At 33.9% G+C, this 57,671-nt stretch carries 56 protein-coding genes, 1 tRNA gene and 1 pseudogene (2 of these 58 running past the window's edge); 26 read left to right on the top strand and 32 right to left on the bottom strand.

The genetic code is table 11. The features are described 5' to 3' along the window. Window positions 1–2,574, top strand: partial view of a S6 family peptidase gene (locus DMB92_RS03850; RefSeq protein WP_185900155.1) — the 3' end only. Its footprint begins 2,574 nt before the window's first position; 2,574 of the gene's 5,148 nt are visible here — the last part of the coding sequence; the start codon falls outside the window, past its left edge; the stop codon is at window positions 2,572–2,574. A 25-nt stretch (window positions 2,575–2,599) separates the two neighbouring features. On the opposite strand, the gene pyk is transcribed toward DMB92_RS03850, so the two are convergent. The 6 genes from pyk to DMB92_RS03820 are packed head-to-tail and all read right to left on the bottom strand — an operon-like array spanning window position 2,600 to window position 7,932. Next, window positions 2,600–4,051, bottom strand: coding sequence for a pyruvate kinase (gene pyk, locus DMB92_RS03845; RefSeq protein WP_142681737.1), 1,452 nt, complete (start codon window positions 4,049–4,051; stop codon window positions 2,600–2,602). A 49-nt stretch (window positions 4,052–4,100) separates the two neighbouring features. Beyond that, window positions 4,101–5,435: an FAD-dependent oxidoreductase gene (locus DMB92_RS03840; RefSeq protein WP_142681736.1), complete on the bottom strand. Its 1,335-nt coding sequence runs from the start codon at window positions 5,433–5,435 to the stop codon at window positions 4,101–4,103. 11 nt (window positions 5,436–5,446) lie between these two features. Further along, the gene (locus tag DMB92_RS03835; protein ID WP_142681735.1) at window positions 5,447–6,070 is read right to left on the bottom strand and encodes a type III pantothenate kinase; all 624 of its coding nucleotides are present in this window, start codon (window positions 6,068–6,070) and stop codon (window positions 5,447–5,449) included. Next, window positions 6,057–6,374 carry a tram-like protein gene (locus DMB92_RS03830; protein ID WP_142681734.1) on the bottom strand — a complete coding sequence of 106 codons (318 nt, stop codon included), beginning with the start codon at window positions 6,372–6,374 and terminating at the stop codon, window positions 6,057–6,059. Before DMB92_RS03830 ends, DMB92_RS03835 begins: the two co-directional genes overlap by 14 nt. Then, window positions 6,371–7,366, bottom strand: coding sequence for a hypothetical protein (locus DMB92_RS03825; RefSeq protein ID WP_142681733.1), 996 nt, complete (start codon window positions 7,364–7,366; stop codon window positions 6,371–6,373). Before DMB92_RS03825 ends, DMB92_RS03830 begins: the two co-directional genes overlap by 4 nt. Further along, window positions 7,363–7,932, bottom strand: a complete 570-nt coding sequence (locus tag DMB92_RS03820) for a hypothetical protein (protein ID WP_142681732.1) — start codon at window positions 7,930–7,932, stop codon at window positions 7,363–7,365. The genes DMB92_RS03825 and DMB92_RS03820 overlap by 4 nt, the downstream gene beginning before the upstream one ends. A gap of 117 nt (window positions 7,933–8,049) precedes the next feature. On the opposite strand from DMB92_RS03820, the gene gatC reads away from it, so the two are divergent. From gatC to DMB92_RS03780, 8 genes are read left to right on the top strand one after another with little or no spacing between them, the layout of a single operon-like run. Further along, window positions 8,050–8,337, top strand: coding sequence for an Asp-tRNA(Asn)/Glu-tRNA(Gln) amidotransferase subunit GatC (gene gatC / locus DMB92_RS03815; RefSeq protein WP_142681731.1), 288 nt, complete (start codon window positions 8,050–8,052; stop codon window positions 8,335–8,337). A gap of 29 nt (window positions 8,338–8,366) precedes the next feature. Next, window positions 8,367–8,930 (top strand): CvpA family protein, encoded by a 564-nt coding sequence (locus DMB92_RS03810; protein ID WP_142681730.1) that lies wholly within the window; start codon window positions 8,367–8,369, stop codon window positions 8,928–8,930. A gap of 4 nt (window positions 8,931–8,934) precedes the next feature. After that, window positions 8,935–9,402 (top strand): Fur family transcriptional regulator, encoded by a 468-nt coding sequence (locus DMB92_RS03805; protein ID WP_142681729.1) that lies wholly within the window; start codon window positions 8,935–8,937, stop codon window positions 9,400–9,402. Beyond that, window positions 9,402–10,910, top strand: a complete 1,509-nt coding sequence (gene lysS / locus DMB92_RS03800) for a lysine--tRNA ligase (protein ID WP_142681728.1) — start codon at window positions 9,402–9,404, stop codon at window positions 10,908–10,910. The genes DMB92_RS03805 and lysS overlap by 1 nt, the downstream gene beginning before the upstream one ends. Beyond that, window positions 10,907–12,151, top strand: a complete 1,245-nt coding sequence (locus DMB92_RS03795; protein ID WP_142681727.1) for a serine hydroxymethyltransferase — start codon at window positions 10,907–10,909, stop codon at window positions 12,149–12,151. Before lysS ends, DMB92_RS03795 begins: the two co-directional genes overlap by 4 nt. Then, on the top strand, window positions 12,148–12,693 hold the full coding sequence (locus DMB92_RS03790) for a DUF1882 domain-containing protein (RefSeq protein ID WP_142681726.1): 546 nt from the start codon (window positions 12,148–12,150) through the stop codon (window positions 12,691–12,693). The genes DMB92_RS03795 and DMB92_RS03790 overlap by 4 nt, the downstream gene beginning before the upstream one ends. 9 nt (window positions 12,694–12,702) lie before the next feature. Next, window positions 12,703–13,566 carry an SPOR domain-containing protein gene (locus DMB92_RS03785; RefSeq protein WP_142681725.1) on the top strand — a complete coding sequence of 288 codons (864 nt, stop codon included), beginning with the start codon at window positions 12,703–12,705 and terminating at the stop codon, window positions 13,564–13,566. Continuing rightward, window positions 13,563–14,345: a shikimate dehydrogenase gene (locus tag DMB92_RS03780; RefSeq protein ID WP_142681724.1), complete on the top strand. Its 783-nt coding sequence runs from the start codon at window positions 13,563–13,565 to the stop codon at window positions 14,343–14,345. Before DMB92_RS03785 ends, DMB92_RS03780 begins: the two co-directional genes overlap by 4 nt. Window positions 14,346–14,350: 5 nt before the next feature. Here the strand turns inward: DMB92_RS03780 and DMB92_RS03775 are convergent, their stop codons facing one another. From DMB92_RS03775 to flgL, 5 genes are all read right to left on the bottom strand, one after another. After that, a complete protein-coding gene (locus tag DMB92_RS03775; protein ID WP_142681723.1) occupies window positions 14,351–15,529 on the bottom strand; it encodes a GDSL-type esterase/lipase family protein in 1,179 nt (392 codons plus the stop codon). Beyond that, window positions 15,530–16,558: a GDSL-type esterase/lipase family protein gene (locus tag DMB92_RS03770; RefSeq protein WP_142681722.1), complete on the bottom strand. Its 1,029-nt coding sequence runs from the start codon at window positions 16,556–16,558 to the stop codon at window positions 15,530–15,532. Continuing rightward, complete coding sequence (locus tag DMB92_RS03765; RefSeq protein WP_142681721.1) at window positions 16,558–17,931, bottom strand: MBOAT family O-acyltransferase; 1,374 nt, start codon at window positions 17,929–17,931, stop codon at window positions 16,558–16,560. The genes DMB92_RS03770 and DMB92_RS03765 overlap by 1 nt, the downstream gene beginning before the upstream one ends. Window positions 17,932–18,200: 269 nt before the next feature. Beyond that, window positions 18,201–18,695 carry a ferritin gene (locus DMB92_RS03760; protein WP_142681720.1) on the bottom strand — a complete coding sequence of 165 codons (495 nt, stop codon included), beginning with the start codon at window positions 18,693–18,695 and terminating at the stop codon, window positions 18,201–18,203. A gap of 366 nt (window positions 18,696–19,061) precedes the next feature. Then, the gene (flgL, locus tag DMB92_RS03755; protein WP_142681719.1) at window positions 19,062–21,323 is read right to left on the bottom strand and encodes a flagellar hook-associated protein FlgL; all 2,262 of its coding nucleotides are present in this window, start codon (window positions 21,321–21,323) and stop codon (window positions 19,062–19,064) included. 203 nt (window positions 21,324–21,526) lie between these two features. On the opposite strand from flgL, the gene DMB92_RS03750 reads away from it, so the two are divergent. Next, window positions 21,527–21,613, top strand: a tRNA-Leu gene (locus DMB92_RS03750). A 275-nt stretch (window positions 21,614–21,888) separates the two neighbouring features. Here DMB92_RS03750 and DMB92_RS03745 read toward each other — a convergent pair. Together DMB92_RS03745 and DMB92_RS03740 are read right to left on the bottom strand one after the other, a co-directional pair. After that, entirely contained in the window at window positions 21,889–22,101 is a 213-nt protein-coding gene (locus DMB92_RS03745) for a hypothetical protein (RefSeq protein ID WP_142681718.1), read from the bottom strand. A 226-nt stretch (window positions 22,102–22,327) separates the two neighbouring features. Then, entirely contained in the window at window positions 22,328–22,549 is a 222-nt protein-coding gene (locus tag DMB92_RS03740; RefSeq protein WP_142681717.1) for a hypothetical protein, read from the bottom strand. 230 nt (window positions 22,550–22,779) lie between these two features. Here DMB92_RS03740 and DMB92_RS03735 point away from each other — a divergent pair. Next, window positions 22,780–23,499, top strand: a pseudogene (locus DMB92_RS03735) (EamA family transporter); the annotation flags it as partial. Window positions 23,500–23,941: 442 nt separating this feature from the next. After that, window positions 23,942–24,322, top strand: a complete 381-nt coding sequence (locus tag DMB92_RS03730; protein ID WP_260604742.1) for a hypothetical protein — start codon at window positions 23,942–23,944, stop codon at window positions 24,320–24,322. Window positions 24,323–24,472: 150 nt separating this feature from the next. Here the strand turns inward: DMB92_RS03730 and DMB92_RS03725 are convergent, their stop codons facing one another. The 5 genes from DMB92_RS03725 to DMB92_RS03710 all read right to left on the bottom strand — a co-directional run bounded on the left by DMB92_RS03725 (window position 24,473) and on the right by DMB92_RS03710 (window position 27,252). Beyond that, entirely contained in the window at window positions 24,473–24,868 is a 396-nt protein-coding gene (locus DMB92_RS03725; RefSeq protein ID WP_142681715.1) for an NAD(P)H-binding protein, read from the bottom strand. A gap of 289 nt (window positions 24,869–25,157) precedes the next feature. Next, complete coding sequence (locus tag DMB92_RS03720; RefSeq protein ID WP_142681714.1) at window positions 25,158–25,352, bottom strand: hypothetical protein; 195 nt, start codon at window positions 25,350–25,352, stop codon at window positions 25,158–25,160. 171 nt (window positions 25,353–25,523) lie between these two features. Continuing rightward, entirely contained in the window at window positions 25,524–26,123 is a 600-nt protein-coding gene (locus DMB92_RS03715; RefSeq protein ID WP_142681713.1) for a carboxymuconolactone decarboxylase family protein, read from the bottom strand. Next, entirely contained in the window at window positions 26,120–26,359 is a 240-nt protein-coding gene (locus DMB92_RS09285) for an alpha/beta hydrolase (protein WP_221886248.1), read from the bottom strand. The genes DMB92_RS03715 and DMB92_RS09285 overlap by 4 nt, the downstream gene beginning before the upstream one ends. Beyond that, complete coding sequence (locus tag DMB92_RS03710) at window positions 26,359–27,252, bottom strand: alpha/beta hydrolase (protein ID WP_221886247.1); 894 nt, start codon at window positions 27,250–27,252, stop codon at window positions 26,359–26,361. The genes DMB92_RS09285 and DMB92_RS03710 overlap by 1 nt, the downstream gene beginning before the upstream one ends. 197 nt (window positions 27,253–27,449) lie before the next feature. Here DMB92_RS03710 and DMB92_RS03705 point away from each other — a divergent pair, with 197 nt between their 5' ends. Then, on the top strand, window positions 27,450–29,144 hold the full coding sequence (locus tag DMB92_RS03705) for a DUF262 domain-containing protein (RefSeq protein ID WP_142681712.1): 1,695 nt from the start codon (window positions 27,450–27,452) through the stop codon (window positions 29,142–29,144). A 19-nt stretch (window positions 29,145–29,163) separates the two neighbouring features. On the opposite strand, the gene tcuB is transcribed toward DMB92_RS03705, so the two are convergent. The 3 genes from tcuB to glnA all read right to left on the bottom strand — a co-directional run bounded on the left by tcuB (window position 29,164) and on the right by glnA (window position 33,316). Further along, on the bottom strand, window positions 29,164–30,240 hold the full coding sequence (tcuB, locus tag DMB92_RS03700; RefSeq protein ID WP_142681711.1) for a tricarballylate utilization 4Fe-4S protein TcuB: 1,077 nt from the start codon (window positions 30,238–30,240) through the stop codon (window positions 29,164–29,166). Next, on the bottom strand, window positions 30,237–31,637 hold the full coding sequence (tcuA, locus tag DMB92_RS03695) for an FAD-dependent tricarballylate dehydrogenase TcuA (protein ID WP_142681710.1): 1,401 nt from the start codon (window positions 31,635–31,637) through the stop codon (window positions 30,237–30,239). Before tcuA ends, tcuB begins: the two co-directional genes overlap by 4 nt. A gap of 248 nt (window positions 31,638–31,885) precedes the next feature. After that, entirely contained in the window at window positions 31,886–33,316 is a 1,431-nt protein-coding gene (gene glnA / locus DMB92_RS03690; RefSeq protein WP_142681709.1) for a type I glutamate--ammonia ligase, read from the bottom strand. Between the two features lie 221 nt (window positions 33,317–33,537). Here glnA and DMB92_RS03685 point away from each other — a divergent pair, with 221 nt between their 5' ends. From DMB92_RS03685 to DMB92_RS03640, 10 genes are all read left to right on the top strand, one after another. After that, on the top strand, window positions 33,538–34,206 hold the full coding sequence (locus DMB92_RS03685; RefSeq protein WP_142681708.1) for a protein phosphatase CheZ: 669 nt from the start codon (window positions 33,538–33,540) through the stop codon (window positions 34,204–34,206). After that, window positions 34,206–35,462: a peptidase U32 family protein gene (locus DMB92_RS03680; RefSeq protein WP_142681707.1), complete on the top strand. Its 1,257-nt coding sequence runs from the start codon at window positions 34,206–34,208 to the stop codon at window positions 35,460–35,462. The genes DMB92_RS03685 and DMB92_RS03680 overlap by 1 nt, the downstream gene beginning before the upstream one ends. Further along, complete coding sequence (gene purE, locus DMB92_RS03675) at window positions 35,459–35,950, top strand: 5-(carboxyamino)imidazole ribonucleotide mutase (RefSeq protein WP_142681706.1); 492 nt, start codon at window positions 35,459–35,461, stop codon at window positions 35,948–35,950. The genes DMB92_RS03680 and purE overlap by 4 nt, the downstream gene beginning before the upstream one ends. A gap of 9 nt (window positions 35,951–35,959) precedes the next feature. Continuing rightward, a complete protein-coding gene (locus tag DMB92_RS03670) occupies window positions 35,960–36,517 on the top strand; it encodes a DUF3972 domain-containing protein (protein ID WP_142681705.1) in 558 nt (185 codons plus the stop codon). A gap of 9 nt (window positions 36,518–36,526) precedes the next feature. Next, window positions 36,527–37,390 carry a glycine--tRNA ligase subunit alpha gene (glyQ, locus tag DMB92_RS03665; RefSeq protein ID WP_142681704.1) on the top strand — a complete coding sequence of 288 codons (864 nt, stop codon included), beginning with the start codon at window positions 36,527–36,529 and terminating at the stop codon, window positions 37,388–37,390. After that, window positions 37,377–38,102 (top strand): Nif3-like dinuclear metal center hexameric protein, encoded by a 726-nt coding sequence (locus tag DMB92_RS03660; protein ID WP_142681806.1) that lies wholly within the window; start codon window positions 37,377–37,379, stop codon window positions 38,100–38,102. Before glyQ ends, DMB92_RS03660 begins: the two co-directional genes overlap by 14 nt. Window positions 38,103–38,111: 9 nt before the next feature. Next, on the top strand, window positions 38,112–38,819 hold the full coding sequence (locus DMB92_RS03655) for a zinc ribbon domain-containing protein (RefSeq protein WP_142681703.1): 708 nt from the start codon (window positions 38,112–38,114) through the stop codon (window positions 38,817–38,819). 3 nt (window positions 38,820–38,822) lie between these two features. Further along, the gene (waaA, locus tag DMB92_RS03650; RefSeq protein ID WP_142681702.1) at window positions 38,823–39,983 is read left to right on the top strand and encodes a lipid IV(A) 3-deoxy-D-manno-octulosonic acid transferase; all 1,161 of its coding nucleotides are present in this window, start codon (window positions 38,823–38,825) and stop codon (window positions 39,981–39,983) included. Continuing rightward, the gene (locus DMB92_RS03645) at window positions 39,976–40,728 is read left to right on the top strand and encodes an RNA pseudouridine synthase (RefSeq protein ID WP_142681701.1); all 753 of its coding nucleotides are present in this window, start codon (window positions 39,976–39,978) and stop codon (window positions 40,726–40,728) included. The genes waaA and DMB92_RS03645 overlap by 8 nt, the downstream gene beginning before the upstream one ends. A gap of 102 nt (window positions 40,729–40,830) precedes the next feature. After that, the gene (locus tag DMB92_RS03640; protein ID WP_142681700.1) at window positions 40,831–43,518 is read left to right on the top strand and encodes a TonB-dependent receptor plug domain-containing protein; all 2,688 of its coding nucleotides are present in this window, start codon (window positions 40,831–40,833) and stop codon (window positions 43,516–43,518) included. 33 nt (window positions 43,519–43,551) lie between these two features. Here the strand turns inward: DMB92_RS03640 and DMB92_RS03635 are convergent, their stop codons facing one another. The 4 genes from DMB92_RS03635 to DMB92_RS03620 are packed head-to-tail and all read right to left on the bottom strand — an operon-like array spanning window position 43,552 to window position 47,489. Further along, a complete protein-coding gene (locus DMB92_RS03635) occupies window positions 43,552–44,805 on the bottom strand; it encodes a ComEC/Rec2 family competence protein (RefSeq protein WP_142681699.1) in 1,254 nt (417 codons plus the stop codon). 2 nt (window positions 44,806–44,807) lie between these two features. Next, on the bottom strand, window positions 44,808–45,368 hold the full coding sequence (locus DMB92_RS03630; protein ID WP_142681698.1) for a DedA family protein: 561 nt from the start codon (window positions 45,366–45,368) through the stop codon (window positions 44,808–44,810). 41 nt (window positions 45,369–45,409) lie between these two features. Further along, window positions 45,410–46,942, bottom strand: coding sequence for a ribonuclease Y (gene rny, locus DMB92_RS03625; protein WP_142681697.1), 1,533 nt, complete (start codon window positions 46,940–46,942; stop codon window positions 45,410–45,412). Beyond that, complete coding sequence (locus DMB92_RS03620) at window positions 46,863–47,489, bottom strand: 5-formyltetrahydrofolate cyclo-ligase (RefSeq protein ID WP_142681696.1); 627 nt, start codon at window positions 47,487–47,489, stop codon at window positions 46,863–46,865. Before DMB92_RS03620 ends, rny begins: the two co-directional genes overlap by 80 nt. A gap of 72 nt (window positions 47,490–47,561) precedes the next feature. On the opposite strand from DMB92_RS03620, the gene DMB92_RS03615 reads away from it, so the two are divergent. Both DMB92_RS03615 and ftsY read left to right on the top strand, forming a co-directional pair. Further along, a complete protein-coding gene (locus DMB92_RS03615) occupies window positions 47,562–48,110 on the top strand; it encodes a TlpA family protein disulfide reductase (protein ID WP_142681695.1) in 549 nt (182 codons plus the stop codon). Window positions 48,111–48,118: 8 nt separating this feature from the next. Next, complete coding sequence (ftsY, locus tag DMB92_RS03610; protein ID WP_142681694.1) at window positions 48,119–48,964, top strand: signal recognition particle-docking protein FtsY; 846 nt, start codon at window positions 48,119–48,121, stop codon at window positions 48,962–48,964. Here the strand turns inward: ftsY and DMB92_RS03605 are convergent. From DMB92_RS03605 to htpG, 4 genes are read right to left on the bottom strand one after another with little or no spacing between them, the layout of a single operon-like run. Continuing rightward, complete coding sequence (locus DMB92_RS03605) at window positions 48,941–50,725, bottom strand: Na/Pi cotransporter family protein (RefSeq protein WP_142681693.1); 1,785 nt, start codon at window positions 50,723–50,725, stop codon at window positions 48,941–48,943. The genes ftsY and DMB92_RS03605 overlap by 24 nt on opposite strands. A gap of 8 nt (window positions 50,726–50,733) precedes the next feature. Continuing rightward, window positions 50,734–51,171 carry a hypothetical protein gene (locus tag DMB92_RS03600; RefSeq protein WP_142681692.1) on the bottom strand — a complete coding sequence of 146 codons (438 nt, stop codon included), beginning with the start codon at window positions 51,169–51,171 and terminating at the stop codon, window positions 50,734–50,736. Continuing rightward, window positions 51,168–51,518, bottom strand: coding sequence for a rhodanese-like domain-containing protein (locus tag DMB92_RS03595; protein ID WP_142681691.1), 351 nt, complete (start codon window positions 51,516–51,518; stop codon window positions 51,168–51,170). The genes DMB92_RS03600 and DMB92_RS03595 overlap by 4 nt, the downstream gene beginning before the upstream one ends. Then, window positions 51,515–53,356: a molecular chaperone HtpG gene (htpG, locus tag DMB92_RS03590; protein ID WP_142681690.1), complete on the bottom strand. Its 1,842-nt coding sequence runs from the start codon at window positions 53,354–53,356 to the stop codon at window positions 51,515–51,517. The genes DMB92_RS03595 and htpG overlap by 4 nt, the downstream gene beginning before the upstream one ends. Before the next feature lie 256 nt (window positions 53,357–53,612). On the opposite strand from htpG, the gene DMB92_RS03585 reads away from it, so the two are divergent. Beyond that, window positions 53,613–55,700, top strand: a complete 2,088-nt coding sequence (locus DMB92_RS03585) for a TonB-dependent receptor domain-containing protein (RefSeq protein WP_312845141.1) — start codon at window positions 53,613–53,615, stop codon at window positions 55,698–55,700. A 77-nt stretch (window positions 55,701–55,777) separates the two neighbouring features. Here the strand turns inward: DMB92_RS03585 and rseP are convergent, their stop codons facing one another. The 3 genes from rseP to DMB92_RS03570 form a co-directional block, all read right to left on the bottom strand. After that, window positions 55,778–56,887, bottom strand: coding sequence for an RIP metalloprotease RseP (gene rseP, locus DMB92_RS03580; RefSeq protein WP_142681688.1), 1,110 nt, complete (start codon window positions 56,885–56,887; stop codon window positions 55,778–55,780). Next, complete coding sequence (gene pgsA, locus DMB92_RS03575; protein ID WP_142681687.1) at window positions 56,884–57,417, bottom strand: CDP-diacylglycerol--glycerol-3-phosphate 3-phosphatidyltransferase; 534 nt, start codon at window positions 57,415–57,417, stop codon at window positions 56,884–56,886. Before pgsA ends, rseP begins: the two co-directional genes overlap by 4 nt. Before the next feature lie 88 nt (window positions 57,418–57,505). Beyond that, window positions 57,506–57,671: the end of a CinA family protein gene (locus DMB92_RS03570; RefSeq protein ID WP_142681686.1), read on the bottom strand. The gene runs 923 nt beyond the window's last position; only the last 166 of its 1,089 coding nucleotides appear in the window; its start codon lies beyond the right edge, outside the window; the stop codon is at window positions 57,506–57,508.

Below are 57,671 nucleotides of genomic sequence, written 5' to 3'. Positions count from 1 at the left end.
AATGTTTTGCTTTATGATAAGGCAAATTTAAGTGTTAAAAATCTTAATCTTACTCAAGCAAAAAATACGCTCATCTTACAAGATCAAGGCACAAGTTTAAGTGCAGATAAGATCAAAATCAGCTCGCTTAATAATGCTTCTTTATCTGTGCAAAAGGCAAGCTTAAATGTCAAAGAATTAGAACTTAGCAATGCTAAAAATGTCAGCATGCTTGTAGATAGAGAGGCTTCTTTTGCAAATGATACGAAATTTACGCTTTCAAACTCAAGCCTAAAACTAGCACTTGGAGGAGATAAGAAATTTGACATTGAAGCAGGAGCAAATTCTACGCTTGAAATAGGAGGCATTGCAAATGATAATAATGCTCTTCATATCAGCGGAACTTTAAATGCAAGCTCAAATGCTCATATACAAGCATTTTTATCTTCTAATGATACTCTTAAGTTTAACTTAAATTTACAAGATAATGCAAGTTTTTATACTAATGCTTTGACCCTTGAAAACACTTATGATAGTATCACTCTTGCAAAAAATTCAAGCCTTAGTGCAAATTCTATCATAGCTAAAAACCTAACAAGTTTAAATTTAAATATAGCAAACACGGCTAAAACAGAGGTGAAAAATTTTGTTTTTGACTCTGGAAATATCAACTTTGCAGGCACAAAGCTTTTAGGACAAAGCATAGTTTTTCAAAATAATGCAAGCTTAAAGGCTAATGCCCTTGATCTTACAAATCAAAACCTAAGCTTACAAACAGGATCAAATCTTGAAAGCACAAAGCTAGATTTGGGCTCAAATACAAATTTAAGCCTTAAAAACTCGGCACTCAAAGCAGATGAATTAAGACTTAACAATACAGAAAATGCAAATATCAATCTACAAACAAGTTCAAAACTTGAACTTGAAAAACTTTCTTTAAATCACTCAAAACTTAATCTTAATCTTGATAATGAAAAGCTTATAGAAAATGTCAAGCAAATGTCACTAAAAGATAATTCCGTGCTTTCATTTAACAACTTCACACTTGGAGGAAATACCAAATTTACAAGCGATACGAGTTCGCATTTTTCTTTTCAAAGCTTAAAAATAGCTCAAAATGCTAACACCAAAGAAGAAATGAGTGCAAATACTGCTGTTGCAAATACCCTTACTCTTAGTGGTGTTGGGGTAAGTTTAGGTACTGATGAGAGCTTTCATGTTGCAAATTTTAAGCAAAATCTAAATTTAGAAGCAAATGCTAAAATGAAGGTTGAGTTTGATCAAAGCGTGTTTAAGGGCGTAAAAGAAATAAAAACTAATGGAGAGTTTTATACCCTACTTAGTGCGACAAATCTTAACGATGTGCGCGAGGATAAAAGAATAGACTTTGTTTTTAGTGATAAGAATAAAGAGTATTATATGGTAAGCAAGGTTGAAAATGATAAAATTTTGATCAAATTTCTTGAAGAAGATCCAAAAACCTTGCACGAGATAAACAAGCATTTAAGTTCAAATCATGCTATTTTTACCCAAATGCTTTTAGAACATGATATCAACGATGTAACGCTTGATATGGCTGTTAAAACTGATGATTATTCGCTTTTATCTAGGTATTTTGATAAAATCGATAAAAATTTAGAAAAGCTTTCAAACAACAATGCAAGCTTTAATGATAAGATTTTATTTAGCAACAATAGCCTTATTAATTCTCGTATCAGCAAGGTGCGATTTGCTAACTCTTTTGCTAAACTAGAAAATGCTCGTTTTGCAGATAATGCTTTGATCAAAAGTGATGTAAGATCAACGCCTTTTATCCTAGAAGATGCCTTAAATAACGCTTATAGCAGTGTTGGGGCTGGATTTTTTGGAGGAGAATCAAGCATGAGTTTTTATACTCTTAATGTAGGCTATGATAAAATGCTTGAAAACAAAGATGTGCTTTTGGGCGTGATGATGGGCTATGGTAAGGCAGGAGCAAGTGAAGAGGGTGTGGATACAACGAGTAATTTAATCAATCTTGGACTTTATACCAACGCTCTTTTTGAAAATCACGAACTTACAAGCAATCTTAACTTCGCCTTTATCAACTCAGATAAAAGCTTAAGTGATGATAGTTTTAGTGCAAAAAGCACAGGTATTTTGTGGGATACTTACTATAAATACGGCTTTGAGCTTGAAAATTTAAAAGATTATCAGCAAAGCATAAAGCCTGTGGCTTTGCTTTCTTTGGGATTTAACTCCTTTGGTGAAGAAAGGGGTAAAATGTATAAAAAGCAAGCTTATAGCGATCTTGGTATGCAAGTTGGAATAGGACTTGAGTATATGCTTGGCAGGGAAAATCTTTTTTATAACGCACAAGCACTGATACGCCAACCTCTCTTTCATACAGCAAAAAATGTCAATCTAAGCCTTGCTAATGCACAAACGATGATTAATTACGCTTTAAAAGAGGAAGAAACTTCTTTAGGGCTTAGTTTAAGTGCAGCACATAGGATAAATAAAAGCTTTTATATGCAATATGAACTTTCAAGTATCCTTGATACAGCAAGCAACTATGGTATAAAAGGCGATGTTAAATTTGGATTTTTGTTTTAGCAATCAAAGCTTTTGAAGCTTTGATTTATTCTTTTTTATTGAGATAAAACTCAATTTGTTCTTTTTTGATCAAGCGGATAAGATTGCTTGATCCTTCTTTTCCTGTTGGAAGACCTGCGGTGATGATATAGGTTTTTTCCTTATCGATAAGTTTTTTCTCATATATAGCCTTAACTGTGCGAGTAAGAAGCTTAGTAAGCTCGTCTGCTGTTTCTATGAGTACTAAGGGTTCAACTCCCCAAACTATGCTTAAAGAATTTAGGGTTTTTTGTGAATGAGCGACAGCTATAATCCTTGTTTGAGGACGGTATCTTGAAACCTTAAGGGCTGATTTTCCACTACTTGTAAGAGCAAAAATCGCTTCAGCTTGAAGATCAAGTGCTAAAGAAGTAGCCGATCTCATGACTTTATCGGTATCATCACAGAGAAAGAAGTGTTCAAATTTATTAAAAGGGTAGTTTTTTTCTGTTTCTAAAATGGTCTTACTCATCACTTCAACAGCATTAGCAGGATCAATGCCCACAGCACTTTCTTCACTAAGCATAACAGCATCACTTCCGTCTAAAACTGCATTTGCCACATCTGAAATTTCAGCTCTTGTAGCATTTTTAGTTTTAGCAAGTGAAAAGAGCATTTGGGTTGCTGTAATAACCGGTTTGTTTGCTGAGTTTGCTTTATGGATAATTTGTTTTTGGATATTTGGCACTTTATAGTAAGGCACTTCTATACCAAGATCGCCTCTTGCAACCATGATTCCATCACTTGAATTAATGATTTCGTTGATATTTTCTACAGCATCAAATTTTTCTATTTTTGCAAAAATAGCTATGGAGGCATTATTTTGTGCTAAAATCGCTCTTACCTCGTCTATATCATGTGCATTTTGCACAAAGGAAATAGCTAAAAAATCCACCTCATTTTCTATACCCCAAAGCAAATCTTTTTTATCTTTTTGAGTGATAACATCGATATTTATCTTAGTATTTGGGAAATTTATGCCCTTGTTTGAACTTAAAAATCCGTCATTTTCTATCTTTGTTTGTATAAATTCTTTTTCTATCTTAACCACTTTTGCCTTAATTGATCCATCATAAAGATAGATATATTCATCAACTTTGAGCATATCAAGAATTTCTGGGTGATTGATACTAAGCTTATAGTGGTTTGAAGCTATTTTTTCTCCTATAAGAGCTTCTTTGTAAAAGTCCATTCTATCATTTGTTTTTAGTTCAAAAGCTTCTTTAAGTTCCCTTGTTCTAATCTTTGGACCGCTAATATCTTGCAAAATTCCCACAACAACACCAAGTTCTTTTGCTACCTTGCGAATAGTATTTAGGTTTTTGCTGTGGTATTCATGTGTGCCATGCGAGAAGTTAAGACGAAAGACATTGACCCCATTGATGATCATTTTTTTTAAAACTTCTTCACTTTCACTTGCCGGTCCTATAGTTGCCACAATCTTAGTTTTTTTCATCATTTTTCCTTAAAAATTTTCATTATTAAAACATAGTTTAGAAACATTTTAACTACATAAGTTCTTTTTGAAATTTATCTTCATCAAATTTAGCATTAAGATATTCACAAAGTTTTAGAGCATCTTTTTTAGCATTTCCAAGACAACTTGTTGCCCCTGGACTTGGAGTCATGTTAAAAATAATACCCTCTATATCATTGATACTTGCTTCGCCAAGCAAAAGCTCTCCTGCTGTTTTATCGATAACTTGAGGACGCACACCACCAAAACCCTTTGCGTATGCAATATCACTTGCCTTGAGACTTGGAACGATTTTCTTAACCTTTTCTACAAACAATTTTTTATTGATAAATGGGATTTCAAAAAGATAGTTAAAGAAAATATAATTGCGAATAGTCTTATCTTTCAGCATAGCAAAAGTTACATCAGCTACTTTTTTATCAAATTTCAAGGCTTCGAAAAACTCAGGCACGCTTTTTAAGCCGTGATAGCGTTCAAGCTTAGGGATAACCAAGGCAGTAGGTCCAAAGCGTGTATTCATATCAGCCATCAAATCAGGATCGCCATGCAAGGCAGCAAAAGGAAGTTTTGGATTTTGCACCGTATAGACCTTACCGCGAAGAATTTTTTCCTTTGTGATATAAAAACTTCCAGCAACAGGCCAGCAAGATTTATCAAGTCCAACACCCATTTTATGAGCAAGATAAAGCGAATGCGCTCCTGCATTTACAACAACAGCTTTTGCGCGGTAGCTTTGTAAATTTTTAGTAAAAATTTCAAAACCATCGTTTGTTTTATTGATAGAAATAACTTCTTCATTAAAGCTTGCAAGTGTATTTTTATCTTCTTTTTTGGCATTTTCAACCAAAGAAGTACTCATTTTGCCAAAATCAATCGTCGTATAACTTTCCCCCTCTAAAGCTCCCATAGCAACGATATTTTCTTTTCTAGGGGCATTTTTATTTTCATTGAGTGCTACCTGAGGTTCAAGTTCTGTGATTTTTTCTTTATCGAAGAATTTTACATAAGGATAGAGATCTTTAAATTCTTCATATCTTGTTTTTAAATATTCGCATTCTTCATCTCCAACAGCCAAGACCATTTTTTGATGAGAATGGATAAATTTTTCATTTTGCGATAAGGCATATTTTACAACCATATCGGCATTTACCTTGACCTTTGAGGCTTTTTCAAGGGTATAGTTTGTTTCTATATCTCCACAATGGATAGTTTGAGAATTACTTGTTGCTTGGCTATTTAAGGTTGCAGGGGCGTGATATTTTTCAATCAGGGCAATATTTTTAATATCAGTATAACGAGCAAGTTCATAAAACAAAGCAGAGCCTGAAATCCCTGCACCTATGATAATAACATCAAATTCTTTCATTGTTTTTTCCTTTAGTTTAGTTTATTTTCTTCGATTACTTTTTTCATACCTCTAAAAATGAGAAGCTTGTCATAAATAGCTTGATCGAAAAATCTTGCTAAAAATTGTCCATCTCCTCCGGTAAAATAAAGCTTTTTATTTCTTGTTGCATCTTTAATCAAGAGATAAATACCTTTAAACACTCCATAACTCAAAGCATCACCAGTACGCTGAGGAAAGGCATCAAGGCTAAGCTGAGTATTAAACTCGCAGTCTAAGCGAGAAGAAATCTTTGCATAAGTTTTTTTATAGCTTAAAATTCCGGGTAAAATAAATCCTCCTAAATGAATAAAATTAGAAATAACATCTACAGTAATAGCACTACCAGCATCAACTACAACACCATCTTCTATAGTATAACAAGCAGCAATCCTATCAACTCCTAAGCCTTTATAAATCGTATCAAATTTAAAAAAAGGCTCGAGATTAATAAAATTTGGTTTTTCTGCTAAAAAGGTCTTCAGTTTTTCATTGACATTGATATAAAATACCTTTCTTTCTGTTGTAAATTCAGCAAATTCGGTAAAACTTAAGGAAAAGAATTTGTGATTATCTAGAAAAGTTGCATTTGAATTGCCAACATCACACAAGAGCATAGTATTTAAACCCTTTTTCTTTTAGTAGTTTTTCTGCCTTAGAGCAAAGAGCAGAGCCTAAAAATATTATTTTTTCTCCTTGTTGATAAAAATGATGAGCTAAATCACTGACAAATAAGGCATCTTTGCTTATAAATCTTGACTTTGCTAAACAAAGTATCAAAAAAAAATTATGATTGTTTTTATCTTTTGCAAAAGCACACTGATAAGTCCTTTTTTTTGTAAATTGACTTAGATCAACTTGAGTAAATTGCTCTAAATTTAGTGCAAAGCGTGTGCAGTATTCCTCAAAAATATTTTTCATTTTAGATTCAAAATTTTATTTGAATAATAAAATTTATCTTCCCCCATAAAAGATTTTTCATTTACAGCGTTTTTAAAGCGATAAACTTGCATATTTTCTAAATTTAAATCACTCTTGATCAAATAACCCGTTTTTTCAAATACATACAAGGCATTATCATAAATTTGACTCTTGTTAAAAATAGCGAATTTAAGCTTTTTTTCTGTAATTTTCTTAAGATTAGAATCTGTTTTTATGATATTTCCATCTTTTGTAAGGATATAGATAAAGTTTTCATGAACATTAACATTTTTGATTTCAGCATCAAATGAATAAGTAGAGTTTGGAGTGTAGATTAAGACTTTTTTTGCCGTTGCTGCGATAAGTCTATCGTTAATGATATTAAGATAAATGATATTATTGAAAAAATTTTCACTACTTACGATAATATCTTTATGTATTTTTAAGCTTGTACTATCAACAAAGATAAGTCTTCCATCTAAGCTTGCAAAGACGATAAGAGTATCTAAGAAAATAGGTGCAGGTATTCTGCTATCTTGTCCATTTGCCTCGCTTAGTGTTTGGCTCATTTTTATCCCTAAACTTTTGTTTGCTACTACTATGGTATTGTTAGCTAGTATCAGGGCTAAGTCATCTCCTCTTAAATCAACGCCCAGCACTGCAGCATCAAATTTATGAGAATAAGACTCTTGTGCATTTTCATCGACTATTTTTAGATTTCCATTATCATCAGCAATAACAAATTCTCCATCTTCTATCTTCAAAAGAGTATAGCCTTTTTCAAGCTTAAAATTTTCAATTATACCTTCTTTACTGAGACTTTGAGAATTTTTTAGTTTTGCGAAATTTAAATTTGTATTTGTTATTTTGGATTTATTTCTTTCATCATAGCTAATTTTTCCAACAACTTTTTCTGGCTTATAATATTGCCTTTTTGTTCCACAAGCACACAAAAATAGACACAAAAAAAGTGTAAGAAAAGCTTTTATCATTTATTTTCATTTCCTTTGTAATGTCTAAGATTATTGGCTATCTCATTAAGCCTTGAATCAAGAGGAATTTTAGATAAAATGATATTTGCTTCTTGAACTTTATCTTCTTTTAGTAGCTCAAATGCTTGCAAAAGTTTATTGTAACTTACTAAAAACTGAGAATTTTCATTTAAGGAAAGAGCTAAAATATCCTTTAGTAGAGGATTGATCTTTAATTGTACAGCTTCTTTGATTTTATCTTCAGTATCATTAAAAAATTGAGAATGTGAAAGTATAAAAATGGCATATAAATTTGGATTTACTTTTTTAAGTTCTTGTAAATTCCCTTCGTTATTTGGATCTTTAATGAGTTCTGAATAAATTTGATTGCTTTTTTGGATATTTTGTTCGTGCATAAGATTACTAACATAAGAGAAGATACCATAACAAATGAGCGCTACGATGAGTACAAAGAAGATATATTTGTATTTTTTGAAAAATCTTTCCCCTTTGATGAAGTTTTCTATCAATTGCTCTTCGGTGTTCAACTCTTTTTTTATAGCGTTTAAATCTTCTTTTAAGGCCAAATTTTATCCTTTTAAGTAAAATTACAATCGTAATTGTATCATTAAAAAATTACAAATAACTAAAATTTTGATAATTTTATGTTATAATTAAAAATCATAAAAAAATTAAGGCTTGGCATGCAAATAGATAAAGATTTACTTCACAAGTTAGAAAAGTTAAGTGCGTTGCATATTACTCAGGATAAAGAAAGTGAAGTACTAGAACAACTCAATGAAATCGTGCAGTTTGTAGAAAAGCTAAATGAGCTTGATTTGAAAGATATGGAAGTTATGGTTAATGCAAGTTCTGGAGGAACGCCTTTTCGTAGTGATGAAGCTGTGCAAAAAGATATTATAGAATCTGTATTAAAGCATGCTCCAAAAGCTCAAGATCATTTTTTTATAGTTCCAAAAATTATTGAGTAAAATTGTAACTTTGTTGAGGATAAGTTAAAATGAATTTATATTGGTTTGATATTTTTGTTTTTGGTTTTACTTTCCTTTTGGGACTTAAGGGCATAGTGAATGGTTTGCTTAAGGAATTTTTTGGACTTTTGGGTGTTTTGGGAGGATTTATACTTGCTTCAAAGTATAGTAAACAAGCAGCTGATTTTATAGAAAATACATTTCATAGGATAGATAATCAAGACCTAGCTTTATTTCTAGGCTTTTTGCTTGTTTTAATTCTTGTTTGGGTTTTTTGTTTGATACTTGGAGTCCTCTTAACTAAACTCGTTAAGCTCAGTGGCTTGGGCTTTTTAAACCGATTGGGCGGGTTTATTTTTGGGAGTGCAAAGGTATTTTTAATCCTTGCCATTTTGATTTATTACATTAGCACGGTAGAATTTCTTAATCAAAATTTGCATAAATACACACAAGGAGGTTATTCTTTGCCAATTCTTACTCAAGTAGGTGCGTTTATCGTAAATGATCCTACTGTGAAATCAAGCGTGAATTCAGTTATTCAAAATAGCTTTGATACGAACAATACAGAAGAAAATTTAACTCAAGGAGAATAAAAACATGGTGATCGAAAATATAGAATACGATGTTTTACTAGATAGATTTAAAAAGATTTTGAAAGAAAGTGGTCTTAAGTATACAAGACAAAGAGAGGTTTTACTTAAGGTTTTGTATCATAGTGATAAACACTATACACCAGAAGCCTTATACATGGAAGCTAAGGAAAAAGAACCCGAGCTTAATATAGGTATAGCCACAGTTTATAGAACCTTAAATTTACTTGAAGAGAGTGGAATGGCTACTTCTATATCGTTTGGAACGGCAGGAAAGAAATTCGAGCTTGCTAATAAGCCACACCACGATCATCTTATTTGTAAAAATTGCGGTAAGATCGTTGAGTTTGAAAACCCAACCATAGAAAGACAGCAAGCACTCATTGCTAAGGAATACAAATTTAAACTTACAGGACATCTTATGCAACTTTATGGTGTTTGTAGTGATTGCAATCAAACCAAAGTGAAATTTTGATGTTTGAAAACACTCTTGAGCAGCAAAAAATAGCTAAGGCTGATGAATTTAAGAAAGCAGGCTATAATCCTTATCCTCATTTTTTGAGCAAACAAATGAGCATTAAAAATTTCAAGGATAATTTTTCTTACATTCTAGAAACGGAAGAAAAAAAAGATGAAAGCATTAATGTTAGCCTAGCTGGTCGTATCAAACTTCTACGCGTAGCAGGTAAATCTGTTTTTGCTAACATAGAAGATGAAAGCGACAAAATACAAATTTATTTTAATAAAAACATTTTAGGCGATGATTATTATGCCTTAGTAAAAAAGAATTTGGAAGTTGGAGATATAATCTTGCTTGAGGGTTATCCTTTTGTAACGCAAACAGGGGAGTTTTCCTTACATGTTAGCAAGCTTAGTCTTGCTACAAAGTCGGTATCGCCCTTGCCTGAGAAATTTCATGGACTTACTGACATAGAACAAAGATACCGAAAAAGGTATTTAGATATGATCATGAATTCTGAAGTTCGCAAGGATTTTCTTGTGCGTTCAAAGGTTGTAAGTTTGATCCGTCATTTTTTTGAAAATAAAGGCTTTTTAGAGGTCGAAACACCTATGATGCACCCTATTGCAGGTGGAGCGAATGCAAAGCCCTTTATAACATATCATAATGCTTTAGGTGTTGAAAGATTTTTGAGGATTGCTCCTGAACTATATCTTAAAAAGCTCATAGTTGGTGGCTTTGAGGCTGTTTTTGAGATCAATCGTTGTTTTAGAAATGAAGGAATGGATCTAACTCACAATCCCGAATTTACAACCATTGAGTTTTATTGGGCATATCATAATTATAAAGATTTAATGGATCTTACTGAAGAGCTTTTTGCTCTACTTTTAAAAGAGCTAAATTTAGGCACTAGCCTAGAGTTTAACGATAAAGTCATCGATTTTTCAAAACCTTTTGAGAGGATTTCCTATAAAAATGCCTTGATAAGATATGGAAATTTAGATGAAAATTTGATCGAAGATAAGGAAAAAATTTTACAAAAGCTTAGAACAGATGGTTTTGAAGCAAATGAAAAGCTTGATTTGGGTTATTTACAAGCTGAGCTTTTTGATCATTATGTTGAGGATAAGCTTGTAAATCCTACCTTTGTTGTGGATTTTCCTATATCTATCAGTCCGCTTTCTCGTCGTAGCGATGAAAATCCTGAGCTTGCTGAAAGATTTGAACTTTTCATTGCAGGAAAGGAATTTGCAAATGGTTTTAATGAGCTTAATGATCCTCTTGATCAATACGAAAGATTTGTAAAACAAATTGAGGCAAAAAAGGCAGGAGATGATGAAGCTTGTGAAATGGACGAGGATTTTGTGCAAGCTCTTGCTTACGGCATGGCGCCCACTGCTGGAGAAGGTATTGGTATAGATAGACTTGTTATGCTTTTAACAGGCAAAAAATCCATTCGTGATGTGATTTTGTTTCCTGCTATGCGTCCTTTAAAAGCAGAAGTCAAGGAGGAGAAGCGATGAGCTTAGAGCAATTTGATAAAGAAATTTATGATTTAACACAAAAAGAGCTTCAAAGACAAAGCGATCATCTTGAGATGATAGCAAGTGAAAATTTTACCCTGCCTGAAGTTATGGAAGCTATGGGTTGTGTGTTGACAAACAAATACGCTGAGGGTTATCCTGCAAAGAGATATTATGGAGGGTGTGAATTTGTTGATGAGATAGAAAATTTAGCAATCAAACGATGTAAAGAACTTTTTGCTTGCAACTTTGCTAATGTTCAGCCAAATTCTGGCTCTCAAGCCAATCAAGGCGTTTATATGGCTCTTTTAAACCCGGGAGATAAAATTTTAGGCATGGATCTAAGTCATGGTGGACACTTGACACATGGAGCTAAGGTAAGTTCTTCAGGCAAAATTTATGAAAGCTTTTTTTATGGGGTTGAACTTGATGGAAGGATTAACTATGATAGGGTCTTGGATATTGCCAAGATAGTCCGTCCTAAGATGATAGTATGCGGAGCAAGTGCTTATGCAAGGGTTATTGATTTTGCTAAATTTAGAGAGATTGCCGATGAAGTCGGTGCTTTGCTCTTTGCTGATATAGCTCATATAGCAGGACTTGTAGCAGGAAAAGAACATCCAAGCCCTTTTCCACACGCTCATGTGGTTAGTTCAACCACACATAAAACACTTAGAGGTCCAAGAGGTGGCATAATCATGACTAACGATGAGGAGCTAGCTAAAAAGATCAATTCAGCTATTTTTCCGGGCATTCAAGGAGGACCTCTTATGCATGTTATCGCAGCAAAGGCTGTGGGTTTTAAATTTAATCTCAGCTCTGAGTGGAAAATCTACGCTAATCAAGTCGTTAAAAATGCTAAAAAGCTTGCTGAAGTCTTGATGAATAGAGGTTTTAAGCTTGTAAGTGATGGCACTGATAATCATCTTGTATTGATGAGCTTTTTAGATAGAGAATTTAGCGGAAAAGATGCTGATTTGGCTTTAGGTAATGCTGGTATCACGGCAAATAAAAACACAGTTCCCGGCGAAACAAGATCTGCTTTTGTAACAAGTGGTTTAAGACTTGGCACTCCAGCACTTACAGCAAGAGGTTTTAAGGAAAAAGAACTTGAACTTGTAGGGAATAAAATCGCTGATGTACTTAGCGACATTGGTAATACAAATTTGCAAGCTAGAATAAAAGAAGAACTAAAAGAACTTGCAAGCAAATTTATCATTTATGAAAAGGCTATATTTTGATTTCGAGTACAGATTTATCGCTTATTAAGATCATTAGTGATCATTATTTTTTAAAACAAAACAAGGTTGTCAATAAATTTACCTATAGAGGTAGATATTTTTTTGATAAATATGAAAGAGTAGAGCAAACTCTGACACCTAACATCATGAAAGATCATTTTGAGAAAAAAATAGTCGTTGCTCATGATTTGATCACTAAAGATGATAAGGTTGAAAATATAGTCTTTGATTATAATGGTTTTAATGCAGAGAGGTTTTGGCATAGAGCGCAACTTATTTTGCGTGAAGAAGGCTTTATCAACTTTACAGCTTATAAGACAAAAACTGCTGGACACCTACACCTTTATGTACATAAAGGACATACAACTTTTAATGAGGGTTGTCAGCTAGCTTCTAAACTTTCCATGATGTTTGCGGCAAAAATGCCAAAGGAATGGAGAGTCTTTCCAACTATAGATATGCCAAAGGAATTTAATATCTTAGCCTTGCCTTACGAGGTTTATCAAAAAGAGCGCGGTAGCTCTTGGTCAAAACATATGTAGGAGAATAAAATGGACGATAAGAAGACGAGTTTTGATGATCTTATTTTAGATAAAAGCAACAAAAGCGAAAAGATTAAAAAGATACTTTTAAGAGTTATTGCTTTAGTTATTCTTTTTTTAGTTGTGATGATTGTAATGAAACTTATTAATGGTGGCGAGAGTGAAGAAAAAATTGAGGAGGCTTTGACACCGCCTGATGTTGATATATCAACTAATGCAGAAAATCCTAACGCTTTTAATAATCTTCCTCTTGTGGATACAAATTCAAATTCAAGCGAGATTGATCAATTTGAAATGCTAAGAAGACAAATGCAAGGTGAGGATAATACAAGCACTCAAGCTATGCAAACTGACCCAGAGCCTTTGCCTCCTGTTCCACAAACTCCTCCGGTACCAGAACCAACTATAGTTGAGGCAACTAAACCTCAAAGTCAAACTCCTAGCAGAAAAGAGCCTAGTGTTGTTGTTGAAGACAAAAAGCCTGCCAAAACAACAAATAAAGAAAATCCAAAGCCAGCTACAACAGAGACTAAAAAAACGACTACAAAACCAGAGTCAAAACAAACTCAAACAGCAAGCGCAAAAAATTCAGATCCTAAGGATTTGTTTAAAAATGTAGATACTCAAAAAGATGGTTTAAAATCAGGAACTTATATTCAAATTTTCTCTGTAAGCAAATTTGATCCTAAGTCTAAAGAATTGACAGCTATCAAGGAAAATGGCTATGAAATAAAGCTCTATAAAACGGAGGTCAATGGCAAGGAAGTTACTAGGGTTTTAGTAGGACCTTTTAGTAATGATACTATAAATGCGGAAATGGAAAAAGTTCGTAAAAACATAAGAGAAGATGCTTTTGTTTATAGGATAAAATGAAATTTTTTGCTGTTATTGGCTCTCCCATTGTGCATTCTAAAAGCCCTAGAATGCACAATAATACCATACAAAATTTAAAGCTCAATGCCATTTACTCTCGTTTTGAACTCAAAGAAGCTTCTATGCTAAAACAAACACTTTATGATTTATCTTTGAGTGGAGCAAACATTACCCTACCGTATAAAGAAGAAGCTTTTAAAATAGCTGATTTTAAAGACGAATTTGTTTTAAACACAGGTTCTGCAAATACCTTAGTGATCAATGAGCAAAAAATTTATGCTTACAATACCGATGGATTAGGCTTTTTGAAAGCTATTGAGGAATTTAAGGACATTAAAAAAGCTTTGATTTTGGGAGCAGGCGGAACAGCTAAAGCACTTGCTTATGCACTTTATAAAAACAATATAGAAGTAAGTATAGCAAATAGAAGTGAGAAAAGATTTAAAGATTTTACTATTTATGAGTGCTTTACTTATAAAAACTTACAAAAAAAGGATTTTGATCTAGTGATTAATACCACTTCTGCTGGTTTAAAAGATGAGCAAATGCCTTGTGAGAGGGAACTTTTAGATGAACTTCTTTCTAAGGCAAAATATGCTTTTGAGGTGATTTATGGCAAGCAAACACCTTTTATATCGCTTTGCAAAGAAAAAAATCTTCCTTATAAAGATGGCTTAACTATGCTTCTTTGGCAAGGAATCTTTGCTTTTTATCTTTTTTTTCCACAGAGTAAAGAAAAGCGAATTTATGACTTTATGCTCGAGGGTTTAAAGCTTTAACTAACTCAAAATCCTACAACTTCCTTTAAGTCTTTATAAAATTTATCCGCCATAAGTTCATAGCCTGATATACTAAGATGAACATCTTGCAAGGAGAGGTTGTTTTCGATCCATGTATTTTTAGAACCCGTATTTTCCATGAAATTATGCATATCAAAAAGTAAGGTTTTTTCTTCCTTTGCAAGCTCATAAATAGCTTGTCTGATATTGTAAAAATTCTCATTCAAAACATAAACTTCATCTTTTTTTTGAGTTACTGTTGGAGGAGAGATGAGTAAAATACTTGTGTTTGGATTATTTTTTCTTAAAATTTTTATAAAATTCTTATAATTATTTTTAAATTTATCCTTATCAAATACCCCAAACAAAGCATCATTTGAGCCATAGGCAAGTATATTAAGATCGCTTTGTATGAGTTTAAGCTCATCTTCAAAGATATCTATGTCCCATTTTGTCCATAGATCAGATCTAGCACCATTGACCCCTAAGGTATCTAAGATAACATTATCTTTTTCATTTTTGATAAAATAACCCCCCAAAGCCACATCTTTTTCTAAAGCAGTGATTTGTATAGGAAAATTTATATCTTTAAATTCTTTTAAAGTCCATTTATTTGTTAGCTCAGTTTTTAAGATAAAGCTTTTACCTTTGGCATCTTCTATCTTAAATGATGGAGTTTTTTGCATACTTTTAAACAAAAATGCTACATTAAATTTTTGAGTATTTAAATTTGATTGCAATCTTATAAAAGCACCTTTATTTATAGCTTTTGCTACTATACCACCCATAGGATAATTTTCATAAGTATCACTTTTTGAGTTTAAAAGTTCGAAATTTTTATATTGATAGTTAAGGGTAAGAGCTTGTTGATATTTTGGTTGCAAGGGATATACAAAACCAATGGCATTGACCTTGATAAAAATTTTTCTCAGTTCTCTTGAGAAAAAATCCGCTGCCATATGAGAATCTCCATAAATTCTAATCTTTAGATCCCTATGTTCTTTTATTTTTTGAGCAAGCAAGGCAAGCTCTTTTTTGTCTACATAGCTAAGCATCGAATTCTTACTTGTTGTAAGATCTTCTATAAAGCCTTTTTTTGGAGCTTTTTCTTGATTTATAAAAACGCAAGCACTGATAAAAATCAAAATGAAGATTGAAATAAGAGCAATTTTAAAATATCTCATTTAAAACTCAAAATTTAAATGTTGCAATAAAAGTTTAGACATGATCTTTGAGCCATTATAAGTAAAATGTATCCCATCATCAGCTCTTACCTTAACACTTTTACCATCTTCATTTTTGATATAACTTGAATATAAACCATCTTGGCTTAAATTCGCATCTGTTTGGATAAAAATTTCATTATTTTTGTAAATTTCATTACGATAAATTCCATTAAGAATTTGAATTTTAGCATTTAAATCTTCTTTTTTTACAGGAGGAATTTCATACCAAAGCACTCGAACACCTTTTGCTTTGGCAATTTGTATTAACTCATCAACCCTCGAAGCATAAAGCTTATTCCATTCTTCGCTGTTAAAGCGAAATTTTTTGATATTCCATGGATCATTTGCACCAAGCAAAACAACAAGATATTTGATCCTTGAATTATTTTCTAAAGCAATTTGTGTTGCCGTTGCCCAGTTAAAATAATTCTTATAAGAAAGTCCCGTGTTTTGTTTACTCAAATCCGTACTATTGATACCTTGTTGTTTTAAATCCCTTTTAAGTGCCAAGGCGACACCTTGCATCAAAGAATCCCCTATCAACAAAAACTCTTCATCTTTTTGTTTAACATTTAAAATTTGCTCTTGAAAAGTAGGGATTTGCTCTTGTGTATTTTCAGTTTCTACTTGCTCATTAGTCTCAGTTTCGTTGTCGTCCTCAAATTCGATTTCTGTATTGATAGGATTAATTTTTATTTGAGGGGGATTTATAGGCGTTGGCGTAAATGTTTTTTCAATGAGGTCTATATTTTTTTCAAGTTCGCTAACCTGTTCGTAACTTGAAGCAAAACTATCATTAAAAAGAACAGATTTAATCTGCTCCAATTTTACTTTTAAACCATTTGCTTCATTTAAAATATCATTTTTAGGATAAACATAAACATGATACCTTTGTTCTAAATACGAACTAATACTTTTGTTCATCACGAAAACAACCAAGCAAAAAATCACAAGTAAGATAAAGAAAAATTTTGCTATATTATTCATTAAAAACTCTCATAGATAAATTGCGGGATTCCATTTGGCATAAAAGTAAATACCAAAAGCAAAATAAAGGCTAATAAAATAGGCTTTAAAAGCAAAGGTGTAATGTTTAAAATTCTTATGCAGTATTCTTTAAAATTAACAAACAAAGGATAAAGTATAAAAATTGCTACAAAGGAAGCAAATACATAAATATGCTCATATTCAATCTTCCAAAAGAAATTATCAATCACAGCATTAAAATACTCCAAAGCCCCTGTTAAGGTCTTGTAATAAAAAAATATCCAAGCAAAGGCAATAAAGTGAAAAGTTAAAAACATACTAAGATAAGGGATCTTACGCAAGCTTACTTTTTTCATGAAAGGTAGGCTTAAAAAAACGACACCAAAGCCATGCAATAAGCCCCAAATAAAGAAATTTACGGTATTTCCATGCCAAATTCCACTCAAGACAAAAGCAATAATGATATTTGCATAGGTTCTTAATTTTCCTTTTTGATTACCTCCAAGTGGGATATAAATATAATCCCTTATAAAATTTGATAAAGAAATATGCCATCTTTTCCAAAATTCTTTAAGATTGTTTGATAAATACGGCATATTAAAGTTTACAGGTAGCGTAAAACCAAGCATTAGAGCAAAAGCAGTTACCAAATCCACATAGCCACTAAAATCACAATAAATTTGCACACTAAAAGCATAAATGGCACATAAGAGTTCTAAGGAATTATAACTCGTAGGATCGCTTAAAATTTCTTTAGAGTAAATTCCTAAGTAATTTGCGATCAAAACCTTTTTAACTATACCAAAAATAAGCAGAACAATGATAAGATTGGCATGTTTAAATTCTCTTTTTTGATGAATTTGCTCAAAGAAAAAATCACTCCTCATGATAGGACCAAGCAAAAGCGTTGGGAAAAATGACAAAAAAGTGGCTAAATTTAAAAAAGTTTCTATGCGTTTATGTTTGTAAACATTGACAAGATAGGTGATAGAAGCAAAGGTATAAAAGCTAATGCCTACAGGAAAAATAATATCTGAGTTTAAAAAGTCAAAGCCAAACAGGCTTAAAAATTGATCAAAAGTATCCTTGATACTTGCAAAATACTTAAAAAAACATAAATTTAAAATAGCAAAACTAATACAAGCGATAAAAATATTACGCTTACGACGCACAAAAATTAGCAAGGCAAAATAATGAATAAAAAAAGTATAAACAAACAAAACTAAGGCAAAATAAGGATTGATTAAGATATAAATGATATAGCTAAAAATCAGTATGAGTATATTTTGGGTAAGGTATTTTTCTTTAAAACACCAATAAATAGCAAAAAAAGCTATCATCATCATACTAAATTCAAGGGAAAAATAAGTCATCTTCTATCTTAAAACTTTCAAAATTTTTAAAAGCTATATTATATCTTAAATTTACCTTTATAAAGCTTAAATTTTTAATTTTTTATACGAATAATTCATTTTAACTTAGAAAAAAGGCTTGCGTTATGAAGAAAACCTTGTTAAAGCATGGTTTTAATATCTCTTTTGTAACTTTGATATGTTTTTATGTCAGTATTTTTAAATGGTTGGATTTTTTAAATTTGCTCAATTTAAGATCCATGAGCTTTTTAAACTCATGGACATATTTCTTAATTTTTTGCTAGAGTTTTGATATATTGATCAGCTAAGAAAAGACCATTTGCTTGATCGCTGATAAGTTTGATTTTATCAACTATGGTTCTAAATAATGCCTCTTCTTCGTGTTGTTCAGCAACATACCATTGAAGGAAATTAAAAGTAGGATAGTCCTTCTTTTTGAGCATGAAATCAACCAAATCATTGATCGATTTTGTGATCATTTGTTCATGTTCATAAGTTTGCTCAAAAATATCAAGCAAAGATTTAAACTCATCAGCCGGTTTTTTCACATCAGCAAGCTTTACATGCGAATCAGTTTCGTTAAGATAAGTGATAAGCTTTTTAGCATGATCGCTTTCCTCGCCAGCATGTTCCATTAAAAATGTTCCAGCACCATCATAGCTATTTTCAAAGCACCAAGAACTCATAGATAAATATAAATTTGATGCAAACATTTCCTTGTTGATTTGCTCATTAAGCAAAGCAATAACATCTTTTGAAAGCATAGCTTCCTCCTTCTTTGATTATTTTTTACAAGAGAAATCATACAATATTTTTTTAAATTTTATGCTTAAAATATACTTAAATTTATAAAAAAATTATCATTTAATTAAAATTATGATAAAAAAAATTTTTTATAAAATAGCTTTAAATTACTATAATATAGATATTTAAATAAATAAAAATAAAAAATAAATTTGAAAAAACAAAATTCAAAATTATATATATTTGATAATCAATAATATGAAATTAATGATAAATATAAACATTAAATTTCAATAAAATATCAATACAATATTGATTAAAAGTAAATAAAATGAATAGCTTAAAAAGATGAAAAGTCTTAAATCCAAAGATTTAAGACTTTTATTTTACATGTAGTTTAAAAGGCTAAGTTGAGAAAGCATAGTACTTGCTTTGAGTGCTGCTTGATAAGAAGTTTGCACCTGCATCATCTCAGTGATCGTGGCAGCTAAGTCAATATCCATGACCTCTGATTTGATGCTTTTTACATTAACTTGTATGAGCATGGCTCTTTTATTTGTTTCTTCTATATTTGAAGCACTTGCACCAAGCTGAGTTCTTTGTTTGATGATATGTTCGCTTAGATGATCTATCCTTGCTAAAGCTCCTTGCATACCCGTATTTCTTGGATCTTTCCCATCGGCATTAGCCCTTTTATCTCCGGCTAAAACAGCTTCTATCATTAAATCCAAGTCCTTGATCATATCCACATGAGGTTCATCGATGATGAGAGAATTATTCGCATTAAATGAAAGAGCTGAACCTGTAGTAACATTAGCTGTAGTTGTGTGTGGAGGCATTGGAAATTGACCACTTTGTGTATCACTAAGTGAAATTTGTATGCTTGCTCCAGTGGAAAGTTTATCAGTAAGTGTGATACGCCCTTCATAATCAAGACTTACATCAACCAAAGATTTCGCTCTTTGCAAGGCATTTGTATAGGTTTCATAATCAGCTGCAGTGATTTGACTTGTACCAGCTGGATTTGCCGTTATGCTCGTAGTTGGTTGAGAATCGCTAGCAAACAAACCAATAATATCATTAAGTTGTCTATAGCTTATATCATTAGTTGGAGTAATGACCCCTGTATTTGGAGTGGCTGGATTTGCACTCATAAACGGAAAAGATATAGTGTTTGCTGGATTTGCTGGATCAGGATAAGAAATAGTTGAGTTTGCAAAATCTATCGTAACATCATATTCGTTACGCCCTTTGGAAGTCACTTTTAGATTAAGCGTTGTTGCATTTAAATCCCCAGTAGCAACTTCTGATAATCTTGTTGATTCTGTGGCGTATTCTCCTGTTGCTTTTACGATCTGAGAAACATTGCCATATGTTTTATTATCTTGGGTAAGAAAATAAGTATTATCATAATCCGCCCCATTTGTTGCATTGCCCAAGGTATCAGTCATTTTAGAATGAATGAAATTGTTTTGATTGATACTTATTTCATAGTCTACCCCATTTATCGCTATGGTTACAGGGGTATTTAAATTTGTAATATCTCCATTTGAAGGATTTGCTAAAGCTAGATCCATGATTTCATTTGTAAAATCTTGCATAGTCCCACCAGCAGCGATATAATCTTCACTTGCTCTTTTAAGTGTAGCAGAGTCTTCAAACTGCGGTGTAAAAGCCACAGCATGAAAATCTAAAGAATTATTCCCTTGTTTAAGATCAGTGATTTGAAATTGCCCACTATCATTTATAGTAATATCTACAACTTTATTTGTATCTGTATTGCCGTACAATGCACCTATTTTATCGATCATACCTTGCATAGTATCATTTGGATTCATTAACACAGCACTCTTAAAGCTTGTTCCATCAGGTCTTGTTCCTTGCACATAAAGAGTAGTTGATGGAAAATTTAAGGGACTGATTTCAAAGTCAGTTTGTGGATCAAGAGGAGCTTTTGTATTGTCCCTTACATAGCCAAGTCCTATTAAGGAACTGATCTTATCTGTTTCTTTGAGGTATCTTGTTTTATCAGGCTCATTGAGAAGATCATAACGATTATCCGTAAGATTAACATTTGTAGAAATAACCTTTTTAAAATCACTATCTGCTTTGAAAAACAAATGATAACCCGGAACATTATAAGAGCTTTGAGTGCCTGCTCCTGTTACCACATGCATATATTCTCTATCGCCAAAATAATTTCCCAAGCCATTAAAAGGCTTTGTTCCTGTTTGAGCTCCTGAGAAGAGGTATTGTCCATTTACACTTGTATTAGCAAGATCAACGATATTATCACGCATTCTTTGAAGTTCTTTAGCGATAGCCTCCCTTGAGGTTTGAGACTGGGTATCATTGACAGCTTGGGTAAGCTTTCTCTTAAACTGCTCAAGCAAATCAACCATATCCCCAAGGGCTTTGTCTGAGTTTTTGGTCATCTCAGAAGCAAGTGATGTTCCATCTTGGATTTGTTGCAAGGTTTCGTATTCATACTCAAGTCTTGCATTATCAATATAAGTAGTAGCACCTTCAAAAGAATGCTGTATCTTGTTACCAGAGCTGAGTTGATTTTGTATCTTATAAAAATTTGACATTCCGCTTTGCGTGGTACTTATGGCATTATAGGCATTCAGTTTATTTGTAACTCTCATGGTTTTTCCTTAAAAAAGATAAATCATCTTTTTCAAAATATTGCTGTAAAAACAAAGCAAAAAGTGTTCCAAATTTGATTTATCTTTCCTTTTTGATTTAGGATATTATACTGCTTTTATATCGACAAAATGTTTAAAAAATGAACAGACTTGATTTAAATTATTTTTTAAGCAAAAAAAGAGTAAAATCTCACTTCTAAAAAGCCCAAGTGGTGAAACTGGTAGACGCGCTAGACTCAAAATCTAGTAAGGGCAACCTTGTGTCGGTTCGAGTCCGACCTTGGGCACCATGTTTATAAACGACCTAAAATTTCTCTTGCTTTTTTGTGATTTTTAAGCTAAGTGATTTCTTCCATACTTCTTAAGCTTTTTTCTTTCTTTATAAATTTACATTTTAGCACTTATCCAGCCTTGCCTTACTCATCAAGACTTACAAACTATGAATTTAGCATAATCTTTACTCAAAGCAAGATGAAAAACTTGAAAACAAAGCTCTAAAATCATAAATAAGAACATTAAAAATAATTCCTTGATAAACTACAAATATTCTCTATAAATGGCAATTTTAAACCGCCTCTTTGATAGGCTTTGGTGCAAAATTAAAAGGCAAAATTAAGGGCTTAAGCTCTAAAAGACTTTGAGGGATTTCTTGCTTGATGATTTGACTTTGTGTTAAAACTTCTTTTTTGGCACTACAAGCATTTAAAAAAATGAGTAGCATTAAAAGCCCAAAGATTAAAATCATTACATTTAAAAATCTTGTATCTGTGAATTTCATGATAATCCTTTATTTCAATCTAAAGGATTTAAGAAGTATGCCACTTGAAAGGGGCGGATTAAGTCCGCCTCTTAACCTTTAAGATAATTTTAAACCCAAAAATCATAATTTTTAGGTATAATTTCCCTAAAGGCTTCTTACTATGCTCTTTCATAGTAAGTCCTTTCAAAGTGGATTTGAGATTAAGGCTCTTTCTTAATCTCAATTAAAATTATATCAAACTTTCTTAAATCCCCTTATAAAGCTCATCAACTAAAGCATTGAAGCTTTTAACTAGCTCTTTGTTTTCTTTGTAAATGATGACAGCCTTTTCATTTGCGACATTCACACTTTCATCTAAAGCCTCTTTTTCTTTGCTTGCTTTGCTCACGGCTTTTAGCTCTTCTTCATGTCTTTTTAAAGTAGCGTTTAAATCCTTTTGCAAGCTCTCATTTAAAGAACGAGCCAAAACAGCCCTTGCTCTTTCGCTCTCAAGCTCTTTTTTGATATGGTAAAAATACCCTAAAAAGCTTAAAAGTGCAGGGATTAGTATGATGAAAAGGTATTTTAGATTTTTTAAATTTATTTCCTAAAATTTCGAGCTAAATTAATTTATGATTAATGTTTTTGCGTTAAAAGTTTGCCAAAAATTTATAGGCTAGGAGCTTTTAAGATGAGTAATGTTACAAGTGGTGTTTTTTCATGCTCTTGTCCGCTTTTTGTTTTGCTCTTATGAATGCCTTTGCAAAGGTGCTTTCAACACTTGGCATACCCTCCATGCAAAGTGTGTTTTTTCGCTCTTTGATCATGGTTTTTCTCGTTTTGCTGGTGTATTTTTATAATTTTTCCACTCATAAAGAAAAGAAAGTGTATAAAAAAGGCGGTTATATAAGCCTTTTTGTGCGTGTTATCATGGGCGGACTTTCATTTTTAGCCGTATTTTACAATATCTCTACGATCCCACTTGGCACAGCAGCAGCCTTTGCTCAAACTATGCCCATTTATGCGGTGATACTTGGTGCTATTTTTTTAAAAGAGCGTTTAAGTCTTATGAGTATATTAGCTACGATAATAGGATTTATCGGGATTTTACTCATAAGCAATCCCAAATTTAATGGCATTTCTTTAGTCAATATTTTTGTAGGAATTTTTAGCGGCTTAAGCCTTGCCATAGCCTTTGTGAGCTTAAGGGGCTTAAAGGAGTATTTTAGCAATATCTTTTTGATCTTAGCCTTTGGCGTGGGCAATACAGCATTAGGATTTTTAGCGATGTTTTTGCCTTTTGAGGGCGTGGGAGGCTTTGTTTTGCCAAATTTAGCAACTATAAGCGGGATAATCCTTATCATAGCTTCCGGTCTTTTAATCGCCACACCCTCGCTGATAAGGGATTTAGCCAAGTTAAAAAAGCCTAGAAGTTAAATTAAAAAAGACTTAGAATCTTTTGAAAATCTTATCTCTAATTTTTGTAAAATCGCGTTTCATAAAACCTAAATGCAATTACAGGGTAATTTTAAGTCAAAAGATAAATGAATATAATTAGCAAAAGTAAAATATATAAATTTATGTGATGGAGGCAACGATTAGCTTGATTTCGAACATGGCAGTTAAATTCATTATCTCTGATACTACACAATTCAAGTGTGGGCGATTAAGTATGAAAGTAAGCAGGAGTAAGGACGGGAAAATGATTTTTTTTGCTTCTTAATACTTATTTTAACTTCTTAGTGTTGTTTCTTACCTAATTGTCAGTAAATATTTTGTGTCTACATTGTTACTTTTCATCAATTCATAAATTTTTATCTATACAAATTTAGCTTAATGTATTATAATGTCGTCAACTTATCTTTGTTGGAGGTTTGCTATGTTGGGTTACGTAAGGTTTAGCTTTTTTATTTTTGTTTCTTTTGCAATATTTGGTTGTGCAATATTAAAAGAAACAAAGACAAAAAGATATCAGAATATGGATAATTATAAGTATGCTTTTATAACACAAACGCAGAATGTGACTGCTGGTGCTGGGTCGGGTTATGTTGGCTATGGTACAGGCGGCGGTTTTTCTAGTTCTGTTTCTAAAAGTGTTAATCCATCTGACGTAATAGCTGGAATTTTAATGAAAAAAGGCTATATTATTTTAGATAATATGGAAAAGAAAGATGGACTTTTTATTGTTAGATATGGTCAAGGTGATAAAAGAAATGTTTTAGGTGGTATTGGTGGCTATACGCTTGGTGTTACAATTTAGATGATTGATGCAAAAACTCAAGAACCATTATTTATGTGTTCAGCCGAAGGTCAAGGGTCAACAGAGGCCGATGATATCAGAGAAGCTATTGATAGGTGTTTAAAAGACTTTTAGTTTTAAGGATAGTGTCTTTTTTGGAGGGGCTGTTGGTTAAGAGTGATTTTTAGGCGATGCTTTGCCAAATTTAGCAACCACAAGCGGGATAATTCTTATCATAGCCTCCGGTCTTTTAATCGCCACGCCATCGCTGATTTTAAGCCCTGTTTCACTCATCGCATTCATGATAGCTTCTGCCATTTTGGGCAAGTCCCCAGCTAAATTCGCATACACTACATCAACGCCTTGCATAGCCTTTTTCAAAGCCACCTTATCTGTAGCATCGCCTTCGAATAATTCTACTCTATCAGGATTTGCATTTTTGACATTTTGCAAACGGCTGGAATTTCTTAAAAAGAGCTTTAAATTTACATTTTCATAGCCCTTTAAAATAGCACTTGTAACTTCTTTTGCTACGCTACCATTTGCACCTATGATTAAAATTTTCATTTTTTCTCCTTTGTAATTTATCCCCTCAAAGTCCTTACTTTACCACTCGTTTGCTTTTAAAATTCCCGCAAAGGTAGCAGGATATAAAGATTTCTTTTCATTTTTCTACCCTAGCCAAGTTAGGCTTAGTCCATCTTGCTTTGGAGCAAGGGCTAAATGCGTGAGGCTAGAGCTTTTGCCTGCTTTGTGCCAGTGAGGCACATTTGGCGGACAAAAATTTATATCACTTTTTTTAAAGCCACTTTTTCCTTGCCTTTTATTTGCGTAAAGCCCTCGCCATCAAGGATTATTAAGATCTGTCCTTTTTGGGATGAGCATGAGTTCTCGCTCCTTTTTCAAATTTCACTATGCCAGAACTTAAGCTTTCATCTATTTTTAAAGCTTTTAAATAAGTCTTGCCCTCGAAAAACTCGCTTTTAATCTCCCTAAACTCGTCCGCAAAGCCAAAATTTAAGCAAAGTAAAGCTAGTAAAAGCCTTTTCATTTTGCACCCCTTCTTACTTCATTTACCACATTTAGAGCATTTAGCGTGCGTGGGTAGCTATTAAAGGCTATGAGGCTTGTAAGAGTGGCGATTAAAATGCCTCTATCATTTCCCACATTTAAATTGCCCCAGTGTGTCCTTTAAGCTGGTTTTCACAGCCTCCAAGCGAGGCTAAAAAAGCAAAGGTGATAAAAGCTCTCTTTGCCTCATATCAAGACCCTTTCTGGTGTAGTAATCCCCAAAGCAATTGCTTGATAAAAGGCGGTTTATGTGCTTTGTGTCAGGGCTTGCATTTTCATAAGCTTTTTTAATGCGTTTGCCAAAGGTGTCTATTTGCAAGGCATAGCCTCTTTCTTGGCGGTTTTTAGCATTTGTAGTTGAGCCTTTTTCTAAGCTTTTGCCCTCAAAAAATTCTTTAAATGCCAAAAAAGCCCCTTTAGCCTTAGCAAAGCCCAAGTAAGCTACGCTTTGAAACAAAACTTCCCTAGCCTCTATAAGGCTTAAGTTTTTTTCTAAATTTGTCCTTAAAAAGTCCTTTAAATACTCACTTTGATTAGCTATCAAAGAGGCTAAGATCACTAAGGCTCGATCAATTGGGCTTAAAATTTCGCTTTCTTTTTCAAGTTCGTTTAAAAAGGGCTTAAAAAAGTCATTAAATTCTTTTTCAAGCTCGTTTTCATCTAAAATTTCAGCTTTTAAATTTAGTCCCGCAAAACCCACTAAGGCCCCTGTTAATAGGGACTTTTTAAAAAACTCACGCCTTTTGCTCATTTTAAATTCTCCTTAAAAAACTCATCAAGCTTTTTGAGAGCCGTCTCAACTGAATCTTTTTTATAATAGCTTTGTATATGCGTAGTGTCTTTTAGCACAAAATACTCTTTTTTCTTAGTGCCAAGTGCCTTTTTAAAGGCGTCCTCGCTCATATAAGCCGTATCAGCCTTAGCTCCTACTATCATCAAAAGGGGCTGATTTATTAGCTTTATTTGATCCCTCGAATCAAAAGCCATCAGACAAGTAGTGAGCTACTTGTATAAGCAAAGCTTGAGTTTGGATGAGCGTGCGTATCGCCATAATACACAAGCCCCTCTCTATAAAGATCGCTTGAGATTTTAGCTAGCTCAGCCTCGCTAGTCTTTTTAGGAGCCTCGCCTGTGTAAGCTACTACGCCTTTTATCCTCTCATCGCTTCTTGCCTTGCTTGCCTCTTTTAAACGGCTTTGAATGCTATCTTTTTGCGAGCCTAAAAAGCCCTCGCGCCTTACAAGCCCTGTGTTAAAGGCACTTAGCGTTGCTACTGCTTTAAAGCGTTTATCACTCTGGGCTGCCTTTAGCGTATAGCCTCCGCCTCCACAAATACCTAAAACGCCTAAATTTTCACTATCCACAAAGCTAAGGCTTAGTAAAAAATCAGCCGCACCTCTTATATCCTCAACCCTGTTTTGTGGCAAATCCACATTTCTAGGTAAGCCCTCGCTAGCTCCTTGATAGGCTGCGTCAAAGGCTAGAGTGATAAAGCCAAGCTGGGCAAGTTTTTGTGCAAAAAGCCCAGCAACTTGCTCTTTAACCCCTCCATTTGGGTGTGCTATAACTAGGGCTTTGTATTTTTTCTTTTCATTAAAATTTGCTGGCAAATATAAATTTGCAGCGATTTTATTTGCTCCTATGTAATAGCTCACGCTTTTTAGATTTACTTTGCCTTTTTCGTTTTTGCTAATCGCCCCCTCATAGACTAAACCAAAGGGATTTTTGGCTATATTTGCTTTTACCTCAGGGCTTGGATTTACCACCTGCCAAGCTTTATAATTTTGCTCTAAAAGTTTGGCAGAGTTTAAACTCATATCAGCATAGGCTGAACTTAAAACCGCGCTTAAAAGCACGCACGATAATGTTTTTGAAACCATTTTTTCTCCTTTAAATTGAAAATATTTGGAAATTATAAAGGCTGACACTTGGTGTTTGTCAAGAGTTAAATTTAAAAAAAATGAAAATTTTTATAATTTTTAGTTTAAGAGCCTTAAATTTAAACTAAGGATTTGCTATTGATTTTTTTTTTTTTTGAGATAATATACCTTTTTTAATTTTTTTTAAAGGAGTTTTTATGAGTAGTCAAAATGTAAAAGAGCTTTTTTCTAAGGATAAATTTAGCATTCCTATATATCAAAGAGCCTATGCTTGGAGGAGCGAAAATTTTAAGGATTTATGGGAGGATTTAGAAGAAGCCTTGGGAAGAGAGGGGCATTTTTTAGGCACTATTGTTGTAGCACCAAATGAAAAAGATAGTAAAAAATTTGATATTATTGATGGACAACAAAGGATTACTACCATCTTCATGCTCTTATATGCCTTGATTAAAAAAGGTAAACGTAAAGATAATTTAAAAACGAAATTATTACTTGATGAGGAAGATGATTTGAAGCTTGAATTAATAGAAGAAAATAGGGATTTTTTTAAAAGGCTTTTAGAAAGCGAGGAATTAGTAGGGCTTGAAGAAGAAGCTGATGATTTTGGCAAAAAAAATCTATGTGAGGTTTTTGGACGCATACTTGATAAGGTGGCTAATTTAAATGAGGAAGAGGTAGAAAAGTATAGAGAAAGCTTACTTGAGATGAAAATAATGTGGCTTGAAGAAGAAAATGCTGGCCGTGCTATTAGAACCTTTCAAAGCGTAAATGATAGAGGAATTGCTCTTTCTTTACTTGATAAGCTAAAATCCTTGCTTATTTATTATTCAAATTCTTTTTGCGAGGGTGTAAACTCACTTGATAGCCTTATTAATGAAAGCTTTGGAGAAATCTTTAAAATATGCCTAAAAATAAAAGAGCATAAAAATAAATATAGTATTGGCGGGGCTCAGTTTAAAGAAGAAAATGATATATTTCGTTATCATGCTGGAAGTATTAAATTTGAAGAAATTGATTTTTTAGGATCTTATAATATAAGCTTAGAAGATACTTATGATAAACTAAAGGGTGTGTTGAAAGGCTTGGTAAATGATAGGGCTAAATTGAGTTCCTTTATTGAGGCTTATGTTAAGGATTTAAAAGAATTTTATCAAAGCTTTTTAGCTTTGCTTGATGAAATAGATCAAAGAGCCTCTGTTTTTAAGCTTTTTTTAATCAAAAAAATTAATCCACTTTTTTATAATTCTCTTCTTAGGCTTAAAATGAAAGATGAGCTTGATGATGAGCTTATAGAGCTTTTTGCAAAGGCTGATATAGTCTTTTTTAATAGTGGTAGCGAACAAAAGGCTAAGGCGTATAAATTAATTCACGAGGCTCTTAGATCAAAAGAGGATTTTAAAAAAGGTCTTATAAGAGAGGTTAAAAATGTAAATCTTATTAACAATTCTATAAATTTTTTAGTAAATAATGCTTGGAATGGTCGATATACTCATTATGTATTTTTTGAGCAAAATTGCAAAGATTTAAGCATAGAAAGACTTAAAAAGCTTATAGAAAAGAAAGAAATTAATCAACAAATAGAGCATATCATACCAAAAAATTTATTAGAAAAAGGAGATGAGCAAGCTTTGAAAAAACTTGGTTTTGAGGATATAAATGATTTTGGAAATTTTTTAAACTCCTACGGAAATATCTTATCCTTAGAAGGTAGCCTTAATACAAAGGCTTCAGATAAGGATCTCATAGCTAAGGCTGAGGTTTATGAAAAATCCAATATAGACTTTAATAGACGCTTTGAGGTGAAAAATTTCAACAAAGCAAAGCTTAAAGAGCGAAATAAGGAGCTAGAAAAATGGCTCAAAGAGGAATTTTTTAAAGAATTTTTAAATTAGTAGCCAAAAAGGCTACTAATTAGTGAGCTTCTTCAGTGTTAAATTTAAGCAGGGCTAAAAAGCGGTAAAACATATGCACAAATTTAGAATAAGGCATCATGATAAAAAGGCATAAAACCGTGCTTAGATGAAGCCAAAGGGTGTAAGATAAAAGCTCGCTTTGACGAAGAGCCATTAAGATAAGCCCTGTAAAGCTAGCCAAAAAAAGCATTATAAGAAAGGCATAGTCCATTTTCACACTTTTTTTATCCACAAGCTCCTCATCAGCTAAGATTTTCAAAACAAAAAGCCCAGCCGTTCCAAGACAAAGCATGATCCCTCCGCTAAAGCCAAAGAGCTTTGGAAGCTGGGTAAAATCATAAGGAGCGTGTAAGTTTAAAAAATGCGTATAAAAAGCACCTAAATTTGTAGCTATAAAGCAAAATATAAAGCCGTAAGCTGTAAGATGATGAAAATATTTTCTTATATTGCTTCTGCTTTCCTTTGGATAGGTACAGCCCTCATTTTTATGCCCTCCAAGATATTTTAAGCTAAGAGCATCTTTTAAGCTTTTCATAAAGATAGCAAGGCTAAATTTAGGCAAGCAAATAGCTTTGGCATAGCTCATTATACTTATAAGCAAAAGCACAAAAACAAGCACTCCCACCACGCTAAAAACACCAACCATATAATCATAAGGAATTAAAACAAAAAAATCACCCCCATGAGTGCTTAAGTCAAGTTCTTTTTGCATACTAGCACCAACAAAGCCTAAAAACAAAAACAAAAGCAAGAGTAGGCTTGTCAAAAGGGCATTCTTATCAAAGGCTTTTGAAAGAAAGCTTGGAAAGGCGTATTTTTTATAGCTTTGCTCTCTTATCCTTGCAAATTGAGTTGGCAAAGAAACATTAAATTCATGTGGTGGTGCGTATTGGCAATCATAAAAGCACTCAGAGCATTGATGGCATAAATTTGCCAAATAATCCATATCCTCAAGCAAAAAGCTTCTTTTTTGCTCCATAGCAGGAAAGACAGCACAAAGTCCCTCGCAGTAGCGACAGGAATTGCAAATTATGCTTGATTTAATGCCTTCTTCATAAATTTTAACTAAGCTCATCTTAACTCCTTTGCTGCATTTTCTCCAGCCAAACGCCCAAAAACCGTGCCTATACTCATACCAAAACCAGCCACATAGCCCTGAGTTAGTATATTTCCAGCTATAAGCTCTCCTGCTGCGAAGATATTTTCATACAAGCTCTCATCATTTTTATACACCCTAGCTTCCTTATCTACAGCAAGTCCCATATAGGTAAAGGTAATGCCCGGTCTTAAGGGATAGGCATAAAAAGGAGGACTATCAAGCCTTAAGGCCCAGTGGGTCTTTTCTATCTCAAGTGCCTTGGTATGACAATCATCAAGTATGGTGTGATTAAATTTGCCATCAATTACCTTGGCGTTGTATTCCTCAATAGTTTGGCTTAAATTTAAGCTATCTAGCTCAAGCTTTGAGGCTAATTCATCAATAGAGCTTGCAACAATAGGCTCAAATAAGGAGGGCATATAGGCTTTTTGAACCTTGCTATCAGTGATAGAATAAGCAATCTGATCTTCTTCATTAGCCACAAGCCTGCCCCAAATAGCATATCTTTTAGGCCAAAAATCCTCTCCCTCATCATAAAATCTCTTGCCCCTTTTATTTACCACTATGCCAAGAGAAACACAGTCCACCCTTGAGGCTATGCCTCCGTCGTATTTTGGTGTCCTTGCATCAATTGCTACCATGTGCCCTTGAGTAGGATCTCCTATGATCTTAGCACCTTGTTTTTGCATGGATCTTAGCATCTTGCCCTGATTAAATCTTGTCCCTCTAATGATGAAATTTCTAGCCCTTTGTCCCCAAGCTTCCTCAAGCCAGTCTAAATTTGACTCAAAGCCCCCACTTGCAAGCACAAAGGCCTTAGCCCTGAATAAAAGCTCTCTTTGTCCTTGCTTATCAAGCACAAGCGCTTCTTTTGCCCTGCTATCTTGCAAGATAAGCTCCAAGGCTTCATGCTCGTAAAAAATATCTATGCCAAGAGCCTTTGCGTAGCTAAAATAAGCATTGACTAAGGCCTTGCCACCGCCTAGGAAAAAGGCATTGGTGCGTCCAAGATGAAGAGTGCCTCTCATAGAGGGTTGAAAACGGACTCCGTGCTTTTTAGCCCACTCCACAGCTTGAGGGGTTCTTGAAATGACAAAGCGGGCGTATTCTTCATTGGTTTGACCCTTAGTAACCTTAAAAACATCTTCAAAAAACTCGTCCTCACTATAAGAATCACTTAAAACATCAGTGGGTGCTTCGTGCATTGAACGCAAATTTCTAGTGTGCTGGGAATTGCCTCCGCGCCATTTTTTAGGCGAGCTTTCAAGTATGGCGATTTTGAGCTTTGAATTTGCCTCAAAAGCAGCAATAGCAGAACATAAAGCTGCATTACCAGCACCAATTACTACTAGATCATAATGTAGGATTTCCATATCGCAGTCCTTAAAAATCATATTTGTTAGGCTAAAAATTGGTGTATTTTGTATATTATAAGGTATTTTTTATTGTTTTTATCAAAATTTATTTATTTTAATATTTAAAGTGTTTTTTAAGTTACAATTATGCACAAAAAAGCTAGTTTTTAGAGCTTATAAATTTATAAAATTAAAAAAATTGTCAAAAGATCTAGATATTTTAAGGGTTTGGTTTTTTATGCAGAAATGGGATAAACCCATTTCATTTAACAAGAATAGCAGGTTTTAAACTCATAAGCAGTTGGGCGAGCTTCCACAGGCCAAACCTGAGTTTCAAATTTCAAATGCTGATAATCATCGATAAAAACATCGCTCATCACAGGTTTTAAATAAGCATTAAAGCGGATCAATGCCTCAAGGCTTCCTCTTAAGGTGTGTGGCAACTGCTCTATGCCCTTTTCGCGTATCTCATCAAGGGTAAGTTCAAAAAGATTTTCCTCCATAGGACCTACCGGAATGGTTTTGTTTTTGATCCCATCAAGTCCTGCCATTAAAAGACTTGTAAAGGCTAGATAAGGATTTGCCGTGCTATCTGGAAAGCGAATTTCAATGCGAGCTGAGTTTTTAGTGATCCCATAAGGCACGCGACAACTTGCACTTCTATTTTGACACGAATAAGTCAGTATGCAAGGAGCTTCAAAGCCCGGAACTATCCTTTTGTATGAATTTGAGCTAGGATTTGTAAAAGCAGCAACGCTTCTAGCATTTTTCATCACGCCACCTATGTAGTGAATAGCCATTTGGCTTAGCCCGCTATAACCTTTTTTATCATAAAACAAATTCACGCCATTTTTCCACAAGCTCATATGCACATGCATTCCGCTTCCATTATCCCCATAAAGTGGCTTTGGCATGAAGGTTGCGGTTTTGCCGTTAAGATGAGCAACCATTTTGACAATATACTTATAAATTTGCACATTATCAGCAGCTTCAACAAGAGTGCCAAATTTAACGCCGATTTCTGCTTGACCTTGGGCTACTTCATGATGATGAACAAAGGTTTCAAGTCCCACTTTTTCAAGCGTTTGCACCATTTCAGCTCTAATATCCACCAAAGAGTCAATAGGCTGAACCGGCAAATATCCACCCTTGTTTCTTGGACGATGTCCTGTATTGTAGCTATCTACAAAGTCCTTATCATCGTTCCATTCGCCTTCTTCAGTATCCACTTCATATTTTGCGCAGTTTGGGCTATCTACGATTTTTACGCTATCAAAGATAAAAAATTCATTTTCAGGACCAAAATACGCTGTATCGGCTACTCCGCTATTTTTAAGATGTTCCATAGCTTTTTTAGCTATGCTTCTTGGGCATTTTTCATACATTTGTCCCTTATAAATGTCATAAACATCGCAAAATACAACTATAGTAACATCAGCAGTGAAAGGATCTAAAAAAGCACTTGTAGCATCAGGTTTTAAAAGCATGTCTGATTTATTTACAGGTTGCCAGCCACGCATAGAGCTCCCATCAAAGGGAATTCCCTCCTTAAAGGTATCTTTATTTATAGCGTGTAAATTGTAAGTAATGTGGTGCCAAGTTCCTATCATATCAGTAAAGCGAAAATCTACAAAAACAACTTCATTTTCTTTGCAGAACTCGAAAAATTCATCAATACTATTTACAAATTTTCCCATTTTTTCTCCTTTTGGGGATTATATATTTTTTTGATGATTGTAACATAAAAATTTTAATTAAGGTTAAATTAATAAATTTATTTTGTCTATTTTTATAAACATTTAAAATTTATTTTTAAAAGTGTTTTATGGAAATAAATATGCAATTTTATTCTCTTTTTTGTAATTTTTTACTATAATACAAGAATTTTTTATCGATAAAATGTTTTAAGGATAGAACAATGACTCAAGAAGAGCTTGATGCTTTAATGACTACTGATTCTGACATGGAGAATTTAGATAAGAGCTTAGCAAGCGATGTAGCAAATTCTGCCAAATCAGAAGAAAATTTTCAGATTAATCCCGGCGTAAATTGGCCACCTCCACCACCTAATAAAGAACATAAAGTTGTTCATCAACTTGATGATGTTACAAGAGATAGCGAAGAAAAAGCTACCGAGATGATGGATAAGCTTGAGATTATGAATAATTATTTTGGTACTTCTGAGGCTTTATCAAGGGAATTTGAAAGGATAGTGGATAGAAATATTGATATTTTTTCTAAACTTAGTGAAAGATTTCCAGAGGTTCAAACCTTTAAAGAGGCTTTGGGAAACAATAGTGAGGCAAAAACAAAGCTTAATGAAATGCAAAATAACCTACAAAACGGTCAAGATACTATCATGATGGCAATGGATGCGATGCAGTATCAAGATATACACCGCCAAAAAATAGAGCGTGTTATTAATGTCATGCGTGCTTTAAGTCGTTATATGAGTTCTTTATTTGAGGGCAAAATTGATGATAAAAATAGGGTAAGTTCAGCTGTCCACATAGAAGGAGATAGTACGACAGAGGTTGTAAGTAATGATGACATAGAAGCTTTGATTGCGAGTTTAGGGAAGAAGTAGTGATTATCCCTCAAGTCGTAGCTCCTGCAGGAAATTTTACGAAATTTAAAATCGCCTTGGCATACGGTGCTGATGCAGTTTATGCTGGGGTGAACCATTTTTCTTTGCGTTCAAGGACAGCAAAGGAGTTTGATTATCAAAGTTTTGAGGAGGCTATTGATTATGCTCATACCTTAGGTAAGAAGGTTTTTGTTACGATTAATGGTTTTCATCTTAATGCTCAGCTTGATGGTTTAAAAAGGCATATCAATACTCTTAAGGCAATGAAGCCTGATGCTTTTATCATCGCTTCTGTTGGAGCTATGAGCTTGGCTCAAGAGCTTGCACCTGAAATTCCTTTACATGTTTCAACTCAGGCAAATATATTAAATTATTTAGATGCACAAGTTTATGAAAAAATGGGTGCTAAGAGAGTGGTTATTGCTCGTGAGCTTGGGCTAAAGGACGCGAAAATAATCAAAGAAAACACGAATTTAGAGCTTGAAGCCTTTGTTCATGGTTCGATGTGTTTTGCGTATTCTGGGCGTTGTTTGATAAGCTCAGTTCAAAGTGGCAGAATGAGTAATCGCGGCTCGTGTGCAAATGATTGTCGTTTTTCTTATGAGCTTTATGCTAAAAGTCCTGAAAATGGCGTTTTATTTCGCTTGGAAGAAGATGAAAATGGAACGCATATTTTTAATGCTAAGGATCTTAATCTTAGCTCTCATATCCAAAAAATTATGCAAGAAAATTGTATCCACGCTTTTAAGATAGAGGGTAGAACAAAAAGTGAGTATTATGTCGCACTTACTACAAGAACTTATAAAATGGCTATCGAAGATGTTTTGAAAGATAAATTTGATGCACAAAAATATCTAAAAGAAACAGCAACCTTAACAAATAGAGGTTTTACTGATGGATACTTGATTTCTAGAGCCTATGAGAAATTTGATACACAAAATTTACAAGCAAGCACGGAAAGTGGGACACATCAAGTGCAAGCTTTCATTGAAGATGGCGAATTTTTTAAGTGCAAGGGTTTGGTTAAGCCAAGTATAGCTTATGAAATTCTTACTCCACTAGGAACTAAGATCACACCTTTTGAAAATGAACTTGGGGTAGTGTATGAAAATGAGGGTAAATTTTTCATTGAGTTTAAGAAGTTGGTGAGCAAAAATAATAAAGAATTTAGTGAGATTCACAGCGGCAATGAACATGAGATCAAAATACCCTGTGAGTTACCTAAATTTAGTTTTTTGCGGAAAGAGATGGCATGAGTTTTGTGAGTATTTTGATGGGTAGTAAGAGTGATTATGAGCTTGTAAGACAGGCTGCAGATATTTTACAAAATTTTGGGGTAAGATATGAACTTATCATTACTTCAGCACATAGAAGCCCACAAAGAACGATAGAATACATAAAAAAAGCAGAAAAAAAAGGTGCTGAGGTTTTTATCGCCGCAGCAGGTATGGCAGCTCATTTAGCAGGTGTAGTTGCAGCACATACGATCAAACCTGTTTTGGCAGTACCAATGCCCGGAAGCAATTTAGCAAGCATGGATTCTTTATTTTCGAGTGTTCAAATGCCAAGGGGTATTCCTGTAGCGACCTTAGCCATAGGTGGTGCTATAAATGCTGGGTATTTGGCGGTGCAAATTTTAGCACTTCGTGATGAAAAATTAGCCCAAGCCTTACTTGAAGATAGAAAAATGCAAGAAGCAAAACTCATTGCAGATAGTAAGAGCGTTGAGATAATACTTGATTAAAGGAAGGACATGCAAGCGTATTTAGAACTTGATGAATTTTGCAAATTGGTTCATCTTAAAGAAGATGTGGTCAAGGGAATGATGGCAAATGGAGCATTAAATTTTAAGGAAGAAGAGGGTAAAATTTATATCGAAGCAAATCAAGGTACTTTCAGTGTTGTTCCAAGTTCTCAAAATCAAAACGCACCGGTAAGCTCTATGGCTTTGGCTGGAGAAAGTTTTGTGGAAAAAACTATAGGGACGATCTTAAATTTACATGAAAAGGTGCTTGATGCTAAAGATGAAACCCTTGATGCTTTAAAAAATGAAAATAAATTCTTAAAAGATGCCCTTTATTCTATGCAAGAACTTTACGATGAAGATAGAAAAACTATCGATGTTTTAAATGCTCAGCTTAAGCATGCTCAAGAAGAAGTTGAATTTTTGAAACGAAAATACAAGCTCATGTGGAATAAAGCAGTGGATAATTATACACAACCTGCTGCTATTGAAGCCGTGATTAATGCTACAAACTCACAAAGCAAACTGCAAGCAAGTGTTCAAAGTGCAGAAGAAGAAAAGAAATAAAGGGAAAAAATGACTTTTTCGCAAATCATCTTAAATTTACAAGATTTTTGGCAAAAACAAGGTTGCGTGATTATGCAGCCTTATGATATGCCAGCAGGTGCAGGCACTTTTCACCCAGCAACTTTTTTAAGAAGTTTGGGTAAAAAGCCTTGGGCTAGTGCTTATGTAGCACCAAGTAGAAGACCAACTGATGGAAGATATGGGGAAAATCCAAACCGCTTAGGTGCTTACTATCAGTTTCAAGTTTTGATCAAGCCAAGTCCTGATAATATCCAAGAGCTTTATTTAAAAAGCCTTGAGAATTTAGGTTTTGATCTTAAAAGTCATGACATTCGTTTTGTGGAGGATAATTGGGAAAGTCCTAGTCTTGGTGCTTGGGGACTTGGTTGGGAAGTGTGGCTTGATGGTATGGAAGTTACGCAATTTACTTATTTTCAGCAAGTTGGTGGTTTTGCTGTTGAACAAGTGAGTGCTGAGATCACTTATGGACTTGAAAGACTTGCAATGTATCTTCAAAATGTGGATAATGTTTATGATATTGTTTGGAATGAATTTCATGGAGAAAAAATCACTTATGGAAATGTGCATAAAAGGGGCGAATTTGAGTATAGTAAGTATAATTTTGAAATAGCAAGTGCCGAGCTTTTAGAGCAGGAATTTCAAGCTTATTATGAAGAATGTAAAAAAATTTTAGAACAAGGCTTAGCTTTGCCTGCTTATGATTATTGTATGCTTGCAGCACATACTTTTAATTTACTTGATGCAAGAGGGGCTATTTCTGTTGCAAGAAGACAAGATTATATGCTCAAAATTCGTGAGCTTTCAAAGTCTTGTGCTGGTGTTTATAAGCAATATGAAGATGAAAATCGCTGAAATTTATGAGTTTTTAGATAGGTTAAGTCCCTTTGAAACACAAGAAACTTGGGACAATAGCGGACTTTTGCTTGGGAGTTTGGAAGATGAGGTTGAAAGGATTTATCTTAGTCTTGATATTGATGAGAAATTGATCGAAAAAGCAGAAGAAAACTCTTTGTTTATCACTCATCACCCTTTGATTTTTAAGGGCTTGAAGGATTTAGCAAATGAACACTATCCAAGAAAATTTATTAAAGATATGCTTGCAAAAAATCTTTCCTTGATCAGTATGCATACAAATTATGATCTAAGTCATTTGAATGCTTATTTTGTAAAAGAAATTTTGGGTTTTGAAAATTTTATTCAGGATAAGTTTTTGATTTATGTTGATCTTGATCTTAGCTTTACCGAGCTTTGTAAGCATGTGAAATTTGCTTTGCAAGTACCATATTTAAAAACGAGTTTTTCAGGAAAAGAAAAGATTAATAGAATTGCTATTTGTACCGGAAGTGGTGGAGATTTGCTTCCTTTAGTTAAGGCAGATTGTTTTTTAAGTGGGGATTTTAAATATCATCAAGCCTTTGAGGCTATAAGTAATGATTTAAGTTTGATAGACCTTGGACATTTTGAAAGTGAGCGATGTTTTGCAAATTCTTTGGCAAAATATTTGCAAAATTTTCCCATAAAGGTTATAATATCAGTTTCAAAAAATCCATTTCAATATTTTTAAGGAAAATTTATGAACAAATATCTTAAACAACTCGTTGATTTATCTAAGATCAATCAAGAAATCGATAGCTTTGAACCTAAGGTTGCAAGTATCACAAAGACCTTAAAGGATACACAACATAGGATAGAAAGGATAGATCAAGAGCTGGCTCGCTATGATGCAGAGATGGAAGAGTTGAAAATTCAACAAGAACAAACAAATGTACATATTGATGAATTTGCTGCAAAGATTAAAGAATTTTCTAAAAAAAGTGCGAGTATAAAAACCGAAAAAGAAGCTAATGCTCTTAGGATAGAAGAAGATATTGCCAAAGAACAATTAGAATCAGCTAATGAAGAGCTTATCAGACTTGACAAGCTTTTTAATTCAAAGCAAGAATTTAAAGAAGAGCTTATCAAACAAAAAGCACAAGAAGAATCAAGCCTTGATGGTATTAACGCTCAGATCAACGAAAAAATGCAGGTATTAGAAAAAGAACGATCGCTTGTATATGAAAAGAAAAACAAACTTGTATCACTTATGAATCCTAAAATCCTCACTTTTTATGAAAAGATTCGTAAATGGGCAAAAAATACAGCCGTTGTTCCTGTAAAAAAACAGGCTTGTTATGGTTGTTTTATGAAAATTTATGATAAGACTTATTTAGCCTTACAAAAAAGCGAAGAGATCGTAACTTGCCCGCATTGTGGAAGAATTTTATATAAAGATGATGAATAAGCATTGATCTTTGTTTATTATATACTCATTTTAAGTGTGCATATTTTCCTTGCTTTGCCACTTTTATTTCTTTCTTTTTTAAAAGATAAATATAAAAAGAGCCTTAAAGCGAGATTTTTTCTTTATAAAAATTTACGACAAAAAACAGCGAGCGTGCATTTTCATGCCTGCTCTTTTGGAGAAGTAAGGAGCATAAAAGAGCTTGCAAGTTCTTATGATAGTAAGATAACAACTATAACACAAACGGGCTTTGATGAGGCACAAAGCTTTTGCAAGAGTGTTAATTTCTTAGCTTTTGAGAGCTTTCTTCCCTTTTGGTTTAGATCTTGTAAGGTCTTAGTGGTTTTTGAGGCTGAACTTTGGCTTATGCTCTTTTTTATGGCAAAGTTTAGGGGTGCAAAAACTATACTCATTAATGCAAGAATTTCTGAAAAATCCTTTCCAAAATACCTAAAATTAAGCTTTTTTTATAAAAAACTCTTTAGCTTTGTTGATGAAATTTTTGCTCAAAGCGAGCTTGATAAGCAAAGGCTTGAGTGTTTGGGCGCAAAAAATATCAAAATTTTGGGCAATATCAAAACAAGTCTTACCCCAAATATCACAAAACATTACCATAAGCCAAAGGAAAGATTGATTATTTTTGCAAGTACGCATGAAAAAGAAGAGGAGCTTTTGCTGGCTCATTTTAAGCTTAAAAAAGATGAAAAGCTCATCATCGCACCACGACACCCTGAAAGATTTGAAAGGGTGCAAGAGTTTCTTTGCTCTTATGCAAAAAGAGAAAATTTACATTTTCAAAGGCTAAGTAAGCTTGAAAATAACGATCTTACAAGTTGCAAGGCAGAACTTTTGCTTCTTGATAGGCTTGGAGAACTTGTTAATTTTTATGCGATTTGCGATGTGGTTGTTCTTTGTGGTTCTTTTGTAGATAAGATAGGCGGACATAACCCTGTTGAAGTTGCTCATTTTCATAAGCCACTCATTTCAGGAGAGTTTTTTCACAACCAAAAAAGTTCTTATGCAAGCGTTGGAAATATCGAAATTTGTAAAAATCTTCAAGAGCTTAACACACTCATACGAAAAGATATAAAACCTTCTTATCTTATCGATAAAATCGATCTTACGCCCATCAAGGAAAGCATACAGGAGGCTTTGAATGCTTGAAAAAGCTTATAAACTTCTAGCAACACAGGAAAAAATTTCAAACCATAAGGCTAAGGAGCTGATCGATAAAAAATTAGTCAGTTACAAGGGTAAAAAGCTTGATCTTGCAAGAGCCTTACTTCCTATGGGTGCAAAATTTGAGCTTGAAAAGCCCCAAAAGGCAAGGATTATTTTTGAAGATGAAAAGCTTATAGCCTTAAATAAGCCATATAATTATATTAGCGAGGATTTGCAAAAAGAGTTTAAAGCTAAACTTTTAAACCGCTTGGACAAAGAAACAAGTGGGGTTTTACTTTTGTGTAAGGACGAAGAATTTAGAAAACTTTGTATAGAAGAGTTTAAAAAACAAAGGGTTCAAAAAACTTATCTGGCTATACTTTCGGGTTTTATAGCTGATGAGCTGGAGCTTGAAGAGCCGATTTTGACTTTAAAGAGCAAGGGTAGGGCGTATTCAAAGATCAGCAAACAAGGACTTTACGCTTTTACCAAGATCACTCCTCTTATGCTAAGTGCAAAAAAAACCCTAGCAAAGCTAGAAATTAGCACAGGAAGAACGCATCAAATAAGAGTGCATTGTGCCTTTGCTGGACATGGAGTTGTTGGAGATGATAAATACGCTCATATAGAGGCAGAAAGAATGTATCTACATAGTTTTGAAACAAAAATTCTACACTACACCTTTCGTGCAAATTTAGATGAAAGCTTTAGCGTTTTTGGCTTTGATGTAAAAAATTTAAGTTTGTAGTTTTTTCTTGATATTCATACTCTCATTAAAGATAATTTAAGTATCATAAGCTTATAATTCTATCTTAGTTTTTATAATTTTTATCAAAATAAAAGGAGTTTCATGGATATTCAAAAGAAAATTTGTTTTTCTATCGTTCTTTCTTCTTTGCTTTTTGCAGAAACAAATACTACGATAGAAAATGGGGGGGGGGCTTCAACTTATAAGCTTGATGCTTCTGTTGTAAATGCAAATGCCTTTGCTTATCAATCAGGACAAGAAATAAACTCCCAAACTTTAAAAACTATCCCAAATGGCAATGGAGATATAACCTCTACTTTAAAAATGCTTCCTAATGTGCAGTTTGACAATGCCCAGCTAAGATCTACAACTCCGGGTGAAATAGATCCAGCAAATGTAAGTATATCAGGTGGACTTTATTATCAAAACTCATTTTTACTTGATGGTAAAAGTATGAATAATGATCTAAGAGGAGTAAGCTCTACAGATGCTAGTAGTCTTTCAGTAGCAGATGATCCGGGTAATAGTAGAGATGCTACCTTTGGTCGCTCCCAAGGACTTAACATTGATACCTTTTTGCTTAAAAGTATCAAGGTGCAAGATAGCAATGTAGGAGCAAGTTATGGACATTTTACAGGTGGGGTTATAGAAGCTGAGACTAAAAGAGCTGAAAAGGACTTTGGTGTAAATTTTGCTTATCAAATTTCTCAAGGAAATGCCAATCCTGGTGCTTTTTCTTTGACTAAATATCATCTTTACGAAGGCGATGGTTGTGTTATACCTGGTGCGTCAAATGTTTGTAATTATTTAAATTCAAGTAATTCTAAAATTCAACCCAAATTTGTAAAGCACTCATTCCGCTCAAGCCTTGAAAGTAAGATTAATGATAAATTTGGAGTGATAGCTAGTTTTACCACTACTCAAAGTTTTATTCCCTTAAAAAGCTATTCTCAAGGTGATGTAAATTCTCAGTTTCAACAAAGCGAAAAAACACAAAAACGCCAAAACTATAATTTCTTTATCAAAGGAAGCTATCAAGCAAGCGATGATGTGTTGATCGATACAAGTTATGCTTATGCTCCTCAGTTTAATACTTATTTTAGAGAAAATGCAAGAAATTCAGATACCACAATAATAAGCGGTGGTCATCAACTTGGTGCTGATCTTACTATAAATAACTCTCTTGGCTTTGCAAGTGTGAATACTTCTTTTTCTTATCTAGAAGAATCAAGGCGTAGTGAATCAGCTCATACCAAAATATGGCTTTACTCAGCAGGAGATAAGGACTGGGCTTTGCCTGATGGAACAAATAATATCTTTGAGGGAAGCTTTGGCGATGAGGATAGTAAGCAAAGTGATTTAAGTCTTAAGCTTGCTCAAAATTTTGAACCTTATTATAATGATAGCTTTGAAAATGGCTTTAATGTAGGAGCTGAGTTTTCTTATACTTATTCTTATTTTAAAAGGCTTAAGGATTCAAATGATGGTTTAAGTCCTAGTCAAATTTTTGATGAAACTTATGCTTGCAAGGCTGGTGATGAATGGTGTTCAAGCACAAGTACAGATGGTGCTGATTTTGGGCAGTTTATCACTACTATGAACAAAAACGAAGCGGGTAAGGTTGATTTAGCAAATACAAGTTTTAGTTTTTTCCTAGAAAATGAGAGTAAATTTGATCTTGAGGATAAGGGCGATATATCTGCTAGAGTGGGTGTAAGAGGCGATTATGATACCTATATGCAAAAAACTCCTATTGCTCCAAGATTTAGTGCAAACTATACAGCTCCTTGGGGAAAAGATGAGTTTAGATATAACACAAGCTTTACTTTTGGAGCAAACCGCTACTATGGAAGAAATCTTTTTGCCTACCGCTTTGCTGAACTTCAAGGAGCTTTAACGACGGCTTATTTTAGATTTAACAATGTGCCTTGGGAAAGTTTACTTGATACAGAAGATCCAAATAATACATTCACAGATGGTTTTTACGCAAAATCTGAAAATAGATTTGATTTTAAAAGGATTAAAATTCCTTATGATGATGAACTTATGTTTGGAGTAGTGCAAGAAGTGGGACTTTTTAATGTGAGTAGCAAGTATATCCACCGCTTTGGTAGGGATCAAGTAAGAAGAAGTTGTCTCGTGCCAAATGCAAGAGGTGGAGGAAATTGTGATTTTTATACTTATGATAATACAGGTAAATCAGATACCGATGTCATCACACTTAGCATAGCAAATACAACACCTTTTATGTCAGGGGCTATGTCAAATTTCCTTAATTTTGCCTTTGATTATACAAATACGAAAAGATCTTATAATGACTATACAAGTTCTTATACAGGACTTGCTGATTTGGAATATGTTGAGTATAAGGGAAGACTGATGAAAAGAGAGGATTTGCCTGCTGAAAATTTTGCAAAGCCTTTAACAATGAGATTTTCTACTACTCATAGCATAAGGGCTTTAAGGACAAATTGGACACTTAATAATTTCTTTCGCTACCGCTTTGCATATACAACAAGGGCAAATACAGATACAAGGAAAGAAACCATAGATGGAATTCAAAGAGATGTGGATATTTACGAGGATTATAGAGTAAGACAGGCTTTTACTTGGGACTTAAGACTTGGTATAGAAAAGGCTGTGTATGGTAAAAACACTCTTTATTTTAATGTTGATGTGTTTAACGTTCTTGATCAAGAAAATATAGCCATAGCTAAAACTTCAAAAGTATCAGTACCTATCTATGAACTTGGGCGTCAATTTTGGCTTGAAGTAGGATATAGATACTAAAATTTATGAAGCTAAGGTGTTAGATACCTTAGCTTAGTTTGAAAAATAAAGCCAAATAAATGGTATGAGGTTAAGCAAGATAACAAGTAATGCTAGTTTTTTCGAAAAGATAGAAAATAAAGAAAGAAAAAGATAGCTTAAAAATATCCACAAAGAAAGTTCGCAGTCTTTTCCACTAAATTTAAAGTTTAAAAAAGTCAGCAAAGCCTCATCAAGTAAATTTCCAAAGCTTATAAAATGCAAAAACAAAACCAAGGGATAAAAAATCACAAAAACTACACTTAAAAAAATGGCTAAAATTTGTTGAAAGGATATGAGTGGAAAAAAATATAGCACAGGGATAATCATAGCAAAAAAAGTCCAGATATTTAAAAGCACAACATTTGTAAAATTTCCAAAATGCCTTGAAAAATGGTGCATATACAAAAAGATAAAATACACGCCCATAACAGAAAATAAAAATCCCACACTAAATAAAAGCTGAGGAAAAAGCCCTATGCAAATCAGCACACAAAAAAATAAATTCACAAAGCTTAAAATCCGCACATTTTTTGCTAAAAGATAAAAGCCAAACAAAGCCATAACCAAAGAGCGTATATAAGAGGGAACAAAGCCCAGCAAATACGCATAAAAAAGTAAAAATATAAAAATGATCACACTTAAATCAAGCCTTAAATTTCTATAAGGAAAAAATCTTTGCTGAAAAAAGCTATAAAGAGGAGCAAAAAAGAAAAAAATCAAAGAAAAAATCAAAGCAATATGATAACCACTAATAGCGATAAGATGAGCTATGCCATAAAAATTTACATCAGTTCTAAGCTCCAAGCTTACAGGTAGGGCAAAAAACAAAGCCCCATAAAATTCTTTGATCTTTTCATTTTGGTGCTGGTTTAAAAAATAAGGGATAATGCTATGTTTAAAATTTTCTTCTTCAAGCACCTTAAAATCATAGCTTGGCATATAAAAGCTTTTTGATATAAAGTCTTTAAAACTAACCTTAGTCGTTATGGCTCTAAGGCTTAAAATTTGATGTCTTGAGATATTGTTATCAAGCTTTGTTGTGGTATAAAAGCTAAAATTGCTCGTTTCAAGCTTTAAAACTCGGTAGCTTCTGCCCTTAGCATTTGTTTTAGCATAACTTTGCAAAACCTTTGTTTGTAAAAATACATGCTTTTGTTCTTTAAATTTTAAAAATTCTTTGTATTCTAAGGCTAGGTTAAAAGCAAAAATACAAAGGCAGAGCAAGAAAAGAAAGATGAATTCTTTTTGCTCTTTTAAAAACCTCAAAACTAAACTTTTTTAGAAAATTTAGAAAGATAAAACCAGATAAGCAAGATAAGGGCGAGTAAAAACAAAGGCACAAGATAGGGATAATTTGAAATTTCATCAACGATATTTGTGATCACGCTTCCAAAGGCAAAGCCCAAATACCCAAAGCCAACAGCCCAAATGAGACTTGCTATGGTGTTGATGATAAAAAATCTCACAAAGTTAAATTTAGCAAAGCCAGCAGCAAGAGGGATAAAGGTTTTAAGTCCGTAGATAAATTTTTGTATGAGTATGAGAAAATCGCCGTATTGTCTCATTTTAAGATGAGCAAGGGCGATTTTTCTGCGGTGTTTTTTGACGAAGGGTAAAAGATCTTTTTTATAGTATTTTCCAAGTGCAAATAAAAGCGTAGAGCCTAAGACATTTGCCACAAAGGCTATGCTTATGCAAAGAGCAAGATCAAGCTTTGCACTCGCACTTAAAACTCCAGCAGCCAAAATAGCAACCATTCCACCACCTAAGGAGTATAAAAACAAGATCACATAGCCGTATCGAAGTAAAGTATCAATGGTATCTTGCACTTTGTTTCCTTTTAGCCCTTTGTAAATTTATGTTTTTGAGCTTATTTTGCATAGTCTATGGCTCTAAGTTCTCTGATCACATTGACTTTGATTTCTCCCGGGTATTGCACCTTTTCTTGAATTTCTTCGGCGATTTCTTTTGCCAAAAGCACAGCTTCATCGTCATTGATAAGTTTTGCGTTAGCTATGACTCTAATTTCTCTTCCTGAGTTGATCGCATAGGCGTTTTTGATACCCTCTTTGCTTTTGGCTATATTTTCAAGCTCGGTAACTCTTTTTAAGAAAGCTTCAAGCACTTCGCGTCTAGCTCCGGGTCTTGCTGCACTTAAAGCATCAGCAGCACAAACAGCAGCTGATTCTACGCTTGTGGCTTCTTCATGTCCGTGATGTGCATAAATAGCATTAATCACAGCAGAATGTTCCTTATATCTTTTGCAAAGCTCTCCACCCAAATCCACATGAGAACCCTCAAAATCATGCGTCAAAGCCTTGCCTATATCATGCAAAAGCCCAGCTCTTCTTGCTAGTATCTCATCTCCCCCGCACTCAGCAGCGATGATACCAGCTAAATGAGCGACTTCTAAGGAGTGTGCAAGGGCATTTTGTCCATAGCTTGCTCTGTATTTGAGTTTGCCGATGAGCTTGACTATCTCAGGGTGCATTTTAGAAAGCCCTAGATCCATGATGATAGTTTGTCCTTCCTCTAACACGCTTTCATCAAATTCTTTGCATACTTTTTCGTGAATTTCTTCTATGCGTGCAGGCTGTATGCGTCCATCTTCAACCAAAAGTTCTATTACTCTTGTAGCAATGGCACGGCGATATAGGTTAAAACAACTTACGATAATAGCACCCGGAGTATCATCGATGATGATATCCACACCTAAGGTCATCTCCAAGCTTTTGACATTGCGTCCTTCTTTGCCGATAATGCGTCCTTTTAGTTCATCGTTTTTGATATTGACAACATTGATGAGCCTTTCAGCTGCAAATTCTCCAGCAAAACGAGAAGTTGCCTGAGCGATAATATAATTTGCCTTGCGTTTAGCCTCGCTTTTTGCTTCTTCTTCGTATTTTCTTACTATGTGTGCTATCCTTGCTCTTGATTTTTCTTCAACCTTTTGCAAGATGATATTTTCAGCCTCACTTTGAGTAAGTCCTGAGTAATGCTCTAAAACACGCAAGCTTTCATCAAGCTTGTTTTCATAATTTTTCTTTAAATTTATGCTCTCATCATAAAGATCTTGAGCGATTTTTTTCTTTTTTTCAAGCTCTTCGCTATCATCTTTAAGCCTTGCTTCCTTGCGTGTAAGCTCATCAAGCTTAAGGGAGTATTCTTTTTGAATTTTATGGCTTTTTTCTTCAAATTTCTTTTTTGCTTCAAATTCAGCCGTTGAAACCGAGTTTTTAGCGTCTTTTAGCACAAGTTCAGCCTCGTATTCTATGGCTTTTGCCTTTGCTTTGGCTTGCTCAACAAAGATATTGTAATTTGCATCATTGATCTTTTTGGCAACTAAATATCCTATCCCACCGCCTATGATAACGGCGATAAATGCAGTAAGTGTTATTAACATATCTTAACTCTTTCTTGAAATATTTTTTGTAGGGATTGATATAAAAATCAGCCTTTATATCATGATCTTGAGTTAAGCTTTGGTTTGTAAGTGCGTCAATACTTTGTATAAAAATAATTTTCACCTCATAAGAAAGCTCTGCAAAAAATCTATCATAAAAGCCTTTTCCATGGCCTATTCTTTTAAAATTTTTATCTACACCGATAACCGGCACGACAGCTAAGTCTATTTTTACTTTAGCAAAAGAATTAGCACATTGTCTAACCCCAAAATCGCCTTTTTTAAAAGGCATTCTTAATTTTACCATTTTTAAGCTTTTATCTTGCATAAAAGGAACAAAAAGAATGCAATTTTTACTCAAATTTTTTCTAAAACGCAATAAATTTGGCTCATAGGGCAGAGGGATAAAAATGAGAATGTTTTTTGACTTTGTGTTTTTAATGATTTTAGTGATTTCTTTATATATTTTAAAGTCAAAATGAAAGCGTTTTTGAGCGTGATTTTTGAGCCTTTGTTTTTGTTCTTTTCTAAAATTTTCTTTATCCATCTTTGCTTGCTCATTTAAAAAAATATGATAAAATTATACCTTAAATTTTTAAGTCTAACACAAGGAAAATCAATGTTTTTAAGAGCGGTTTTTGTCCTTTTTTTTCTTTTTATCTTTCAAGCTTGTGATAAAAAAGAAGAGCCTATGGATCAAAATATAACCATGAGCGCGGTTTTAGAGCAAGGAGAAAAGCTTAATTTTTCTTTGAAATTTACAAATGAAAAAGTTCTAGCCATTAATGCAGAGTCTTCAAGTGTGGTCTTTGAAAACGAACAAAAAGCAACTTTGTTTATGTTTTTTACAACTTGGTGCGAGCCTTGCACAGCACAAATCGTGAGCTTAAATAAGCTTAATGAAAAATACAAAGATAGTTTTAATGTCGTGGGTATCTTACTTGAGGATAAGAGTGATGAAGAAATCAATGCTTTTGTGCAAGAAAAGCAAATAAACTACGATATAGCCACAGGGGAGGGCAATTATCTTTTTGCAAAGAGCGTAGGAGGGATAAATGGCGTTCCTGTAATGGTGCTTTTTGATAGTAATGCTAAATTTGTAAAACAATACTTAGGCTTGATCCCTGAAGAAATGCTTGATATTGACATTCAAAAAGCGATTATGTGAGGAAATTTATGTTTGATTTTTTAAAAAAAACCTTTCAAATTAGGGCAAAAAATACAGATAAAATTTCTAAAGAAGAGCTTGAAGAAATACTCTTAGAAGCTGATGTGAGTTATGAAATCGTTGAAGAGATTATGTATTATCTACCGCCAAGTGAAGAGGTAAAAAAAGAAGACTTAGAACGGGTGATGCGTTCTTATTTTTTATATGAAAATAAAAAAGAAATTCAAGAAAAGCCCTTTGTAGAACTCATCTTAGGTGTAAATGGAGCAGGCAAAACAACCAGCATAGCCAAGCTTGCACATTTGTATAAAAAAGAAGAACAAAAAGTTATTTTAGGAGCTTGTGATACTTTTAGAGCAGGAGCGATAGAACAACTCAAGCTTTGGGCTACAAAAATAGGCGTTGAAATCGTTGCTAGCTCGCAAGGACATGATCCATCAGCTGTGGCTTTTGACTGCATTTCTAAGGCTAAGGCAAAGGGGTATGACCGAGTCATCATCGATACAGCTGGGCGTTTGCAAAATCAAAAGAATTTAGCCTCTGAGCTTGAAAAAATCGTTCGAATTTGTGCTAAGGCAATGCCAAATGCCCCGCACCGAAAAATTTTGGTTCTTGATGGCACTCAAGGCAATGCAGCGATCCTGCAAGCAAAGGCTTTTAATGAGCTTGTCAAGCTTGATGGAGTGATCATCACAAAGCTTGATGGCACAGCAAGAGGAGGGGCGTTATTTAGCGTGGCAAGAGATTTGGAACTGCCTATACTTTATGTGGGTGTGGGAGAGGGTATGAATGACTTGCTTGAGTTTCATAGAGATATTTTTATCAAGGACTTACTCGCTTTGATCTTTGCTTAGCGTATGTTTTCTTGCAAAAATAATCTCCACAGCTTCTATAATCTCACTTGACATTTTCGCTAAGAAACTCGTATCATTGAGCAAGGAAATACCTTGAGTTGGTGTAATTTTATTTTCTTTGATGAGTTTTTCCGTTTTTTTGAGGCTATTTTCATCAAGCTCTCTAAGTATTTCTTTTGCCTTATCAAAATTTTGAATGATCAAAGCTCTTTTTTCATCTTCGCTAAGCCTAAGTTCTTCAATGCTTCTTAAAAGCTCCGCTGCATTTGATCTTAACTCATCATATTCTTGGGCAAGGTATAAATTTGAAGCATTGGAGTATTTTTTGATATTAGCTTGAATGATTTTAAGATCCTTGGTTGCTTCTGAAATATTTTTTGCTCCAAGTTTGAGCCTAAAAATTTCATGGTTTTTATCCTCATCTTCTATATAAATTTGAGCCTTAGTAGAAAAGTCGATGATGGCTTCAAAAAGTACTTTGATCCTGTTTTGATAGAGATAATCTAGGTTGATATTCTTACTGAACCATTTTTTGTTTTTAAGAATTTCAGCAAAGCTTTTATCACTTTTTATATCTCTTCTTGAAAAGCCCAAGGTGTGTGCGATGATGGCAAAAGCATTGTTATAAAGGTGTTCGCTTTCCTTGTATAAGGCTTCAAGGGCTGTATCACTAAAGCTTACAAGGTTTGCATCAAGATAAAGAGGCTTATCTTTATTTTTATCAACAGGGGCTTTGATGATTTTATCTAGCAAGGCTACGATTTGGCTTGTGAAAAAAGAAAATAAAATCACAGCGATAAGATTAAACAAGGTATGAAATAAAGCCGTTTTTAAGGCTAAATTTTCTATGCCAAACAAAGAGGATATAAGATTGATCAAATCCACAAAATAAGGAAAAATAGCGATCACGATGATAGCGATACCAAAGTTAAAAATGCAGTTTGCAACGGCTAGCTTTTTACCCTCGATATTTGTACTAAGGCTTGCTAAAAGTGCGGTAACTACGCCTCCAACGCTGGTTCCAAGTGTGGCGGCAAGGGAGTTTTCAAGGCTGATTTGATTTGAAAGTAAGGCAGCGATGATAAGAGCTATGGTTGCTGTGCTTGATTGAATCACTCCTGTGAGTAAAGCACCAAGTCCAAGAAAGATGATCACTCCTTTAAAGCCGGTAAAATCAAATTTAGAAAAGTCTAAAACTTCCTTAAAATCCTCAAAACCGCTCTTAATATAATCAACGCCCAAAAAGAAAAATCCAATGCCGATAAATATATTTCCAAGCCCTTTAAAAAGGCTATCTTTTTGAAAAAAGAGCAAAACTCCGCTGATGATAAGAGGGATAGCAAGCATTGAAATTTTCATACTTGTAAGCCCAACGATGAGCCAAGAACTTGCCGTGTTTCCTAAATTTGCGCCAAAAATGATGGCAATTCCTGAGCCAAGAGAGATAAGTCCAGCACTTAAAAAAGAAATGCTGATAACACAAACTAACGATGAGGACTGCATTATGGTTGTGCTAATAACACCAAAAATGATACTTTTAAGCTTGGTGCTTGTTGATTTGGCAAGGATTTTTTCAAGCAAGCCACCGCTAAAGGACTTAAAGCCACTGCTTAAATTTGTCATTCCTATGAGCAAAATCGCAACCCCAGCTAAGATAGTCGCAAGCTTATCATATAAAACTAAAGTGTAGCACAAAGCTACGATGAAAATAAACCAAAAGCCATAATAGAGATTTTTAAAACCTGCTTTTTCTTCTTGCACGCATTTTCCTAGTTTTGTTTTAGTCTTTGAAATTCATTCATAAGTTCATTTCTTAGCTCATCGGCTTTTTCTTCGCCGTTTTTAAGGTATTTGAGCAAAATTTCTTCAAGTTCTTTAAGAAAAGAAAAAAGTTCATTTTGCCAAATTTCATCATTTTTTTTACTTAAATTCATAGTTTGTATGAAAGTAAGCTTGCGGTTTAGATCGCTGATAAGCTCTAAATATTCATCTTTTAAATCACTTTGCACTAAGGCATTTTCATCATTTTTGATCTCTTCTTTTAAAGAGCTTAGCTTTGAAGCGATAAAATCGCAAAACTCAGGGTAAATTTCCACCTTTGGCAAGGCACTTAACTCACGCTCATCGATTTGCAAGGTAAGCTTTTTGATCACAAAATAAAGCATTAAAAAAGCAAACGCAGCCAAAAATAAATAAAAAGCTATCATTTAAAATCCTGTCCCCTATAAGGCTCGCACTCAAAGCCCTCTCTTAAAAGTTTATACATGCCACCTTTTAAATTTGTTACCTCTATACCAAGCTTTGCCTTGATCAAATGTGTCGCAACATGACTTCTAAAGCCACTTGCACAAATTAATGCTATAGGACGGCTAAAATCAGCAAGCCTTTTAAATTCGCTTAAAAATTCAGGATTTGGCGAGCCGTTGTTTTGGTTAAAGCTCAGCAAAATCGCGTCTTTGATCACGCCTGTTTGTCTCCATTCGTGTTTGTTTCTTATGTCAAAAATTTGATAAGCTCCTAAAATTTCAGCATCAGCATCAACGCTTAAGATCACTTAAAAGCCTTGATGATCATTTTGTTTAATGCCGCATTAAAAGCACTTGGATCTTCAAGACCCATGCCCTCGCTTAGCTTAGCCATGCCTAAAACCAAATTTGCAAGATCAGGGATAAAGCTTTCATTTTGCTTAAGAAGCGTGAAAATTTCATGCTTTGGATTAAGCTCGAGTATAGGCTTGATATTTTGTTCTTGTCCCATTTGCTTTAAAAGCTGTTGCATAGCAAAATCAGGCTTGTTTTTATCATAAACTATACAACTTAAACTTCCTCCAAGCCTTGAAGTCGCACGCACATCTTCAACCTCATCTTTTAAAAGCTCTTTAAATTTAGTCAAAATCGGTGCAAAAGCAAGCTTTTCTTCATCACTTAGTTCATCTTGAAGTTCAACTTGGTTAATCGCGCTAAATTTAAGCCCCTCAAACTCAGGCAAAGTAGGACTTATAATGCTATCAATATCCTCATCAAGTAAAAGCACTTCAAGCCCTTTATCTTTATAGCTTTCAAGCAAAGGCGAGTTGCGAAGTAAATTTTCGTTATTTCCTGTGATATAAAAAATTTCTTTTTGATCTTCTTTCATTCTTGACTTATACTCTTCTAAGCTTGTGAGTTCCTTTGAATGCGTGGATTTAAAGAGCATGAGCTTTAAAAGATTGTCCCTTTCAGCCCCAAAGCCATAAAGTCCCTCTTTTAGCACCTTGCCAAAAAGCAAGAAAAATTCTTTGTATTTTTCGCTTTCTTTTTCTTTAAGCCTAGCAAGCTCGTTTAAAATCTTTTTCACGCTTGCTTCTTGCACGGCTTTTAAGATCACATTTTCTTGTAAAATTTCACGGCTTACATTTAAAGGAAGCTCCTCAACATCGACTATCCCACGCACAAAACGCAGATAAGTTGGCAAAAGCTCCTTATCATCATCGCTTATAAAAACCCTTTTCACATAAAGCTTTAAACCACTTTTATAATCCACACGAAACAAATCATAAGGAGCAAAACTTGGGATAAAAAAGAGCGTGTTATACTCAAATTTACCCTCGCTTTTAGTGTGGATATAAAGCAAAGGCTTGTGTGAGTCGTTAAAATTCTGCTCGTAAAATTTCTCATAGTCTTCGGCTTTTAGCTTGGCTTTGTTTTGTCTCCAAAGTGCTGTGGCTGTGTTGATTTGAACGATTTTAAGCTCTTTTTTAGGCTCTATGCCTTGCTTTTTTTCTTCTTCATTTAAAGGCAAAAACTCTTCTCTTTCCATAAAGATAGGAAATTGAATGTGATTAGAGTATTTTTCCACTATATTTTCTATGCGGTAAGGGTTTAAAAACTCCTCATCTTTTAAATGAAGCGTGATACTTACACCTTGAGTGTCTTTTTGGGCTTCGCTTATTTCATATCCGCTTGCATCTGAACTCCACAAATACGCCTTATCATCAAGTGCTTTTTTGCTAAGAACCTCGACCTTGCTAGCCACCATAAAAGCGGAGTAAAAGCCCACGCCAAACTGCCCGATGAGTTGTGAGTCTTTTTTGGCGTCTCCGCTTAAGTTTTCTAAAAAGCTTTTTGTGCCACTTTTTGCTATAGTTCCTAGATGATTGATAAGATCGTCTTTATCCATGCCTATGCCATTATCGCTGATAGTAAGCGTTTTAGCATTTTGATCAAATTTAATGTCTATTCTTGGGCTAAATTCAAGCATTTTGTATTTATCATCGCTTACGCTAAGATAGCTAAGTTTGTCTAAGGCATCGCTTGAGTTAGAGATAAGCTCTCTTAAAAAAATCTCTTTATTTGAGTATAAAGAGTGAATCATTAGCTGTAAAAGTTGATTAACCTCGGTTTGAAACTGCATTTTTGAACCTTTTGTTGTATTAAAAATAAAACTATTATTGTAGCAAAAATTTAGAAAATTTAGCTAAAAAAGCCCTCATACAAGATAAATTTTTATTTATTTTTACTTTGTGTGAATTTTACACATATTTATAATTATTTTCATAATTTAAAAATAAAATAAGATAAAATGACTATAATTTTATTCACTTTAAAATTTTTCAAAAAGGAGTTCATTGTATGGAACATAAAATACTAAGACGGGGGGGGCATTTAGTATTTGTGCGGCTTTAGCGTTAAGTCTTGCAAATGCAGAAGAAAAAGCAGTTCTTGAAGCTTCGGTCGTTTCGGCCACAGGCTATGAACAAGATATCAAAAATGCACCTGCTAGCATCTCAGTTATCACAAAAGAAGACATTATCAACAAGCCTATAAGGGATCTTGGAGATATAGTTCAAGAAGTTCCCGGAGTTACTACAACTGTAGCTAAAACAGGAGCTCAGGACATACAAATTCGTGGTATGAGTAGCTCTTATACGCTTATACTTGTTGATGGTAAGAGGGTAAATGTCTCAAAGGGCTTTGATGGCAATGGTTTTGATAGCACATCAGGGTCTATCCCTCCTGCTTCTATGATAGAAAGGGTTGAGGTGATTAGAGGACCTGCTTCTATCATTTATGGAAGCGATGCTATGGGAGGTGTGATAAATATTATCACTAAGAAAAATGCAGATAAGGCAACAGGAAGCATAAGTCTTGAAACTCGTTTGCAAGAACATGGAGAAACTTGGGGCAATACCTATGGTTTTAATGGCGCTATTTTTGCTCCTCTTGATGATAAAATCACTATCAATATAAGAGGTAAATACTACTATGGCGAAAGAAATACCTTTTATAAAAAAGATATTCCGGGTTATAATTTAAACGCAGAAAGTGCTACAGCTAAAAGAAATCCTTTTACTTCTCATAGTCCAACAGGCTATAAAAATGCAAGCGTAGGAGGACGCACGACTTATAAACTTAATGATGAAAATACCTTTTATGCAGACTTTGAGTATAATTTCCAAAGACTAGGTTCTTTAAATACCTCAAGTAATAGCATTACGGCTATAAGAGATTATGATAAGTATTCTTTTGTGCTTAATCATGACGGGGATTATAATTTTGGTAAATTTAACAACTATTTGCAATACAATATCACAAATCGTATACCTCATAGTAGCGTTCCTGTTGGAGGAAGTGCTGGTATACCAAATCGTAAGGCTTTAACAGAAAATCAAGTCGCAGCTTATGGGACAACTTTTACTAAGAATTTGGACTTTGGATCTTATGGTTCAATGATCTTAAATTTAGGTCCAAATTTTAACTATGAAAGACTTATGAAAAGAGATGATGCTTTTGATAAAGATGCTTGGCAGATAGCTGTTTTTGGCGAGGGAGAGTATTTTATCAATGAGCTTGTATCAACAACTTTAGGTGTTCGTGTGAATAAAGTAGAAACTTATGGCACTTATGCTAATCCAAGAGCTTATGTTAATTTTTATGTGCTTGAAGGACTTACGATAAAAGCTGGACTTGCTAGCGGGCTTCAAGTGCCTCAACTTTCAACAAGATATGACGGACTTTATGAAAGTAGCACGGATAGAAATGGCAATACGACGGATTATTACGGAAATACAGGATTAAAACCTGAGCAAAGCTTAAGCTATGAGCTTGGTGGTATTTTAGAAACACCTTTTGCTAACTTCTCTTTAACAGGATTTATCACGGATTTTACCGATGCTATAGGCTCAAGAACTTATGCACAAAATCAAAATTTACCTAATAATTACGGAATTTGTGGTAGCAATCAATGCTCTATTTATGAAAATATAAGTAAAGCTAGAACTCAGGGCGTAGAGTTTTCTTTGCAGTCAAAGGCTTTACTGAGTGATTTTATCCCTAGAGGTATTTTTGTAGATATTAACTATGCTTTAACAGATACTGATCAAAGAAGCGGAGATAGAAAGGGCAAACCACTAAACAATGTTCCTTTACACAATCTTTCAGGTAAAATTTCTTATAAGGGCGAATCTTGGGGTTCATATCTTAGATATGTGGGTAAATACAAAACTCCAACCTTTGGCTCACATACTGCAAATGTAGGTCCTGGAAGATGGTATAAGGATATGCACACTGTGGATTTGGGAGCTGATTATCGCTTCAAAAATGGTATCAGTATAAGTGCTGTGGTAAATAACCTCTTGGATAAGGATTATGTAGATTATGTCGTGTATCAAGGCACAAGAGGACAAAGCTATACAAATAACTACCAAAGAATGATACCGGGACGAAATTTCTGGCTTAATATTAGAGCTGATTTTTAGATCGAAGAGTTTTTCCTTTACTGAAGTTCAAGGTGTTTTATAAGCACCTTGAACTATTTCTACACTATAAACAAAGATTAATTTTGTGTTGCAAAACGCATGATATCATTATAAGTAGCAAAGATCATAAGACTTAAAAGCAAGGCTAAACCTGTATAGCTTAGGTATTCAAAGGCTTTTGGCGGTACTTTTCTTTTAAAGCAAAGCTCATAGAGATTAAATAAAATATGTCCTCCATCAAGCATAGGGATAGGTAGGAGGTTGAGTAAGCCAAGATTTATAGAAATAAGAGCCGTGATAAAAAACAGGGTCGAAAGACTTATAGAACTTGCTTTTGAAGTGATATCAACTATAGAAATAACTCCGCCTAAATTTTTAGCTTCAATTTCTCCATTAATGAGCTTTAAAAGACCCTTAAGTATAAGGCTTGAGGTATTTAAACTTTCTTTAAAGGCATAGCTAAAACTATCAAGCCCTGTGTGATAGATCATCACTCTTTGCGTGCTTGGTGCTATGCCAAGTAGGGGTTTTTGTATCTTTTGACCAAAGTCATTATAAGCCTCGCCTATGTTTGGCGTAACATTAAAATGTAAAATTTCCCCAGCTCTTTTTACCTCGATAAGTAAATTTGTATCTTTAACAAGAGGAGCTATGGTATCAAAGCTTGGGGTTAAAACCCCATTGATACTTACGATCTCATCATTTGCTCTAATGCCTGCTTCAAAGGCTGCACTTTTTTCGCTAAAACCCCCAACAACAGAAGCTGGCTTTAAAGTGCCTAGAAAACCTATACATATAAAGAGTAAAAAGGCTAAGAAGATATTAAAAAAAGGACCTGCAAATAAAATATAAATTTTTTGTAAAGGACTTAAGACGCTGTAACTATCCTTTTCGAATACTTGCTTGCTTGGATTTAAGTCCTCTTGTCCTTTGAGCTTGACATAACCTCCAAAGGGTAGGGCTGATAGGCGGTATTTGGTGTTTTTAAATTCTTTCTCCACAAGGGCATTTCCAAAGCCTATACTAAAGACTTCTACCTTAACACCTAAGGATTTTGCGGCTAAAAAATGTCCAAGCTCATGAAAAAAGATCAAAAAAGAAATCACTAAAAGCGTGATCAAAAACTCAAATGAATAAAAATACATGCCTATTGCTAGTATGCTTAGTAAAAATAATAAAGATTTCATGACTTTGCCTTTAGGTGTTTAAGATAAGCAAGGATATATTCAAAACCTGAATAAAGCGTTAAAATAAGGGCGATGAAAAGAAGACCTTGTCCTAAAAACCAGTCCATACACAAAAAGATAATAGCACTCATTTGAAAGGCTGTTTTTAGTTTTCCAGCAAAAGAAGCACTCACATCTAAATTTTCGCTTACCATGACAACACGAAAACCTGTGATAAAAAACTCTCTAACCAAGATAAGATAGATGATCCAAGCATTTGCTCTATCTAAGATCAACAAGCCCAAAAAAGCCGCTAAAACAAGCATTTTATCAGCTAAGGGATCAAGTATAGCACCAAGTTTAGTTTTTTGTCCCCAAGCTCTAGCGATAAAACCATCAAAAAAATCTGTTAAAGCAGCGACAGAAAAGGTTAAGGCTGTAAAATAATTTATCCAGCTTTGATGAATATTTGCAAAATGATAGGTCATCAAAAAAAAGAGCAAAGGAGCTAAAACCATGCGAATGCAGGCTAAGAGATTAGGTAAATTCATCAAGGACCTTAGATTGATTTGAAGTTAGGATTTTAGCAAAAAAGATTGAATTTTTGGTAAATTGAGCTTTGTTTTCGTGATAGGGTTTTTATTCAAAAATTTCAGGCTTTAGCTTCATCATCAAAGAAAAGACGGCTATACAAGCTTGAGTTTGCATAAAAGCTCTATCTCCTTGCAAATTTAAACACTCTTGCAAATAAGAGCCGTCCTTATACATAGCTCCTATATAAACAGTTCCTGAAGCAGTGCCTTTG

This window comes from Campylobacter sp. MIT 99-7217 (assembly GCF_006864365.1).
Taxonomy (GTDB): domain Bacteria; phylum Campylobacterota; class Campylobacteria; order Campylobacterales; family Campylobacteraceae; genus Campylobacter_D.
The sequence above is the reverse complement of the archived record's forward strand: the minus strand, read 5'-3'. Positions and strand labels throughout refer to the sequence as shown.

Coding starts and splice junctions, on each gene's coding strand:
- pyk (WP_142681737.1), bottom strand. CDS start 4,051: ATGATGAAAAAAACTAAGATTGTGGCAACTATAGGACCGGCAAGTGAA.
- DMB92_RS03840 (WP_142681736.1), bottom strand. CDS start 5,435: ATGAAAGAATTTGATGTTATTATCATAGGTGCAGGGATTTCAGGCTCT.
- DMB92_RS03835 (WP_142681735.1), bottom strand. CDS start 6,070: ATGCTCTTGTGTGATGTTGGCAATTCAAATGCAACTTTTCTAGATAAT.
- DMB92_RS03830 (WP_142681734.1), bottom strand. CDS start 6,374: ATGAAAAATATTTTTGAGGAATACTGCACACGCTTTGCACTAAATTTA.
- DMB92_RS03825 (WP_142681733.1), bottom strand. CDS start 7,366: ATGATAAAAGCTTTTCTTACACTTTTTTTGTGTCTATTTTTGTGTGCT.
- gatC (WP_142681731.1), top strand. CDS start 8,050: ATGCAAATAGATAAAGATTTACTTCACAAGTTAGAAAAGTTAAGTGCG.
- DMB92_RS03810 (WP_142681730.1), top strand. CDS start 8,367: ATGAATTTATATTGGTTTGATATTTTTGTTTTTGGTTTTACTTTCCTT.
- DMB92_RS03805 (WP_142681729.1), top strand. CDS start 8,935: ATGGTGATCGAAAATATAGAATACGATGTTTTACTAGATAGATTTAAA.
- lysS (WP_142681728.1), top strand. CDS start 9,402: ATGTTTGAAAACACTCTTGAGCAGCAAAAAATAGCTAAGGCTGATGAA.
- DMB92_RS03795 (WP_142681727.1), top strand. CDS start 10,907: ATGAGCTTAGAGCAATTTGATAAAGAAATTTATGATTTAACACAAAAA.
- DMB92_RS03785 (WP_142681725.1), top strand. CDS start 12,703: ATGGACGATAAGAAGACGAGTTTTGATGATCTTATTTTAGATAAAAGC.
- DMB92_RS03780 (WP_142681724.1), top strand. CDS start 13,563: ATGAAATTTTTTGCTGTTATTGGCTCTCCCATTGTGCATTCTAAAAGC.
- DMB92_RS03775 (WP_142681723.1), bottom strand. CDS start 15,529: ATGAGATATTTTAAAATTGCTCTTATTTCAATCTTCATTTTGATTTTT.
- DMB92_RS03770 (WP_142681722.1), bottom strand. CDS start 16,558: ATGAATAATATAGCAAAATTTTTCTTTATCTTACTTGTGATTTTTTGC.
- DMB92_RS03765 (WP_142681721.1), bottom strand. CDS start 17,931: ATGACTTATTTTTCCCTTGAATTTAGTATGATGATGATAGCTTTTTTT.
- DMB92_RS03760 (WP_142681720.1), bottom strand. CDS start 18,695: ATGCTTTCAAAAGATGTTATTGCTTTGCTTAATGAGCAAATCAACAAG.
- flgL (WP_142681719.1), bottom strand. CDS start 21,323: ATGAGAGTTACAAATAAACTGAATGCCTATAATGCCATAAGTACCACG.
- DMB92_RS03745 (WP_142681718.1), bottom strand. CDS start 22,101: ATGAAATTCACAGATACAAGATTTTTAAATGTAATGATTTTAATCTTT.
- DMB92_RS03730 (WP_260604742.1), top strand. CDS start 23,942: ATGTTGGGTTACGTAAGGTTTAGCTTTTTTATTTTTGTTTCTTTTGCA.
- DMB92_RS03725 (WP_142681715.1), bottom strand. CDS start 24,868: ATGAAAATTTTAATCATAGGTGCAAATGGTAGCGTAGCAAAAGAAGTT.
- DMB92_RS03720 (WP_142681714.1), bottom strand. CDS start 25,352: ATGAAAAGGCTTTTACTAGCTTTACTTTGCTTAAATTTTGGCTTTGCG.
- DMB92_RS03715 (WP_142681713.1), bottom strand. CDS start 26,123: ATGAGCAAAAGGCGTGAGTTTTTTAAAAAGTCCCTATTAACAGGGGCC.
- DMB92_RS09285 (WP_221886248.1), bottom strand. CDS start 26,359: ATGGCTTTTGATTCGAGGGATCAAATAAAGCTAATAAATCAGCCCCTT.
- DMB92_RS03710 (WP_221886247.1), bottom strand. CDS start 27,252: ATGGTTTCAAAAACATTATCGTGCGTGCTTTTAAGCGCGGTTTTAAGT.
- DMB92_RS03705 (WP_142681712.1), top strand. CDS start 27,450: ATGAGTAGTCAAAATGTAAAAGAGCTTTTTTCTAAGGATAAATTTAGC.
- tcuB (WP_142681711.1), bottom strand. CDS start 30,240: ATGAGCTTAGTTAAAATTTATGAAGAAGGCATTAAATCAAGCATAATT.
- tcuA (WP_142681710.1), bottom strand. CDS start 31,637: ATGGAAATCCTACATTATGATCTAGTAGTAATTGGTGCTGGTAATGCA.
- glnA (WP_142681709.1), bottom strand. CDS start 33,316: ATGGGAAAATTTGTAAATAGTATTGATGAATTTTTCGAGTTCTGCAAA.
- DMB92_RS03685 (WP_142681708.1), top strand. CDS start 33,538: ATGACTCAAGAAGAGCTTGATGCTTTAATGACTACTGATTCTGACATG.
- purE (WP_142681706.1), top strand. CDS start 35,459: ATGAGTTTTGTGAGTATTTTGATGGGTAGTAAGAGTGATTATGAGCTT.
- DMB92_RS03670 (WP_142681705.1), top strand. CDS start 35,960: ATGCAAGCGTATTTAGAACTTGATGAATTTTGCAAATTGGTTCATCTT.
- glyQ (WP_142681704.1), top strand. CDS start 36,527: ATGACTTTTTCGCAAATCATCTTAAATTTACAAGATTTTTGGCAAAAA.
- DMB92_RS03660 (WP_142681806.1), top strand. CDS start 37,377: ATGAAAATCGCTGAAATTTATGAGTTTTTAGATAGGTTAAGTCCCTTT.
- DMB92_RS03655 (WP_142681703.1), top strand. CDS start 38,112: ATGAACAAATATCTTAAACAACTCGTTGATTTATCTAAGATCAATCAA.
- DMB92_RS03645 (WP_142681701.1), top strand. CDS start 39,976: ATGCTTGAAAAAGCTTATAAACTTCTAGCAACACAGGAAAAAATTTCA.
- DMB92_RS03640 (WP_142681700.1), top strand. CDS start 40,831: ATGGATATTCAAAAGAAAATTTGTTTTTCTATCGTTCTTTCTTCTTTG.
- rny (WP_142681697.1), bottom strand. CDS start 46,942: ATGTTAATAACACTTACTGCATTTATCGCCGTTATCATAGGCGGTGGG.
- DMB92_RS03620 (WP_142681696.1), bottom strand. CDS start 47,489: ATGGATAAAGAAAATTTTAGAAAAGAACAAAAACAAAGGCTCAAAAAT.
- DMB92_RS03615 (WP_142681695.1), top strand. CDS start 47,562: ATGTTTTTAAGAGCGGTTTTTGTCCTTTTTTTTCTTTTTATCTTTCAA.
- ftsY (WP_142681694.1), top strand. CDS start 48,119: ATGTTTGATTTTTTAAAAAAAACCTTTCAAATTAGGGCAAAAAATACA.
- DMB92_RS03600 (WP_142681692.1), bottom strand. CDS start 51,171: ATGATAGCTTTTTATTTATTTTTGGCTGCGTTTGCTTTTTTAATGCTT.
- htpG (WP_142681690.1), bottom strand. CDS start 53,356: ATGCAGTTTCAAACCGAGGTTAATCAACTTTTACAGCTAATGATTCAC.
- rseP (WP_142681688.1), bottom strand. CDS start 56,887: ATGAAATCTTTATTATTTTTACTAAGCATACTAGCAATAGGCATGTAT.
- pgsA (WP_142681687.1), bottom strand. CDS start 57,417: ATGAATTTACCTAATCTCTTAGCCTGCATTCGCATGGTTTTAGCTCCT.